The organism is Hyalangium versicolor, from assembly GCF_020103695.1.
In the GTDB taxonomy this organism is placed as follows: Bacteria; Myxococcota; Myxococcia; order Myxococcales; family Myxococcaceae; genus Hyalangium; species Hyalangium versicolor.
In genome coordinates, this window is record NZ_JAHXBF010000039.1 from 1 (window position 1) to 57,671 (window position 57,671).

Consider the following 57,671-nt stretch of genomic DNA (forward strand, 5'->3'; position numbering starts at 1 on the left):
TGTAAGTCCGCTCTCAAGCGCTTGGTACTTCGCCGCGATGACTTCCTCCAGGTCCATGCCTACATTGATGGGCACGATCTCGGGCACCCGCAAACTGAAACTTTATTCCTGCGCGGCTCCTTACCGTCGAAGGACACCACCCCCAGCGGCAGCATGGGCTCATACGCGCCCCGCTCCAGCAGCGCCAGCACCCACCCGCGTAGCGTCTCCCGCAGCCCGGCCACGCTCTGCCTCTGCAACAACCGCCACAGTGTGCTGTCGGACACGGCTCGGGGAAGCTTCAGCTTGCGTCGGGTGCGCACCCCCAGGTCCTGCGACAACTCCTCTATCTGGTTCAGTCCCGCCCTGCCGCATGCAAAGCCCACCACCAGCAGCGCCAGCAAGCCCTGGTGGGCATGTCGCCTCCCGCGCTCATCCCGCGGATCCTCCACCTGCTCGCTCCATGACACCTGCGCGTGGCGCAGGGCCAATCTCTGTTGCTTGGTGACTTGTCTCATGCATCACTGCTCCCGGCTTCCGCCTTTGCTCCAGTGGTTGCGGTGGCCATAGGGGGATGGGGCTCGCCGGCTCCTCCCCCGCCTTTGCCTTCGCACCGGGCTTTGCTCACCCACCTCCTAGCAGCCAACCCCACAGGTAGTCTCTTGTTCACCATACCCCATACGACACCCCTTCGGCAGCAAGCGGTCGGTACTGCCTTCGGATCAGGATTGGTGCCTCAAGCAGGCCCCTGCGTTCGATTGGAATCCGCCTTCACGCAAGTGCCCAGCCCCACTCAGCTTCTGGGCTCTACGACCCCAGACAACGAATCGGGCCTGGCAACCAGTGGCGCGACTGCACAACTCCCTAGATCGTCGTGATCGTGTCGGGGGGCCGTGCACGCGGGTGTGGCAAGTCCAGGTCGGCCATGCGCGCGCCTGCCTCATCCGCTATGGCCTTCAACTCGGTGCTCGTCTCCTTCGCGCCGAACGTGCCCCCAAGCCATCGGTGCAAGTCCGCTTCCAACTCCCCCGCGGTCTGGTAGCGGGCTCGCACTCCATGACGAGCGCGAGAACATCATTCAGCGAAATGCCGGACGGGTGATCGGTGATGACGTACCAGGCCCCCTCCGCCTTGTGCAGCCCGTGGGCGCGGAGAATCCCCGGATGTTGGAGGTACTCGGCCAAGCGCACCTGTTCCTCCAACTTCCCTCGTGCCTTGGAGACCCGTCCACCTCGCGCTCCCCGTTTGGGGGCGGTGTGCTCGGCGCTCTGTCCAGCTCGGTGATCGACATGGCTCAGAACGGGTGAGCGCCATGGTTCGGAGCATGCAGTGACAGCCCCCGGGTCCTGGCAATGAACCGCACTGGTATGACAAGCATACCAGGTGGCTCAGCCTCTGCCCGGAGGGGGCCCTTCCTTCACGCGCTCAGGAGCGGAGCGCTCCGCGGACACCGAGCCACGCTCAGTTGCAGCTCATGTAGTAGCCCGCGCTGTTCAAGGTGAGCCGGTAACCGGCTCCGCACGTCAGGTACGTCCCAGTCCCCGTCTGGATGCTGTGCGAACTCGCGAGGACGCAGGTGTAGAGATAGCCAGACGCCGCATAGAGGCTGGTCGATTGGCCACTCACGCACGTGACATAGATGCCGCGTCCGGTCCGGATGCTCGAGTTGCTGGAGAGGGTGCCCGTGTCGAAGTAGCCCGAAGTGTCCAGGCTCACCTGGGTCCCTGCCTGCGCGGTCAGATACACGCCGCTGCCCGTCCGGATGGACGAGTTGGAGGTGAGTGTCCCCTGCTGCCAGTAGCCCGAATCATATAAGGAGAGGACGGTCCCCGCCTGTGCGGTGTGATACACGCCGTTGCCCGTCCGGATGGACGAGTTGGAAGCGAGCGTCCCCTGCTGCCAGTAGCCCGTTGCGTACAGGGTGACGGCGGTCCCCGCCTGCGCGGTGTGATACACGCCGTTGCCCGTCCGGATGGACGAGTTGGAGGTGAGCGTCCCCTGTTGCCAGTAGCCTGTGGTGTAGAGCGAGATGAAGGTCCCCGCCTGCGCGGTGTGATACACGCCGTTGCCCGTCCGGATGGACGAGTTGCTTGCCAGGATGCATGACTGAAGGTTGCCGTTGGCATCCAGCGAGACGTTGCTCTGGCAGGACACATAGACCCCGCTCCCCGTCCGGACGCTGGTGGCAGTCTGCACCGGCACGAGCTCGCTTTCGGCTTGCGCGCTGGCGGTGGGGCCTGGCCCCGTCTCGTTCAACGAATCACCAGGGGTCTCCACCCCGCATGCGGAAACTCCCAGGACTGACATCAGCACAAGCCACGTTTTCTTCACAAAGGCCTCCCCATCGCAGTCTCTTCGCCTCTACTCCTCATAGGGAGGCAGGGTACTGACGGGCTATGCAGGGAATTTTGGGGGAGCGGATTCCTCCCAGCATCACATCGGAGCGTCGCCCACTCCTTCGTGTAGACAGGACCGGTGCCCATGGCGCTACCGGTCCCACCAGGAGCGGGTCCATGACCGAAGGGGAGACCGAAATGGCGACCGTCGACTTCCGTGAGCTCGACCTCTCTGAACTGCAAGGGGTCAGAGGAGGGTTGAACCCTCAACCGCTGCCGCCGGGAGCGGCGCTCTATCGCTCGGTGCTCTCCTGGGTGGCACTGAATCCGCAGCCTGAGCCGCCGGGCATTCAGTTTGCACGGCAGAGGTATTTCTAGATCGCGCCTGGGAGTGAGAACTTCTGACGGCGTCAGAAGTGGCGAGCGGCAGCACCGTCCGCTCCATTCCCTGGACAGCAGCGAGTGCGCAACCACCATTTCCCACGAGCGCAGGCCCATAAGTGATGAGAATGAGGCGCTTTCGCGCGTTCATCGTGGGTACCCCGTGACGACGATCCTGAATTCGGGATCCCTATCGAGCAGTGTTTGCTTGTGCGCTTTGGTGCTCACCATCTCCGCGCTCCCAGGGTGGGGGACCCTCATCCGCTCACTGCGGTGACGGTCACTTGGACCGTGCTGGTGGAGGCTCCCGGCGGCGTTCCGTGCGGGCTCGAGAACCTCATGAAGGTTAAGCAGCGGGAAGGGAGCATCGGAACCGGGTGCCACGGTCCGTTCGAGGCTCCGCCTGCAACCGGCCCTGGTGCACTTCGAGGATGGAGCGGCTGATGGATAGCCCCATCCCCAGTCCTGTGGCCTTGGTGGTGAAGAACGGCTCGAAGAGGCGCTTCTGCGCCTCGGGGCTCAAGCCCACGCCCGTATCCTCCACGGCCAACTCCACGCGCCCGTCCGTCCGCTGCGTGCGCACCCAGACCTGCCGCTCTCCGGGCGGACACGGACTCACAGCATCCAGCGCGTTCATGATCAGGTTGAGCACCACCTGCTGTAACTGAACCCCATCCCCGTTCACAGGCAGCGGCGTGTCCGCGAGCTGCAGCGTGAGGGTGGCGCCCCGGAGCTGCGCATCATTGCCGACCAACTGGGCGACCTGGCGCACCAGCTCATTGAAATCATGAGAGGTGAAAGGCCCCTGGTCCTTCTTCAGCAGCGCTCGCGTGCGGCGGATGATCTCTCCGGCGCGCTGGTCGTCGGCGACGATGTCCTCGAGCACCTCTCGCAGCAGCGTGAGGTCGGCCGGCGTGCGCTGGAGCAGCCGCAGCGCCGTCTCGGCATTGGTGCGAATGGCCGAGAGGGGCTGGTTCAGCTCATGGGCGATGGAGGCCCCCAACTCGCCCACTGCGGCCACTCGCTCCATGTGGGCCCGCTCGTCCCGGGCCCGGCGTGCCTCCAACTCGGCACGCCTGCGCGGAGTCGCATCCACCACCGTGACCACGGCGCCGCCACCCGGCAACTCCAGCCTTCGGGCTCGCAGCTCGAACCACGTGTCTGCCCGGGGGCCCCGAAACTCCACCATGCCTTCCTCCACCCGGCCCGAGAGCACCTGGTCCAGCAGCGTGGCCACCCCCGTTGACTCGAGTTCCCCTGAGAGCGCCAGCTTCTGGAGTGCCTGCAGGTAGGCGCGGCCGGGGACCACGAGCCTCTGGGTGGACAGCGCACCCAATCCCTCGCGCTGGGCCGAGGGGGCGCTGGCCCGAAGCACCGCACCGTCCCTGTCCAGGATGGCCACCGCGCCTGGGAGTGAATCCAGCACGGAGAGGTTCAGCCGCTGGGCTCCCAGGCGCCGCCGCCGCTCCAGCAACAGCGCGACGATGAGCGCCGCCTGGAGCAGGCCTGCTACCACCACGGCGAGCACCACCCAGCTGTAGCGTTCCCAGAGTTCGGGAGCTCCCGGCGCGGCGGTCGCGAACGGAGTGGTGGCCATCAGCCACGGCAGCAGAACGCTCACGACGCGCATCCCCATTCTCGTAGCCTCCACTCTAGTGAGCCCTGGGTTGAATTGACAGGGATGCAGAGTCGAGGATCGGGCTATACCCTTTCGCGGATCACCCGGAGAGCTGCGCGGATGAGTGAGCCCAAGCAGGACGTGGACCCGGAGACCCTCGGGGAAGCCAGCACGCTCATCAGCCCGCGGCCGAGCCCCGTCTCCGCCGAGGGCGGCCCCCCCGACTGGTCCACTCCTCCCGCCGCTGGGGCGGGTGGCGTCCACGTGGCTCCCGGGCAGGCCCTGGCGGGCCGCTACACCGTGTTGGACTCCTTGGGCCAGGGTGGCATGGGCGTGGTGTGGGCCGCCTATGACGCGCGGCTGGATCGGCGTGTGGCCCTCAAGCGGGTGCACTCGCGCGAGGCTTCCGACGGTGGCGATGGGCTGGCCCAGGTCCGCATGGTGCGAGAGGCGCAGAGCATGGCCCGCCTCAATCATCCCCACGTGGTGGCTGTCTATGATGCGGGGACGCTCGAGGACGGCTCCGTCTTCATCGCCATGGAGTACGTCCAGGGCCAGACGCTGCGAAGCTGGTGCCAGCACACCCCGCCTCGGTCCTGGCGTGAGATCGTCAAAGCCTATCTGGACGCCGGGCGCGGGCTGGCGGCCGCGCACGCCGCGGGCCTCGTCCACCGCGACTTCAAACCCGACAATGTCCTCGTCGGTGAAGACGGCCGGGTGCGAGTCACGGACTTCGGCCTGGCTCGGTCCGGGTCCATGCCAGGCGCCGCCTCGCAGCCTGCCGCTGCGCTTCCTGCCTCGGCGCTGGAGGCGCCGCTCACCCTGCCGGGCGCTGTCATGGGAACGCCCGCGTACATGGCTCCGGAGCTGCTCCAGGGCCAGCCCGCGAACGTGCGCAGTGACGTGTATGCCTTCTGTGCCTCGCTCTACGAGGCGCTCTATGGGCGAGTCCCCTTTCCCATGGACTCGATGGCCTCGATCCTCCGCCTGTTGAAGGAGGGCCTGCCGCCGGTTCCCCCCTCGGACTCGCCGGTGCCCGCCTGGGTCTCCCGCGCGGTGTTGCAGGGCCTGCACCCCGATCCGTTGCGGCGGCCCGACTCTCTGGAGCGGGTGTTGCGGCAGTTGGAGGACGATCCCGAGGTGCGGCACCGCACCTGGTTGCGGATGGGAGGATTGGCGGCGGTAGTGGCGCTGCTCGTGGGGGGGATGTTCTGGGTCTGGGGGCGGCAGGGCTCCAACTGCGAGAGTCTGGAGCGCCGCCTGGACGGCGTATGGGACGCGACGGTGAAGGCCCGCGTCACCCAGGCGCTGGAGGCCACGGGGCTTCCGTATGCGAAGGACACGGCGCAACGCGTGGAGCGGCTGCTGGATGGATACGCGCAAGCGTGGGTGAAGCAGAGAGTCGAGGTGTGCCAGGGGGAGGGCGCGCATTCGGTGGCGGGGCTGCCGTCGCAGAGCCTGGGGCTGCTGCGGGAGGCCTGCCTGGAGCGGCGGCGCAGCCAGCTCCAGGCCTTCACCGAACTGTTGGGTCGTGGGCCGGATCCAGAGCTGGTGGACAAGGCCGTGCCGGTGGCGCAGGCGCTGCCGCCGCTGGATTACTGCGCGGATGCCCAGGCGCTCACGGCGGCGGTTCCGCCTCCCGAGGATCCCCAGGCGCGCGCACGGGTGGAAGCGCTGCAGGCCCAGGTGGAACCCCTGGCGGTGCTGCTCGCGGCCGGCAAGTACAAGGAGGGGCTGGCGCTGAGCGAGCAACTGCTGCCCCAGGTGGAGCCGCTGGGCTACGCGCCCCTGCATGCGCGGACGCTGCTGCTCAAGGCCCAGTTGCAGGAGGGCGCCGCGGACTACAAGGCCAGCGAGGCCACGGCCCAGCGGGCCATCGCCGAAGCGTCCCGGGGCAGGGATGCGGTGCTGGCGGCGCAGGCCTGGAACCTTCGGCTGCTGCTGGTGGGGGTGCGCCAGGCACGTCCCCAGGAGGCCGAGGTGTTGGAGCCCATGGTGGAGACGGTGGTGGAGCTGGCCAACGACGAGGGCACCCGTGCCGACTCGTTGCGGGCGAGGGGCCGGCTGCTCGAGAGCGTGGGCCGGTATGCGGAGGCGAAGGAGCGCTACGAGCGCGCCCTGGCGCTTCGGGAGAAGCGCTTTGGAGCCAACCACCTCCAGGTAGCGCTGGCGCTCACGGACCTGGGCACCGTGCTCCGGCGCCAGGGCCAGTACGCGGAGGCGAAGCAGCAGCTCGAGCGCGCCCTGGCCATTCAGCAGGACACGGTGGGGCCCACGCACGTGACGGTGGCCTCCACGCTCACCTCCCTGGGGGTGGTGTTCAAGGAGCTGGGCCTGCCTGAGGAGGCCAAGGCCCGGTACACGCGGGCCCTGAGCATCCTGGAGGGCGCTCTGGGCCCCGAGCACCTCCAGACGGTGACCGTGCTTCAGCACTTGGGGAACGTGCTCCTGGACCAGGGGCGGTACGAGGAGGCTCGGGCCCTGCATGAGCGCGGCGTGGCCAGCCTGGAGAAGGTGCTGGGCCCCGAGCACCCGGATGTCTCCAAGGTGCTCGCCAGCCTGGGCATTGCGTTGGCGGGGCTGGGCCGGTACGACGAAGCGCGGTCGCGCTTCGAGCGCGCGCTGGCCATCCAAGAGAAGACCTTTGGGCCCGAGCACCCGGATGTGGCGGGCATGCTCATCAACCTGGGCGGAGTGTTCGGGGACCTGGGCCGGTATGAGGAAGCCAGGGCCCGGCAGGAGCACGCGCTGGCCATCCTGGAAAAGGCGCTGGGGCCTCAGCATCCGGTGCTCTCCATCCCGCTCACGCTGCTGGGCCGGGCCCTCACGGGGCTGCGGAGGTATGACGAGGCGCAGCGCCAGCTGGATCGCGCGCTGGCCCTGCAACAGCAGCCTCAGGATCACGCCGGGCTGGCGGAGCCGCTCACCGGGCTGGGATTGCTCCAGTTGGCGAGAGGCAAACCCGCGGCGGCCGTGCCGTTGCTCGAGCGGGCCTTGCGGGTCGCACCGGAGGAAGCGGCCACGGAGACGCGGTTCGTGCTGGCCCAGGCCCTCTGGGAGTCGAAGCAGGATCGCCCTCGCGCCCTGGAGCTGGCCACCCGCGCACGCGAGGAATGGCGCCGCCGCGGTCACGCCCTCCGGCTGGCGGAGGTGTCCCAGTGGTTGGCGTCCCGAGGCTGAGTTGGGAGGCCAGGCCCCTGGTGAGCGAGGCGGCGCTCACGCGTCGGATCGTGGAAGCCGGAACGCGGCGAACAGCGCGTCGGTCGCGAGCGGCGCCGTGGTGCGGCCGGCGACCACGTCCGCCTCGAGCTGTGGCAGCAGCCTGGAGACCTCGGGGTGCGCCCGGAACGTCCGCTCGAAGCGCTCACTGATGAGCGCCCACAGCCACGCTCGCTGTTGCCCGGCGCGGTGCGCGGCGAACTGGCCCGTGTCTTCCAGCATCGCGCGGTGCTCCTCGACCAGCTTCCACAGCTCGTCCAGTCCCTCGCCCGTGAGCCCTGACACGGCGACAGCGCGAGTGGCCCACGTCAGCCTGCGCCGCGGCAGGTAGTGCAGCGCGGCCTTGAGATCCGACAGCGAAGTGCGCGCGCGGCGGGCACCGTCTCCGTCGGACTTGTTCACCGCGATGCCGTCGGCCAGCTCGAGAATGCCCTTCTTGATGCCCTGCAGCTCATCCCCCGCGCCGGGAAGCATGAGCACCAGGAAGAAGTCGACCATCTCGCTCACAGTGGTCTCGCCCTGGCCGACGCCGACGGTCTCCACCATCACTACGTCGAACCCGGCGGCCTCGCACAACAGCATCGTCTCACGCGTGCGCCGCGCGATGCCGCCGGGGGACATGCCGCTCGGCGAAGGCCGGATGAACGCCCTGGGCTCGACCGAGAGCCGGGCCATGCGCGTCTTGTCTCCCAGGATCGAGCCGCCCGACACGCTGCTCGAAGGGTCGATGGCGAGCACCGCCACCGTCTTGCCCCGCCCGAGGAGCTGCATGCCCAGCGTGTCGATGAGCGTGCTCTTGCCCACGCCGGGAACTCCGGTGATGCCGACGCGCAGGGCCTTGCCGGTGGCGGGCATCAGGCGGGTCAGCAGCGCCTGTGCGAGCTGCCCATCGGCCTCGTCGCGGCTCTCGACGAGCGTGATGGCCTGCGCGAGCACGGTCCGGTTCGCCGCGCGGACTCCTTGCTCGTACTCCTCGAGGCTCAACCGTGGACGGCGGGGGCTCATGCGCCGCCTTCCAGCCGGTCGAGCAGGGACTCCGCCGCCTCGGCGATCACGGTGCCAGGACCGAAGATCTCGGACGCCCCCGCGGCCCGCAGCGCGGGGTAGTCATCGGGGGGGATGACTCCGCCCACCACCACCAGGATGTCCGGCCGCCCGAGTTCCGCCAGCGCCTTGCGCAGCGCGGGAACCAGGGTGAGGTGGCCTGCCGCCAGGGAGCTCGCGCCGATGACGTGGACGTCGTTCTCGATGGCCGCGCGCGCCGTCTCTTCGGGCGTCTGGAAGAGCGGGCCGATGTCGACGTCGAAGCCGAGGTCGGCGAACGCGGTGGCGATCACCTTCTGGCCGCGGTCGTGGCCATCTTGTCCCATCTTCGCGACGAGGATGCGCGGTCGCCGGCCCTCGCGCTCGGAGAACGTCTTCGTTCGCGTGCGCACCGACTCGACGGCCTGGGAGGTCTCACCCACCTCGCGAGCATACACTCCAGAGATGGCGCGAATCTCCGCCTGATGGCGTCCCCACACCTTCTCGAGCGCGTACGAGATCTCTCCCACCGATGCCCGCGCGCGCGCCGCGGCGATGGCGAGCTCGAGCAGGTTGCCTCCGCGCCCTTCGGCGCACGCGGTGAGCGCGTCGAGCTTCGCGTACACCTGTGCGTCGTCGCGCTCGCGGCGCAGCTTCTCGAGCCGCTCCACCTGGGTCTTCCGCACCCGCTCGTTGTCGACCTTCAGCACAGGCACGGTCTCGTCGGATGTCGGCTTGTAGCGGTTCACGCCGATGATGGTCTGTCGCCCCGAATCGATGCGCGCTTGCGTGCGCGCGGCGGCCTCCTCGATGCGCAGCTTGGGCACGCCGGCCTCGATGGCCTTTACCATCCCTCCCAGGCTCTCGACCTCTGCGAGGTGCGCCCGCGCACGGGCCGCGAGCTCGTGCGTGAGCCTCTCGACGTAGTAGCTACCGCCCCAGGGATCGACCGGCCGGGTCGTGCCCGACTCGAGCTGCAGCTGGAGCTGGGTGTTGCGGGCGATGCGGGCCGAGAAGTCCGTGGGCAGCGCCAGCGCTTCGTCGAGCGAGTTCGTGTGCAGGCTCTGGGTGTGGCCCTGGGTCGCCGCCATGGCCTCGACGCAGGTTCGAATGACGTTGTTGTAGACATCCTGCGCGGTCAGCGACCAGCCCGACGTCTGACAGTGGGTGCGCAGCGCGAGGCTCTTGGAGCTCTTCGGATTGAAGCGCGCCATCAGCTCGGCCCAGAGCAGCCGGGCGGCGCGCAGCTTGGCCACCTCCATGAAGAAGCCCATGCCGATGGCGAAGAAGAACGAGAGTCGAGGCGCGAACGTGTCGACGGGCATCCCCGCCGCGATGCCGGTGCGCACGTACTCGAGGCCGTCGGCTAGTGTGTAGCCGAGTTCCAGGTCGGCCGTCGCTCCGGCCTCCTGCATGTGGTAGCCGGAGATCGAGATGGAGTTGAACTTCGGCATCTTCGCTGAGGTGAACGCGAAGATGTCGGCGATGATCTTCATCGAGGGCGCGGGCGGGTAGATGTACGTGTTCCGCACCATGAACTCTTTGAGGATGTCGTTCTGGATGGTGCCCTGGAGCTGCTCGGGCTTGACCCCTTGCTCCTCGGCGGCGACCACGTAGAGCGCGAGCACGGGCAGCACCGCGCCGTTCATCGTCATCGACACGCTCATCTTGTCGAGCGGGATGCCGTCGAACAGCAGCCGCATGTCGAGGATCGAGTCGATGGCGACGCCGGCCATCCCGACATCTCCCGCCACGCGCGGATGGTCGCTGTCATAGCCACGGTGGGTGGCCAGATCGAAGGCGATGGACAGCCCCATCTGACCCGCGGCGAGGTTCTTCCGGTAGAAGGCGTTGGAGGCTTCAGCCGTCGAGAAGCCGGCGTATTGGCGCACCGTCCAGGGCTTCTGCACGTACATCGTGGGGTAGGGCCCCCGCACGAAGGGTGGCAGGCCAGGCAGCGTGTCGAGGTGGCCGGTGCCGTCGAGCGCCTCGGGTCCATAGATCCGCCGCAGGGGGATCTTCTCAGGAGTGTCCCAACTCCCCTCGAGCGACGAGTCCGGTGCGCGCGGCCGCGGAGTCACTGCATCGAAATCGAGCGCGCCAAAGTCTGGCAGCTTCATGCCATCACCTCGAGCAGCGGAGCCAGCGTCGCCACGACATCGGCGCCGAGGAAGATGAAGCCATCGACGCCTGCCTCGCGCAATGACGCCTCGAGCGCTCCGGGGCGGCCCGCGAGCAGCACGCGCTTGCAGCCGAGAGCCTTCAGCGCGCGGGCCCGGGCTGGCGCTTCGGCGGCGTAGCGCTCGTCGGTGCCGCACAGGCAGACGACGGCGGCGCGCTCGTCCCCGGTGGTCTCGCGCGTCTTCAGCCCGCCAGCAGCGAAGAAGCCCGCCGCGAAGCCAGTCCGTGGACGTGACTCGGCGAACGAGCCCAGCGTGACGAGCAGCACGTCAGGGAGACTCAGCGCTTCGGCCTTTGCGCGCAGCGCCTCGAGCGGCCACGCGTCGCGGCGCAATGGAAAGCGCTGCGCGGCGGGGTCGCCTTGGGTCGGCGCCGGCCTCGGCAGCACCTCGTCGAGGTTGGCGAAATCACCCACCCCCAGCACCGGTAGCTTGCGCTTGGAGACCTGCTCGGCCCGGGTCTGCGCAGCCGCCGCGAGCCGCGCGGCCAGCGTGCCGCTTGCGAGGGCGGCGGCGAGGCCTCCCTCCCGCTCCAGGGCTTGGAAGCGTCTCCATGCCTCGCGCGCCAGGGCGTCGGTGAGGGTCTCAAAGGCATACGCGCCGCCAGCGGGATCAGCGACATGCCCCAGCGCGCTCTCCTCACGCAAGACGAGCCCCGTGTTGCGGGCCACGCGGTGCCCGAGGGCCGAGGCAGGCCCGAGCGCTTCGTCGAAGGCGAGCGGGGTGACGAGATCGGCTCCGCCGAGCACCGCGGCGAAGGTCTGCGTGGTGACGCGTAGCATGTTCACCCACGGATCCCTCGCGGTCATCGTGCGGGAGGAGCACACCGCATGCACCAGCGCACGCGGAGCGTCCTCGGCCCCTGCCGCGGCCAGCAGCTTCGCCCAGCACGTGCGCAGAGCGCGCAGCTTGCACAGCTCGAGGAACGTGTCGCGGCCCACGGCCACGCGCAGGGAGAGCGCCGCAGCCGCCTGCCCAGGGGTGAGCTCCTCGAGCGCTCGCAGGTAGCATGCGCCGGCCGACAACGCGCAGGCGATCTCGTCCGCGGGGTCCGCCCCAGCGTTGTGATACGGCAGCGTCGAGACCACCAGCGGGGTCCCCCGGGTGCCCACAGCTCGCACCACCGAGGTGAGCGTGGCGAGTTCGTCCTTCAATGCCGAGACCGGAGCGAGCTCGAGCGCGCACGTGGCGAGAGGGTCGATCCCGAGGATGAAGCCATCCTGTGAGGGCGCCCGGCTCGCCACCGTGGAAGCTGGCAGCGCGCCTGGGTCGAGCACGTAGAACGTCCGCAGGTCCGCCGGCACCTCGCCAAGAGGCACCCACAGCGCGTCGGCGCCCGACGCGACATCCTCCCTCAAGGCCGCTTCGTCCGCCCGCTCGCCATGCCGCATGCAGATACGGAACGGCCGAGCGGATGGCTCGCGCCACAGGGGCGTGGCGGGCCTGTCTGTATACAGCGGAGCCACTCTCACGCCCTCGAGCGCCTGGTACACCAGCGCCTTCTCGAAGGGCACACCGGCCAGCTCTTTGTCGACCAGCGCGCGCCAGTCTCCAAGCGTGGTGGGCGGAAAACCTGAAGGGGCAGTGCTCATCTCATTCGACCCCGAGCGCCGTGCGCGTCATCGTTACATGTTCCGGCGGTACTGCCCCCCCACGCGATACATCGCGCGCGAGAGCTGTCCGAGCGTACAGACCTTACATGCCTCTATCAGGGCGCTGAACACGTTCTGTCCGTCGAGCGCGGCGCGCTGCACCTGCTCGAGCGCCTTGGGAGCTGCCTCCTCGTTGCGCTTCCAGAACGCATTGCGAGCGTCGATGGCATAGTCCTTCTCCTCCTTCGTCGCGCGAATGACCTCGGGGGGAGTGAGGGTCGGTGACCCTTTTTGATCGAGGAAGGTGTTCACCCCGATGAGGGGGAGCGCGCCGTTGTGCTTCAGCGTCTCGTAGTACAGCGACTCTTCCTGGATCTTCGACCGCTGGTACATGCGCTCCATCGCGCCGAGCACGCCGCCGCGCTCGGACAGGGCCCGGAACTCGGCCAGCACCGCGTTCTCGACGAGATCGGTCAGCTCTTCGACGACGAAGGATCCCTGTGTGGGATTCTCGTTCTTGGCGAGGCCGAACTCCTTGTTGATGACCAGCTGAATCGCCAGCGCGCGCCGCACGCTCTCTTCGGTCGGCGTGGTGATGGCCTCGTCGTAGGCGTTGGTGTGCAGGGAGTTGCAGTTGTCTTGAAGGGCGAGCAGCGCCTGCAGCGTGGTGCGGATGTCGTTGAAGGCGATCTCCTGCGCGTGCAGTGACCGGCCCGATGTCTGGATGTGATACTTCAACTTCTGCGAGCGCTCATTGCCTCCGTACTTGTCGCGGATCGTGCGCGACCAGATGCGGCGGGCGACCCGCCCGATGACCGTGTACTCAGGGTCCATGCCGTTCGAGAAGAAGAACGACAGGTTCGGCGCGAAGTCGTCGATGTGCATCCCGCGTGACAGGTAGTACTCGACGAAGGTGAAACCATTGGAGAGCGTGAAGGCGAGCTGCGAGATGGGGTTCGCCCCGGCCTCGGCGATGTGGTACCCGGAGATCGATACCGAGTAGAAGTTCCGGACCTTGCTGTCGATGAAGTACTGCTGGATGTCGCCCATCATTCGCAGGGCGAACTCGGTGGAGAAGATGCAGGTGTTCTGCGCCTGGTCCTCTTTCAGGATGTCGGCCTGCACCGTGCCTCGTACCTGGGACAGCGTCGCCGCGCGGATCTTCTCGTAGACGTCGTGCGGCAGCACCTCATCGCCAGACACCCCCAGCAGCATCAGGCCCAGTCCGTCGTTGCCGTCGGGCAGCGCCCCCTGGTAGCGCGGGCGCTCGACTCCGCGCTGTGCGTACAGCGCCGCGATCTTCTCTTCGACCTCCTGCGTCTTGCCCTGGGCGCGGATCCACTTCTCGCAGCCTTGATCGATGGCCGCGTTCAAGAAGAAGCCCAACAGCATCGGCGCGGGGCCGTTGATGGTCATCGAGACCGACGTCGCCGGGTCGGCCAGGTCGAACCCGGAGTAGAGCTTCTTCGCATCATCGACGCTGGCGATGCTGACGCCCGAGTTGCCCACCTTGCCGTAGATATCGGGTCTCGAGTCGGGGTCCTCGCCGTACAGCGTCACCGAGTCGAACGCCGTCGACAGCCGCTTGGCGGGCAGCCCGCGCGACACATAGTGGAAGCGGCGGTTGGTGCGCTCAGGCCCTCCTTCACCCGCGAACATGCGGGCTGGGTCTTCGTTGTCCCGCTTCAGCGGGAACACGCCCGCGGTGAAGGGGAACTGGCCGGGAGGCGCTTCACGCAGCAGCCACGTGAGCACGTCGCCCCAGTCCTCGTACTTCGGCAGGGACACCTTGGGGATCCGCAGGTGGGAGAGCGACTCAGAGAAGAGGTCGAGTTCGATGACCTTGTCACGCACCTGGAATTGATACTTCGCCGCCGCATACCTGCGCCGGGTCGCAGGCCACTCGTCGAGCAGCCGCTTGCACTCGGGGTGCAGGCGGGACTCGAGGTCCCGGTAGAGCTCGTCGAGCTCGCGCACATACGAGGGCTCTCCCTCGATGCGCTGGGTCACCTGCACCACGTCGTCCTTGCCCGAGGGCTCGATGATCTCGAGCCGCTTCTTGCCGACGTTCGCGCGCAGCGTCTCGATGGTGCCGCGCAGCTGGTACATGCGCCGCGCGATGATCGCCTGCTCGCGCACGAAGGCGTCATAGGCCTCGCAGGTCTCGGAGATCTCGGCGAGGTAGCGCGTCCGCTCGGGGGGGATGATCCACCGCTTCTCGCTCATGCCGGGAGTCAGCTCCTTGCGCGTCGCGAGCGGCGCGCTGGTCTTCTTCGCCAGGGTGTCGATGATCGCGCGGTACAGCCGGTTCATGCCCGGGTCGTTGAACTGGGAGGCGATGGTGCCGTGCACCGGCACGTCGTCGTCGGCGATGTCGAAGGTGTTGTGGTTGCGCCTCCACTGCTTGCGCACGTCGCGCAGGGCGTCGAGCGAACCGCGCTTGTCGAACTTGTTGATGGCGATGATGTCGGCGAAGTCGAGCATGTCGATCTTCTCGAGCTGGGTCGCCGCGCCGTACTCAGCTGTCATGATGTACAGCGAGACGTCGGCGTGCTCGGTGATCTCGGTGTCCGACTGGCCGATGCCCGAGGTCTCGACGATGATCAGGTCGAAGCCCGCGGCGCGGCAGATGTCGATCGATTCGCCCACGTGCTTGGAGAGCGCGAGGTTCGACTGCCGCGTCGCGAGCGAGCGCATGTACACGCGCGGGTCATCGATCGCGTTCATGCGAATGCGATCTCCCAGGAGCGCGCCGCCCGTCTTTCGCTTGGACGGGTCCACCGACAACACCGCGATGGTCTGCTTCGGATCGTCGTCGAGGAAGCGCCGCACCAGCTCGTCGATGAGGCTCGATTTGCCGGAGCCTCCGGTGCCGGTGATGCCGAGCACGGGAGGGCGCGGGGTGGACACGGGGCGCGCCGCCAGCGCCGCGCGCAGCTGATCTCCGGCCTCGGGGAAGTTCTCGGCGATCGTGATGAGGCCGGCGATGGTGCTCGGTTCGCGCCCGGGCAGCGCGTCGAGCAGCGGCTGGAACGCGGGCGCGCGCTTCTCGAAGTCGCTGCGCTGGAGCAGGTCGTTGATCATGCCCTGCAGGCCCATGGCGCGGCCGTCATCGGGCGAGTAGAGGCGCGAGACTCCGTAGGCGTGCAACTCTTCGATCTCCGTCGGCAGGATGGTGCCGCCCCCACCGCCGAAGACGAGCGTCCGCGCGTTCGCCCGCTTCAGCAGATCGATCATGTACTTGAAGAACTCGACATGGCCGCCCTGGTACGACGTGATGGCGATGCCCTGGACATCCTCCTGGATCGCGCAGTTCACGATCTCCGCGACCGAGCGGTTGTGCCCCAGGTGGATGACCTCGGCGCCTGACGCCTGCATCAGGCGCCGCATCACGTTGATCGCGGCGTCGTGGCCGTCGAACAGGGAGGCTGCGCTCACCAGCCGGATGTGGTGGGTGGGCTTGTAGGGCCCAACCACTGGGCGCGAGACGAGACGGGACATGGTGTCAGTTGCCTTTCTGGCGCAGCATGGCCGCCGAGCGGCGCTGCAACTCTTCGGGCGAGACCTCTTCGATGACGGTGTGGAGCGTCCACCGATTGCCGACGGGGTCGACGATACCTGCGGTGCGGTGCCCGTAGATCTGATCCACGGGAGCGTGGAGCGAGCGGGCGCCGGACTCCAACGCGCGGCGGTAGGTCTCGTCAACGTCGTCGCAGTACAGGCCCAACGCGCAAGGCATCGGCGAAGCCCCCATCCGCGGCGCGCTGATCATCACCAGCGAGTCCTTGATCAACACCTCCGCGTGCAGCACGTTGCCGTCGGGCAGTGCCACGCGCTTGAGCAGCACGGCACCGAACACGTCGCAGAGAAAGTCGAGCAGCGTGGGGATGTGGTTCACGATCAGCGCCGGGTTGACCGCGTGGTGCCCCCAAGGTCTTGGCGTCGTGCCCATCGTCTTCGCCATATACACACGGCGCTTCCACCCGGCAAAGCATGAAGGTGCCTATAAATTCGCGGCTCTAACGCACGACTTGCGAAGTTTGCGAATGAGCTGAGGCCCCGAAACGCACCTGGGCTGCCGGCTCACGCCACGGAGTAGGGCTCGAGGCGCCTCTCGTTCTCGTCCACGACGACCTTGCCGCCGAGGGGCGGGAACGCGCGCTGTGGGCAGGCCGTGCGCTCGCACACCTTACACCCCGCGCCGATGGGCGTAGGGGCGCTGGGATCTTCCAGGTCGAGACCCTTCGAGTACACGAGCCGACCTGCATGGCGCACGTCGCACCCGAGGGCGATCGCGAAGGTCTTGCTCGGCGCGGCGTAACCGCCGTGCTCCCGTGACACCGTCCGCGCGATCCACAGATATGTCCGGCCGTCAGGCATCTGGGCGAGCTGCCTCAGGATGCGACCCGGTTGCGCGAAGGCCTCATAGACATTCCACAGCGGGCACGTTCCACCGACGCGCGAGAAGTGAAAGTCGGTGGCCGATTGGCGCTTCGAGATGTTGCCGGCGCGATCGACGCGAATGAAGAAGAAGGGGACCCCGCGCGCGTCGGCGCGCTGCAGCGTGCTGAGGCGGTGGCAGGTGACCTCGAACCCGACCCCGAAGCGCTGCCGGAGCCGATCGATGTCGTAGCGCAACTCCTCCGCTGCCTCGAGGAAGAGGCGGTAGGGCATGATGAGCGCGCCCGCGAAGTAGTTGGCAAGCCCGATGCGCGCCAGCGAGCGGGCCTCGTCGCTCGAGAAGCGGGTCTCGTCGACCAGGCGTTGGATGAGCTCCCCAAACTCCAGGAAGGCGAGCTGCGTGGCCATCTGAAACGCCCGCTGGCCGGCCGACAGATGGCTGGCGAGCACCAGTCGCCGTTCGCGCGGCTCGTACTTGCGCTGAGACGAAGGCGCGGCGGGCTCGTCTCCACTGACGATGAGCTTCACGCCGTGCCGCTGTGTGAGCCGCTCGGAGAGACCACTGGTCACCTCGCCGATGCGCAGCTTCGCTTCCGCGAAGAGCCGCTCCGCCACCGTCTCGAGTTCGTCCACATGGTTGTTCCGCGCGTAGAAGAAGTCTCGAACCTCCTCGAAGGGCATCAGCGGAAGCGAGGAAGCGACGTGGCGTGCTCCGCCCCCGAGCCGATCCGCCATCGCGTCCGCCCGGTCGACCGCCTCGCGGAGTCGGCGGTGCATCGTGACCAGCGCACGGCCGATGGTGGGCATGCGGCTCGCGAACTCGCGCAACTCCGCGGCAGCAATGGGCTCCTCGAGGGCCGCGGCGGAGAGGGCGTCCCGGATGTCTGAGATCAGGCGCGCTTCCGCTTCCTCCGAGAAGACCTGCACGTCGACGCCGAAGGTGGCGCTCACCTTGACCAGCACAGGGACGGTGAGGGGCCGCTCGTCGTTCTCGAGCTGGTTGTAGTAGCTCGGCGAGAGCCCGAGCGCTCGCGCGGCGGCGATCTGGCTCATCTGGCGCTGCTCTCTCAAGCGCCGGAGGCGGACACCCATGAAGCTCTTGGTCATGCGCGAACCTTGTCGCAAGATTCGCAGTTTCGCAATCCAAGCCCGCAATAATACGCCATTTCACGCATTGCTGACGAACCACCATCTGCGTACTTTGCGAACCCTTCTTCGAGAAGGGAAGCCACGCATGACTGTGATTGCAGCGAGCCTGGGCCATCCGCGAATGGGAAGCACGCGGGAGCTCAAGAAAGCCCTGGAGTCCTACTGGGGTGGGAAGAGCACCTCCAGCGAGTTGCTGGCCACGGCCTCCAGCCTGCGTCGCCAGCACTGGACGACGATGAAGGACAAGGGCCTCGAGCACATCCCGTGTAACGACTTCTCGCTCTATGACCACGTGCTCGACATGGCTGTGTGCCTGGGCGTGATCCCCGAGCGCTATCAGTCACTGCGAGATCCCTTGGAGCGCTACTTCGCCATGGCGCGCGGACGTCAGGACCGACAGCAGGGCCTGGACCTCGCCGCGCTTGAGATGACGAAGTGGTTCGATACCAACTACCACTACATCGTTCCGGAGCTCGAGGTGGGCCAGCGCTTCCATCTGGATGCCTCGAAGCTGCTGGCGGAGCTCGAGGAGGCGCGCGCCCTCCGGGTCGATCCCCGTCCCGTGCTGCTCGGGCCTGTCTCCTTCCTGCTGCTCTCGAAGCACGCACCCCACGCGCCGCAGGGCGCTTCGACCCTGGCGCTGCTCGACGCGGTACTGCCCGTGTATGAGCAACTATTGGCGGTGCTTGCAGAGCGTGGGGTTGCCTGGGTCCAGCTCGACGAGCCCTGCCTCACGCTGGACCTCACGCCTGCAGCGCGCTCGGCCTACCAGCAAGGGCTCCAGCGGCTGAGCCAACTGCGCAACAGGCCCCGTCTGCTACTCGCCACCTACTTTGGCGAACTCGGAGCGAACCTGTCGCTCGCCACCGGCTCGGGCTGCGACGCGCTCCATGTGGACCTGGTTCGCGCTCCTTCTCAGCTTGACGACACGCTGAAGGCCCTTCCGACCTCCATGCGCCTCTCGGTCGGGCTCGTGGATGGAAGAAACGTCTGGAGGACAGACCTCGACGCCGCCCATCAACAGGTTCGCCGCGCGGTGCGGGAGCTGGGATCGGACCGCGTCTTCATCGCCCCGTCCTGCTCCCTGCTCCACGTCCCCGAGGACCTGGACAGCGAGAGCAAGCTCGAGCCGGAGCTCAAGAGCTGGCTGGCCTTCGCGAGCCAGAAGCTGGATGAGGTCCGGGCCCTGGCGAGCGCTGCCGAGCAAGACTCGCCCACGGCGGCGGCCTTCACGAGTGCGCGAGCGGCCATCGCCAGCCGGCGCGCATCACCGCGCACCCGGAACCCCGCTGTCCGGGCCCGGATGCTCACCGTCGACGAGTCCATGTCGCGCCGAGGAGCCCCATTCCAGGAGCGAGCCCGCAGGCACCAGGAGCGATTGCGGCTTCCCGTGCTGCCCACCACGACCATTGGCTCGTTTCCCCAGACGGGCGACGTGCGTGGCGCGCGTGCGGCCTGGCGTGCGGGGCGCCTGAGCTCCGCGGAGTATGACGCCTTCCTGAAGGAAGAGACGCGACGGTGCATCGAGAAGCAGGAGGCCATGGGCCTGGATGTGCTCGTCCACGGTGAGTTCGAGCGGAATGACATGGTGGAGTACTTCGGCGAGCAGCTCGATGGGTTCGTCTTCACCGAGAACGGCTGGGTGCAGAGCTATGGCTCGCGCTGCGTGAAGCCGCCCCTGCTCTATGGAGATGTCGCCCGGCCGCGCCCGATGACTGTCGGCTGGGCCACCTATGCGCAATCTCTTACGTCCCGGCCCATGAAGGGGATGCTGACGGGTCCCGTCACCATCCTCCAGTGGTCCTTCGTGCGCGACGACCAGCCCCGGGGTGAGACGTGTCGGCAGATTGCCCTGGCACTGCGTGACGAGGTCCAGGATCTCGAGGCTGCGGGCATCTCCATCATCCAGGTCGACGAGCCCGCTATCCGCGAGGGGCTCCCGCTGCGACGCCAGGACTGGAAGGACTACCTGCGGTGGGCGGTCGACGCCTTCAAGCTGGCCACGAGTGGGGTCCAGGACGAGACACAGATCCACACCCATATGTGTTACTCGGAGTTCGGCGACATCCTGGAGGACATCGCGCGCATGGACGCGGACGTGCTGTCCATCGAGACCTCGCGCTCCAAGCTGGAGTTGCTGGTCGACTTCGCGCGCTTCCAGTACCCCAACGAGATCGGCCCCGGGGTCTACGACATTCATTCTCCCCGCGTGCCCTCGCAGGAGGAGATGGTGGGCCTGCTCGAAAGGGCTCGCTCCGTCCTGCCGGCAAGCCAACTCTGGGTGAACCCGGATTGCGGCCTGAAGACGCGTGGCTGGCCCGAGGTGGAGGCCGCGCTCACTCACATGGTGGAGGCCGCGAGAGTGATGCGGGAGCGGCTGGCCGGCCTCCCTCGTCTAGCGTCGCCAGGCAGCCCGTCGTAGGGTGGATGCGATGAGCGACGACGGGATGGATTGGCACGAGCTTCCAGGGATGGATCGTCGGACCGCGCTCTGCATGCTGCTTCGAGGCACCTGCGCCCTTGCGGTGGCCTGCGCTGGCTGCGGCGGGGGGAGCGATCCTCCAGCCGAGCCCTCCGAGCCTGGACCCGAGGAGCCTCCTCAAGGAGATTCCTGCGGCGGTTCCCCCGGGCGCCCCGAGGAGGGCTGGGTGGAGGTGAAGCTCTCCGACTACCCGGTCCTGCGCGAGCCGGGGGGCTCCGCCGCGGTGCGCATCCCCGAGGTGTTGCTGGACGTCGTCGTCGTGCATACGCAGGACGGCTGCTACACGGCCATCTGGAGCATCTGCACGCACGGCGCCTGTACCGTGGCGTACGTGCCCCAGGAGCGCCTCATGGAGTGTCCCTGCCACGGCTCGCGCTTTGGCGAGGACGGGCAGGTGTTGCGTGGCCCCGCCGCCCGTCCACTCTCCGTGTTCCGCACCATTCGAGAGGGAGAATCCGTGTGGATCTTCCGGCCGAGGTGAGAGGACCCACTGCCAGCGCTGGGTTCGAGTTTTTTCTGACTCCGCGTCGTCCCTGCTCAATTGGCCATCGTCTCATCCCAGTAAATGGGCTGGCACGAGTAGGGCCTGTCCTTCCCACGGCGGCTACAGTGATAGCCTTCTCCGCATACATCTGGGGCATGAGGATCACAGGCGAGCAGGCAGTGCCAACCGTCGCAGACCTTGCCAGCGCCACAGGGCGGCAGGCCGTCGCCACACTCCTCGACACACTCCATCCACACCATGCCGGGATGCGGTGAGTCGTAGCGTGCGTCGCATTGGCGGCCATCAGGGCAGGGGGTCTGCTGGCACTGGGGACCATAGACCTTCGCGCATACGGAAGCGCCTTCACTGAAGGCGATGCACTGCTGACCCGAGAGACACCCGCGCATCTTGCACGTGGGCAGGCAAGCGGGTTGGGGGACCGTGTCCGCGCAGAAGAAGCCCTCGGGACACCCCTGGCTGTCGTCCAGGCGGCAGGGCCGGGCACACCACTTCTCCTCACGGCCACTGCACAGCCACTGAGCAGCGCAGGTTTCTTGTTTCACATCTGGAAGGTTGACGCAGGTCTCCCCTTCATTGCGGAATCCCACAGGGACACAGCGGCGGACCTGGGGCTCGTCTCCCCAGGTAGCAAGACGTCGGCAGACCTCGTCTTCCAGGCACTGCGCGTCCGTCAGACACTCGCTGTCGACGCAGGTCGCCCGTACGCGGCGGCCGTCGAACAAGCAACCTAGCGGCGACTCACACTTTTCCTTGCCCGGCCCGCAGAGCTTCCCGTACGTCGTCAACCGCATGTGTTGGTCATGGGTGAGCATGGGACTGACGCGCACCCCCGGTAGCCCGTCCGCTGGCACCGCTGGCGTGAGCAGTCTCCACAACAGCCCCAGCAGAGGCAGTGACAGGAGCACGCCCGCGAAGAAAGCCCCGAGTTTGTGCCAGTTTCCCCTCCGCACCTACGGAGGTCCTCCACACTCAAGACACGCGAGCGAGTTCTCCTTGCCAGGCGCGCAGGCCCGATCGAGTTCATCGCGCGTACAGCGCTTGATGATGATGATCTGTTCCCGCGAATCCTTGTGGACAGTCTTGGAAATGCGGCCGTCCTTGCCGAATTCCGAGGGGCAGCCGGTCGTTGTCATGCCTGAAAGTACGAGCACTCCCAGCCAGAGCCAACGCATCAGTCCCTCCCGCGAAGGACCATCGATGCTACCAGCGCGGCTTGCCCATCGTCCACGCTGCAGCAGGCAGGAAGCTTCCGACGCGCGGGCTTGATACGGGAGGGCATGGTTTTCCCCAAGATCAACTAGCGTGTCTGAAGGGTTTACAGCCTCACTCGGGTGAAGCTCTGCCATTTCGGCCGCCCACGGAGTGCCGGGGGAGCCGCACCATGAACGTGGTCCCTTCCTCCGCGTTCGAGCGCACCTCGATGGTGCCGCCATGGGCCTGAACAATCTGATGGACGATGTAGAGCCCCAGTCGCAGTCCGGAGGGGGAGCGGCGCTCCTCCTCGGCGCCCCGTCGGAACGGCTCGAACAGGTGAGGGATGCTGTCCGCCGGGATGGGCGCTCCTTCGTTGTGGACCTCGATGCACAAGGTGTCGCCCTCGTCTCGCAATGTGAACTCCACGGGAGTCCCCTCGGAGCTGTAGTCGAGCGCGTTCTTGCCGAGATTGCCCGCGAGCTGGGCGAGCCGGTCCGGATCCCACTCGCCCTGGAAATCGCCCTCGGCCTCGAGCCGTAGCTGGCGCTCGGGGTGGCTCGACTCCAACTCGTCCAGACAATGCCGGCAGATGTCGCGCAGGTTGGCCGGCCGGGACGTGATGGGAATGCCGCCTCCCAGTCGCCCGCGTGTGAAGTCCAGCAGGTCCGCGATCATCCGCACCATGCGCTCGGCGCTCCTGACGATGCGCTGGGTGGCGCGCAGCGGTCGCGCGCCCAGGCTCTCGTCATCGCGAAGGACGGTGGCCGAGGTGAGGATGGCGCTCAGCGGGTTGCGCAGGTCATGGCTGACGATGCCAAGGAAGCGCTCACGGAACTCCGCCGCCCGGCGCACGTCCTCTTCGGCCTTCTTGCGATCGGTGATGTCCAGGATCGTCACCACCGCGGCTTGGATGGTCCCATCGGGGGCATGCACCGGAGCCGCTTTCTGGAGCGTGAACCGAAAGGTGCCGTCGCTGCGCTGGATGAGGATCTCCTCGCCAGCCACCTTCTCCCCCTTCACCAGGGCCCGCGCGATGGGCCATTCCTCGGGAGCGTACGGGCGCCCATCGAGGTGAAAGCCCTGATAGTGCTGGTACTCGGAGATGGTGGCGGAGGCAAAGAACGGTCGCCCCCAGATGCGCTCGAACTCCGTGTTGCCCATGACCAGTCTGCCGGAGGGAGCCTCCGCGATGGCGACCCCGACGGGGAGCTGCTGGACCATGGCTTCGAGGTGCGAGCGTGCCTCCTGGGCTTCTCCCCGTGCCGCGCGCTCACGGGCGACCAACTGGGCGTGCGAGATGAGCACCGCGGCGCGATGGACCATGGTCCGGATGACGAGCTTGTCGGAGGAGGAGAACTCGAACGCCGTGCGGGAGCCCACCTGCGCCACTCCGATGAGTGTTTCTCCCTCCATGAGGGGGACTCCATAGAGGGCTCGCGTCCCATTCCTGCGGAGCGCCGCGCTCATGACGACCGGGTCGTGTGCCGCGTCGTGAAGCTCCAGGGGCCTCTGCTCCACCGCGACCCTTCCCGCAAAACCTTCCCCAAACCTCAAGCAGAACCCCGAGGACACATCCTCCTCGGTCCCTACGCTGGCTTTCAGCCGGAAGAGTTCTCCCTCGCGCAGAAAGATGGCCGCGCTGTCTATCGAGGCGGTGGTCTCCAGCAAGACACGCAGCATCTTGGACAGGAGCACGTCCACGTCCGAGGACACCAGGCCCTCCTCCGCGATGCGATCCAGCGCCACGAGCGTCCGCTCGCGGGCCTTTGTGTAGCGGGAGACAGAAAGGCGGATGGCCTCATCGATGGCACGGTTGAAGCGCTCCGCTTCCTCCAGAGGCATCTCCGCGGCGTTCTGCTCACGGTAGAGCCGCAGCACACAGGCGCGAAGCAGGATGTATTCCGTCGTCACGTCCCCCAGCTCAAAGCCCTCGTCCAGCCGGTCGAGCGCATGGAGCTCGGGCGTTGCGTTCATGCTTACCCGCTCGCCCGTGTGAGCCGTCTCGGTCACGGCTGCGACGCACTCGAGCACCTGCGGCATGTGGTCGATGAGCCGGGGCTTGGAGAGGGGACTTGCCGCGGGCAGGGTGCGGACCAGGTGTTCCCATCGAGCCAGAATGTCCGGGAGGCGTTGACGGATGAAGTCGGACAGTCGGAGGCGTATGGGCTCGCCAGCTTGGGTGTCCTCGGGCATCACCGATAATGTGTGGATGCTCCTTGGAGCCGGCGAGGCACGGCGCCTGTACGACCGCTCGGCTCCACGTGTGCTCCAGCGCCAGGCCGCGCACGCTTGCCCGCTGCCGCAGCCCGTGCCTGCTCCATGCCACCACGCCGGTGGCCTGGGAACTGATTAGAGCTTGCTCCAGCAGACGCTGTACGCGCTCCGGCCGCAATGACTGTCGGCGTACGCACGGCAGTCGCCGTAGGGCACGTCGCCGTAGCCGGCGAAGTAGTGCGTGGTCTGCGACGAGGTGCACCGGTAGGTACAATAACGGGCACCCGAGTCCCAGCCTTCACAGAGGGCTTGGTTCGTCGTGCCAATCTCTTGCTCGGAGGTCTCGCTCTCCTCGGAGATGGGGCCGCCGCAGGCGGAGAGGAGGGCACCGAACGCCAGGCTCATCATCAGGGTTTTCAGCTTCAAGGGAATGCCTTTCTAAAGGGAGGTGAGCTTCAAAGGGGGAGGGTGGCGCCTTACAGCCTGGGCCGCCGGAGGGTGCTACTTGCTCCAGCAGACGGAGACCGCGTTGCCCTTGCAGAAGTCGTTCGCGTACGCCGTGCACCCGCCATAGGTCACGGTGCCGGTGGCGTAGATCCACATGCCATTGGAACTGCACTTCCAGGTACAACGGCGCCCGCCAGCTTCCCAACCCTCACAGACGCCCTGCTCGGTGGCACCGATCTCATCCGCCGAGTTGTCCAGGTTCTCCTCGGAGATGGGGCCGCCGCAGGCGGCAAGGAGAGCACCGAACGCCAGGCTCATCATCACGGTCTTTAGCTTCAAGGCGAGAGACTCCAGGGTAAGTGCCGGCGACGCGCCGACATCGAGCTGTTGTCTCTTTGCAGTTTTTCTGGATCTTTGTCGATTGGCGGTTTGGTCTTTTTTTGATGCTTAGGCGGCTATTTCCTGGATGCGCCGCGTCGAACGGCGGATTGCCAGCACCGCCGGTATGGACTGCGTCCACTGCCGGTAGACGGCATGCCGTGCCATGGGGGTGGTGCTCTCAGGCGGCTCGTCCACGCCTTCGCGTCAACCGGTCCAGCTCCAGGTAGACGACGGGGGTGGTGAACAGCGTGAGGAGCTGGGACAGGAGCAGCCCGCCCACGATGGCGATGCCGAGCGGCCGCCGGAGCTCCGAGCCGGTGCCCTGGCCCAGCACGAGCGGGAGTCCTCCGAGGATGGCCGCCATCGTGGTCATGAGGATGGGCCGGAACCGCACCAGGCAGGCCCCATGGATGGCCTCGCGAGCCGAGAGCCCCTGGCTGCGCTCGGCCTCCAGTGCGAAGTCCACCATCAGGATGCCGTTCTTCTTCACGATGCCGATCAGCAGGATGATGCCGATGAGCGCGATGATGCTCAGCTCCATCTGGAAGAGCCGCAGCGCGAGCAGCGCTCCCACCCCCGCCGAGGGCAGGGTGGAGAGGATCGTCAGCGGGTGCACGTAGCTCTCATAGAGGATTCCGAGCACCACGTAGACGGCGAGCAGCGCGGCGAGGATCAGCAGGGGCTCGCTGGCGAGCGATTCCTGGAAGGCCTGAGCGGTGCCCTGGAAGCTGGCGCTCACGCTCGCCGGGAGGCCGATCTCCAGCTGGGCCCGCCGGATGGCCGCCACCGCCTCCCCAAGCGCCACGTCCGGGGCGAGATTGAACGAGAGCGTCACTGCGGGGAACTGGCCCTGGTGATTCACCGAGAGCAGTGTCTGCTCGGGCCGGAAGCGCACGACCGAGGTGAGCGGCACGGGAGCGCCTGTCGGCGGCCGTACATAGAGCCGGTCGAGCGTGTCGGGATGGGCGCCGACCCGGGGGTCGAGCTCCAGCACCACGCGGTAGAGGTTGGTGGGGGTGAAGAGCGTGGAGACCTGACGCTGACCGAACGCGTCGTAGAGCGTCTGGTCGATGAGCGCGGGGGTGATGCCGAGCCGGGCCGCCGTGTCGCGATCGATCGTCCCCGAGAGCCTCAGCCCTTGTGTCTGCTGGTCGCTCGCGAGGTCTCTCAGCTGCGGCAGGGTCCGGAGCTTCTCGAGCATGCGAGGCGCCCAGTCCTGCAGCTCCTGGAGGTTCTCGTCCTGGAGTGCGTACTGGTACTGCGTCCGGGATTGGCGGCCGCCCATGCGCACGTCCTGGACTGACTGGAGGAAGACCTGGATGCCCGGGATGCGCGAGAGCTGGCCGCGAAGCTCGCCAATCACCTGGTCCGCGCTCTGGTGGCGCTGGTTGCGTGGCTTCAGCTCGATGAAGGCGTTGCCTGTGTTCAGGGTGCCCCCGCCGATGAAGGAGGTGGAGTGGCTCACGGCTGGGTGGCGGTGGATGATCTCGTTGGCCGCCTGCTGGCGCTCCAGCATCGCCGGGAAGGAGATGTCCTGGGGGCCGTCCGAGATGCTGGTGAGGAAGCCCGTGTCCTGCTGCGGAAAGAGCCCCTTGGGCACCGCCACATAGAGGTAGAGGTTGAAGGCAATCGTCGCTCCCAGCACCAGCAGGGTCGCCTTGGGGTGGCGGAGCACGGCCCCCAGCGCCCGGTCGTAGGCGTGCAGCAGGCGTTGGAAGAGGCCCCCGGAGCGATCCTTCTCCGCCGCCCTGGGCCGGCGCAGCATCCGCGAGGCCAGCATGGGCGTGAGTGTGAGCGACACCAGCGCGGAGACGATGATGGCCACGCTCAGGGTTACCGCGAACTCCCGGAAGAGGCGCCCGACGATGCCGCCCATGAGCAGCAGGGGAATGAAGACGGCGAGCAGCGACACGGTGATGGAGATGATGGTGAAGCCGATCTGCCTCGTCCCCCGAAGCGCGGCTTCGATGGGAGGGACGCCCTCCTCGACGGAGCGGGCGATGTTCTCGGTGACGACGATGGCGTCGTCGATCACGAAGCCCGTGGAGATGGTGAGCGCCATCAGCGACAAGTTGTCGATGCTGTAGCCGCACAGGAACATCACCCCGAAGGTCCCGATCAGCGACAGAGGTACGGAGACGCTGGGGATGGCCGTGGCCCGCCCGCTGCGCAGGAAGGCGAACACCACCAGGACCACCAACACCACGCTGAGCACCAGCGAGCGCTTCACGTCGGCGACCGAAGCTCGGATGGTGGCGCTGCGGTCCAGCGCCACGTGCACGTCGATGGCCGGAGAGATGGAGCCCGACAGCGAGGGTAGCAGTGCCTTCACGCGCTCGATCACGTCGATGATGTTGGCGCCGGGCTGGCGACGGATGATGACCGAGATGGAGCGCTGGCCGTCCGTCCACGCCGCCACACGCTCGTTCTCCACGCTCTGGAAGGCTCGTCCCACGTCGCGCAGGCGCACCGGCGCGCCGCCGTGCCAGGCGAGGATGATGTCCTCGTAGCTCGAGGCGTCCAGGAGTTGGTCGTTCGCCGCGAGCACCATCGCCTGCTGGGGACCGTTGATCACCCCCTTGGGCCGATCGACGCTCGCCTGCGCCAGCGCGGTGCGCACGTCCTCGAGGCCGAGTCCCACGCCCGCGAGCGCGCTGGGATCGACCTGGACACGCACCGCCGGCTGCTGTCCGCCACCGACGAAGACCTGCCCCACTCCCGGCACCTGGGCGATCTTGTGCGCGAGGATGTTGTTGGCCGCGTCGTACACCTCGCCCAGCGGCAGCGTGGGCGAGTTCATCGAGAGGATGAGAATGGGAGCGTCGGCCGGATTCACCTTGCGGTAGGTGGGGCGGCTCGGCAGGTTGGTGGGGAGATCTCCGCCGGCCGCGTTGATGGCCGCCTGGACGTCGCGCCCCGCGGCGTCCACGTCCCGGTCCAAGCCGAACTGCAAGGTGATGGAGGTGCTGCCCAGGGTGCTGGTCGAGGTGAGCTCGTTGAGGCCGGCGATGCGCCCGAAGCGCCTCTCCAGCGGCGTGGCGACGGCCGCTGCCATGGTCTCCGGACTGGCTCCCGGGAGTGAGGCACTCACGTTGATGGTAGGAAAGTCGACGCGAGGCAGCGGCGCCACCGGGAGCTGAGTGTAGGCCGCGCTACCGGCCAGCAGGATCGCCGCGGCCAGCAGCGAGGTGGCGATCGGCCGCCGGATGAAGGGCTCCGAGATGTTCACGAGGCGCTCCGGGCCTGCTCCGGCTCTCGGCGCCACGGCGCGAGGCGCGCGAGCCGCTCCATGTAGAGGTAGATGACGGGTGTGGTGAAGAGCGTCAGGACCTGCGAGACCAGCAGGCCGCCCACGATGCTGACGCCCAGGGGCTGCCGCAGCTCCGAGCCCGTGCCCTGCCCCAGCGCGAGCGGAATGCCGCCGAGCAGCGCGGCCATCGTCGTCATCATGATGGGCCGGAAGCGCAGCAGCGCCGCCTGGCGGATGGACTCTCGCGGCGAGAGCCCCTGCTCACGCTCGGCCTCGAGGGCGAAGTCGATCATCATGATGGCGTTCTTCTTCACGATGCCGATCAGCAGGATGATCCCGATGAGCGCGATGATGCTGAACTCGATCCGGCAGAGCATCAGCGCGAGCAGCGCTCCCACGCCCGCGGACGGGAGCGTGGAGAGGATCGTGATGGGGTGGATGTAGCTCTCGTAGAGCACGCCCAGGACGATGTAGACGGTGAGCAGCGCGGCGAGGATGAGCACGGGCTCGCTGGCGAGCGACTCCTGGAAGGATTGAGCGGTGCCCTGGAACTCGGCGCGGATCCCCGGCGGCAGGTTCACTTCGGCCTCGGCCTGGCGGATGGCCTTGACTGCCTGCCCCAGCGCCACACCAGACGCGGTATCGAAGGAAAGCGTCACCGACGGGAACTGATCCTGGTGGTTGATGGTGAGCGCGGCGGGCACGATGCTGGAGTGGGCGATGGCCGAGAGCGGTACCGCGTCTCCGGCCTGGGTTCGCACGTACAGTTGCTCCAGGGTGCCGGGGTGCTGCTGGAGCTCGGGTTTCACCTCGAGGATGACCCGGTACTGGTTGAGCTGCGTGAAGATGGTGGAGACCTGCCGCTGGCCGAACGCGTCGTAGAGAGCGTCGTCCACCTGCTGCGGCAGCACGCCCAGGCGCGCCGCCGTGTCACGATCGATGGTGAGCGCGAGTTTCAGTCCTCCGGACTGCTGATCGCTCGCCACGTCCACGAGCTCGGGGAGCGAGCGGAGCTTCTCGACCATGCGTGGAGCCCACTCAGCGAGCTCCACCGGGTCGGCGTCCTCCAGCGTGTACTGGAACTGAGTCTGGCTCGTGCGGCTGGTGACCTGCAGATCCTGCAAGGGCTGGAGGAAGGCCTGGATGCCGCTGACCTGCGCGAGCTTCGGCTTGAGCCGGGTGATGATCTCGGAGGCGCTGGCCGATCGCTGCGCGTGAGGTTTGAGGGCGATCTGGAGCCGGCCGCTGTTGATGGTGGGGTTGGTGCCGTCCGGGCCGATGAAGGAGGCCACCGTCGCCACGTCGGGATCCTGGAGGACCACCTGGGTGAGCTGCTGTTGCAGGCTCATCATGCGCGTGAAGGAGACGTCGGCCGGGCCCGTGGTGATCCCCTGGATCATCCCGGTGTCCTGCAAGGGGAAGAAGCCCTTGGGGATGAGGCTCGTCAGGAGCACCGTGAGCGCCAGCGTTCCCACGGTCACCGTGAGCGTCAGCAGTTGATGGGCGAGCACCCAGTCGAGCCCCTTGCGATAGACCGCGATCATCCCCTCGAAGAAGCGCTCCGAGGCGCGATGGAAGCGGGAGCGCGGGTTCGTGCCCTGGCGCTTGAGCAGGTGCGCGCACATCATCGCGGTGAGGGTGAGCGAGAGCAGCGCCGAGACCGTGATGGCGATGGCTAGCGTGACGGCGAACTCGCGGAACAGGCGCCCGATGAGCCCGCCCATGAAGAGGAGGGGAATGAGCACCGCGATGAGGGACACCGTCAGCGAGACGATGGTGAAGCCGATCTGCCTGGAGCCCTTGAGCGCGGCGGCGAAGGGCGTCTCTCCCTCTTCAATGAAGCGGGAGATGTTCTCGATCATGACGATGGCGTCATCGACCACGAAGCCCGTGGCGATCGTCAGCGCCATGAGCGAGAGGTTGTTCAGGCTGTAACCCGCCAGGTACATCACCCCGAACGTGCCCACCAGGGAGAGGGGCACGGCGATGCCCGGGATGAGGGTGGCGCGCACCGAGCGCAGGAAGACGAAGTTCACCGCCACCACGAGCAGGACGGTGAGCGCCAGCGTGAACTGCACGTCCTTCACCGAGGCGCGCACCGTCTCCGTGCGGTCGTTGAGGATGGAGACGTTCAAGCCCTGTGACAGCGTGGGAGCGAGCTGCGGGAGCAGCGCCTTGACCCGATCGGCGACCTGGATGACGTTGGCGCCCGGCTGGCGCAGCACATTGAGGATGATGGCCCGCTGCTCACCCGCCCAGCCGGCGAGCTGGTCGTTCTCCACGCCGTCGATGGCGTCTCCCACGTCGCGCAGCCGGATCGGAGCACCGTTTCGAAAGGCGAGCACCAGTGGCCGGAAGGCCTCGGCGCCATGGAGCTGGTCATCGGTCGCCAGGGCATAGTCGAGCCGCGGGCCGTCGAGATTGCCTTTCGGCTGATTGACGTTGGCCGCTACCAGCGCGGTCCGCACATCGTCGATCGTCAGCCCCGCGCCCGCGAGCGAGGAGGGATCCACCTGGACCCGGACCGCCGGCTTCTGCGCGCCGCTGATCGCGACGAGCCCCACGCCGGTCACCTGCGAGATCTTCTGCGCGAGGATCGAATCGGCCTGATCGTTCACCTGGTCGAGCGGCAGCGAGTCCGAGGAGACCGCCAGCGTGAGCACCGGTGTGTCGGCCGGGTTGCTCTTGCTGTAGGTCGGCGGGGCCGGCAGGGTGGCGGGCAGCAGGTTCGAGGTGGCGTTGATGGCCGCCTGCACGTCCTGTTCGGCGGCGTCGATGCCGCGCTCCAGGGTGAACTGGAGCGTGATCTGCGAGCTGCTGAAGCTCGACACCGAGGTCATCTGCGCGAGAGAGGGGATTTGCCCGAACTGGCGCTCGAGCGGCGTGGTCACGGCCGAGGCCATCGTCTCCGCGCTCGCGCCAGGCAGCAGGGTGGAGACCACGATGGTGGGGTAGTCCACCTGGGGGAGCGCCGACACCGGGAGCTGCTCGTAGCCCGCGACGCCCGCGAGCATCAGCCCCACCGTCAGCAGCGTGGTGGCGACGGGGCGCCGGATGAAGGGCTCGGAGATGCTCATGGAGTCGGAGTCCTCGGGCTGCCGCCGACGCCGGGACCGGTGCCCTCCGGGACGCCGCCATCAGGCGTGCCTGCCGAGGGCCTCGCCGCGACCTTGCTGCCTGGGCGCAGCTGGCCCTGTCCCTCCGTGACGACCCCCTCGCCCGGCTGGAGGCCCTTCGAGATGAGCACCAGGTCTCCCTGCTGCCTCTCCACCGTGACGGGGCGTGGCTGCACGGTCTTGTCCGAGCCCACGACGTAGACGAAGGTGCCATTCGGGCCGCGCTGCAGCGCATGCGCCGGTACCACCAGGGCCCCGACCCGCGTCGTGAGCAGGAGCCGCGCCTTGACGAAGGCGTTGGGCCACAGCGCGCTCTCTGGGTTGGGTACCACCGCCTTGAGACGCAAGGTGGAGGTGGTGGTGTTGATGGCGTTGTCGATCACCTCGAGCCGCCCGCGTCCCAACTCGGCGGAGCCGTCGCGGCTGAAGACCTGGATCTCGAGCGGGCCTCGGCGCTGCTGCTCGACCACCTGTGTGAGCACGTCCTGCGGCAGGGAGATCAGGACAGCCGCCGGGTCGAGCTGGGTCACCACCACGATGCCCGTTGTGTCGGTGGCACGGACGAGGTTGCCTGGATCGACGTTGCGGATGCCCGTGATGCCGTCCAGGGGCGAGACGATGCGCGCGTATACGAGGCTGAGTTTCGCCGTCTCGATCTGAGCCTGATCGGCGCGCACCACTCCCTCTCCTTGAGCGACCAGCCCGCGCTGGTCGTCCGCTTGCTGCTGGGGAATCAGCTTGCGCTGGGCGAGGAGTTCGTAGCGCTCCAGGTTCCGCTTGTTGGTGGCGAGCTGGGCTTGATCACGGGCCAGGGCCGCTTCGGCCTGGTGGAGCTGGGCGAGGAAGGGGCGCGGGTCGATCTGAGCCAGCGGCTCGCCTCGGCGCACGGCCTGGCCCTCACGAAAGAAGACGCGCTCGATGATCCCATCGACCTGGGGGCGCACCGTGACGGTCTGGAACGCGGACACGGTGCCGAGTCCTTCGAGGAAGATCGGCACGTCGCGCCGCTGCGCGTTCGCCACTGTCACGGGCACGACGCGCTCGCCTGGAGGAGGTCCTCCCGCGGGCCGGGAGCAGGCCCCGAGCACCAGGGTGAGCAGCAAGGGAGCAATGCTCGTGGAGGTACGCATGCGTCGGGTTCACCATCGCCCGAGGGCGTGCAGGAGTTGGGAGCGAGCCGTCGCCAGCTGGCCATCGGCCTGGACCAGTTGAGCCTCGGCGGTGGAGAGGGCGACCTGCGCATCCGAGAGTTCGATGCCACTGCCGACGCCGGACCCATAGCGGCCCTCGGCCAGGCGCAGCCGCTCCCGGGCGTTGAGCACCGCGTCCCGCTGCGCGACGAGGGAAGCCTTGGCGGCGCGAACCGCGAGGCGGGCCTGTTCGAGATCCAGGCGCACCTGCAGGCGCTCGATGTCGAGCTGGGCGGAGAGCTGGTCCGCCACGGCTTCGGCCGCGCGCACCTGTGCCCGCGTCAGCCCACCCTCGAAGATGGGCCAGCTCAGCGTGAGCCCCGCCGCCGCGTTCCAGGACAGGGCGTCGAGCCGGCTCCCGCCGGGGGAGAAGCTCAGGCTCCCCGCGAGGGTGGGGCCATAGGCGCCCTCGAGCGCGCGGACGGTGAGACGCCGCGCCTCCACCTGCCGCTGCAGTGAGGCCAGCTCCGGCCGGGCCTCGAGCGCCACTTTTTCCAGCGCTTCGAGGGGAGCGTCCTCGCCCTCCACGGGCTCCAGCCCCAGATCCGCCACGTCGTAGTCGAGGCCGAGATCCCATCCCACCGCCTGGTTGAGCTGCGCCTTGGCGTTGAGATAGGCATTCTCGGCGCCAATGAGCTGTGAGCGGCCGGTGGCGAGGTTGGAGCGGGCCAGGGCGAGATCAATCTCGGGCGCCATGCCCGCGGTGACAAAGCCCTCGGTCTGCGCGAGGTGCTTCTCGAGGTTGCGCACCGTCTCGCGAGCCACCCCGACCAGTGCCTTGTTCGCGCGCGCGGTGAAGTAGACGCTGCGGACGAGGAGGGTGACCTGGAGCATCACGGCTCGCTCGCTCTCGCGCTGTGCCTCGGCCTGGGACTGCGCCGCGTGGAGGCGGCCCGTGGTCTGGTTGAAGTCCCAGAGGAGCTGGTTCACCCCGGCATTGCCGCTGAAGAACCCGAAGGTCTTCCAACTCGTGGGTTCCGACGCCGAGCCGCCTCCCGCGCTCTGAGGAAGCGCGCCGGGTCGCGAGATGAAGTTGGCGGTCGCGCGCTGGTAGCCGAAGCTCAGGAGCGCCTGGGGAAAGAGGGGAGCGCGGGCTTCGGCGACCATGGCGCGCGCTTCTTCGGTGGTGGCCCTCGCCTGCCGCAGCTGGGGCTGGAGCTTCTGCGCGGCGCCGAGCGCCTCCTCCAGCGTGACGACTCGCGGTGGCTGCTGGGCCGCCGCGGCGCCTCCCGTAAGGAGGACGAGGAGCACTCCCGTCGCACGGACCCCTGCCCTCCGGCTCTTTCCGATGTCGATCGGCATGGCGTCCCTTCACCTGGGGCGCTCGTAGTAGGAACCGGCTTCGAGACGGACAAGTGCCTGCGGCCAAGAGACACCGGAGCCCGGTGGGTGCAGGACGGCTCCCTCCGACTTCAGGGAGGGGAGGAGGCTCTGCCCGAACACTTGAAAGACCGTGGCGACCTTTTCGGTTGATTCATTCGCCACGCGAGAGAGAACCCTGCCCCATGAGCCGTGGCCCGGATCAGAAAGCGAAGCCTCCGCCCATCTATCCCTGGGGGAGAGCGACGGCCTTCCTGCAGCGCCGGGAGCACAGCCGATGGGTGGATGTGGCCCTCCTCCTTTCGCTGGGGGGACTGATCTTCGGCATGGTCCGTCTGGCCCGGGAGTGGACAGGCACGCTCCGTCCCACGGTCGAGATCGATCTGTCTCCGTGGGCGCTCCCCCAGTACACGCTGCTCTCGCTCTCCCGGGGGCTCGCGGCGTACGTGCTCTCGTTCGCCTTCACCCTCGTCTACGGGTACTGGGCAGCCAAGGACAAGGTCGCGGGCCGCATCCTCATTCCGCTCCTCGATGTGCTCCAGAGCATCCCCGTCCTCGGGTTCATGCCAGGCCTCGTGCTCGCGCTCGTGGCGGCGTTTCCGCACAGCAACGTCGGGCTCGAACTCGCCGCGGTGCTCATGATCTTCACGGGGCAGGCCTGGAACATGACCTTCAGCTTCTACCACTCGCTCAGGTCCGTCCCCGCGGACCTCGGCGAAGCGGCCACGATGTACGGATTCGACTGGAAGGCCCGGCTTCGCAAGCTCGAGCTGCCCTTCGCCGCGATCGGCCTGGTCTGGAACAGCATGATGAGCATGGCCGGCGGCTGGTTCTTCCTCATGATCAACGAGTCCTTCATCCTCGGAGACAAGGACTTCCGGCTTCCTGGCCTGGGCTCGTACATGAGCGTCGCGGTGGCCAAGGGCAACACGGCCGCCATGGTCCGCGCCATCCTCGCGATGACCGCGATGATTGTCGCGCTCGACCAGCTGCTCTGGAGACCCATCGTGGTGTGGGCTCAGAAGTTCCGGGTCGAGGAGGGCGGCCAGACCGAGGCGATGCGCTCGTGGTTCCTCGATCTCCTCCGGCGCTCCGAGCTCCTCGCCTGGGTTCGGGCGCACCTGCGACCCACCAAGCGGACGCATCATCGCGCCGGTCACCCGCTGGCGGGGCCGGCACGCGCTCGCCGCTCGAAGCGGGCTGCCCTCATCTCTCTTGGGTGCTTTCTGGCGTTGCTCGCCCTGATGACGCTCGGCGCGTGGAAGCTCATCGGGTTCCTCTCTCCCGTGACCTCGCGCGAGTGGTTCATGACGGTGACCTCGGGCTTCGTCACGCTGGGCCGGGTCCTGATCGCGGTCTCGCTGGGGACGCTCTGGACGCTGCCTGCCGGTCTGGCCATTGGGCTCAGTCCCAGGCTGTCACGTCTCCTCCAGCCGGCCGTCCAGGTGGTGGCCTCCTTCCCCGCACCCATGCTCTTCCCCGCGGTCATCACCGTGATGCGGGGGGTCGGGATCTCGCTCGGCTGGGGGAGCGTGGTGCTCATGCTGCTGGGCACTCAATGGTACGTGCTCTTCAACGTGGTGGCGGGCGCCACGGCCATCCCCGCTGACCTGCGCGAGGCCGCACATGCCTTCCGAATGGGGCGCCTCCAGCGGTTCACCTCGCTGTACCTCCCGGCTGTCTTCCCTTACCTCGTCACGGGCTGGGTGACGGCCGCGGGGGGCGCGTGGAACGCGAGCATCGTCGCCGAGTACGTCACCTTCCGAGGGGAGACGATCAGCACCCTGGGGCTCGGTGCGCGCGTGAGCGCCGCCGCATCCGGCGGTCATTTCCCATCGCTCGCCGCGAGCATCCTGGTGATGTCATTGATGGTCGTCGCCTTCAATCGCCTGGTCTGGCGGCGGATGAACGCACTGGCCGAACGCCGGTTCTCTCTGACGAGGTGAGGAGGTTCGCGTGGAGACCCTCGACAAACCACCGCTTTGCGAGGTGCGAAACGTCTCACAGGAGTTTCCGCAGCCGAGGGGAACGCCTCTGCGCGTGCTCGGGGACGTGACGCTGGCCGTCAAGCCGGACGAGGTGATCGCGCTGCTGGGGCCGTCTGGCTGTGGGAAGTCGACGCTGCTGCGCATCCTGGCCGGGCTGACGCAGCCCACGCGCGGCGCCATTCTCTACCATGGGCAGCCCTTGCGTGGCCTCAATCCGGGCGTGGGGTTCGTCTTCCAGAGCTTCGCGCTCTTCCCGTGGATGACCGTGGCCGAGAATGTCGAGTCCGCGTTGCGGCCCACGGGGCTTGCTCGAGAGGAGATTCGCGCCCGCACCCAGAAGGTCATCACGCTCGTCGGTCTCTCCGGGGCGGAGGAGGCCTACCCGCGCGAGCTCTCGGGAGGGATGAAACAACGTGTCGGCATGGCAAGAGCCCTCTCGCTCAACCCCGAGATGCTCTTCATGGACGAGCCCTTCAGCCAGGTCGATGCCCTGACGGCCGAGAGCCTCCGGGCGGAGGTGCTCGATATCTGGGCGGCCAAGGACAGGAACCCGAGCTCCATCGTCATGGTCAGCCACGACATCAAGGAAGTAGCCGCGATGGCGGACCGCATCGTCGTCCTCGGCACCCGGCCCGGGCGGATTCGGACCATCGTGGAGAACACGCTCCCGCGCCCGAGGAACTACCGCGCCCCCGCCTTCCTGCAGCTCGTGGATCGATTGCACGACATCATCACGGGCAGCGAGATGCCGGATGCCCCCGCGCCAGCCCCGGGCGCCGGGGCCCTCATCGAGCCGCTGCCTGCCGCTCGCGCGAGTGAGATCGTCGGCCTGCTCGAGTACCTGGACTCTCACGGTGGACGCGAGGAGGTCTTCCGGATCGTCAGCGACACCCACCGCGAGTTCGGTGTGGTCATCGCCGTCGTGAACGCGGCCGAGCTGCTGAACTTCGTCGACACGCCCCGCCGCACCGTGGTGCTGTTGCCTCTGGGCGAGCGCTTCATTCGCGCCAGCCCCACCGAGCAGAAGGCCCTCTGGCGCGAGCAACTCTTGCGGCTCGCGCTCTTCAAGCAAGTCGCGGAGGCGCTGAGCCGGAACGAAGACCACCGCCTGGATGCCGACTTCATCCTCGAAACGATCGCGATGCGGATGCCCTATGAGAACTACGAAGGGGTCTTCGAGACCTTCGTGAGCTGGGCCCGGTACGGAGATCTCTTCACATACGATGAGGACACGAAAACGCTCGCGCTGAAGTAGCGGGCCCCTCGCACAGGAGCCGGGCGATGGCCGCGTCAATGGCGTCGCCCGTGTCCTCCTGGAACCAGGTGAACCCCGGGGAGGGATTGACCTCGAAGCAGTACCACTGGCCCTCGGGGGTGCGGCGCAGGTCGATGCCGGCCACGGGCAGGTCCAGCGCCTGCGCCAGATGGACGCACCGCTCGGCGATGTCCTGCGGCAGCTCGCCGCGCTCGAGGTACGTGCGGCCGTCTTGCCGGGTGGCATAGCGGTAGTCGTCCGCGGTGGAGCGGATGCGGGCGGTGAACACGGTGTCCCCCACGACGTGCACGCGGTGGTCGGTTCCCGGAACGTGTTGCTGGAACTGGGTGGGGCACCACCTCACGTGTTCCAGCCGTGCGTCATGCTCTGGCCCCAGGCGCGAGACGATGCTGCGCACCCCGCTGATGGACTTGTAGATGACCGCCCCATGCTGGGCCTTGAAGGCTCGCACTTCCTCTGGGTCGGTGGTGATGAGCGTGGCGGGCGTGCGGAAGCCATGCGCGCGGATCTGCAGGGCCTGGAACGGCTTGGAGCCGTTGGGCGCCATGGCTGATGGGCGGTTGATGACCCGCGCCTCCGTCAGCTCGGACCATGTGAACAGGAGGTCCTCGAGTCCGGTGGCGTGTTCCCAGGCTGCGCTTCCCGGGCCTGCTCGCCGCACCTCGGGCAACCGGCGCGAATCATGAGGCCTCAGATAGGCCGCCGTGACGTCGGCCAGCTCCAGCGTCTGGCCCTCCATGCTCACATGGCCCTCGGCCTGGCGGCCCATGCGGAGCTCGGCGTGAGTCTCGAGCGCCCGGCGCTGATCGAGGAAGAACACGGGGGCGCCCAGCGCCTCGAGCGCCGAACGCACCGCCGCCAGCGGCCCGTCTCCGGGAGGCCCCCACAGGAGAATCATGGCTTCGACTCCTTTCGTTCGCCTTCCAGGAGCAGGGTGAGCAGGGCATCGGCTACGGGTGGATCGCACGGGTCGGGGAACACGTGCGCTCCAGCAACGGCCGGTGCATGCCAGGGCCCCGTGAGCTGCACGGCCAGCACCTCCACCTCCGCGGCCCGCGCGAGCCTGAGTGCGGACTCCCTACCCTCGGGAGATGCCTCACCGAGGCAGGTTTGGCCCACCACGGTCACCTGCATGCCGGGCTGTGTCGGCTCCTCGCCCGGGGCGTAGGTGCCGGGCACGGAGGTGGAGCGTCTCAGGGGGACCACGGGTAGCCCTTCGCGATTCGCGGCATGGAGCCACTGCTCGGGTCGCCACGCGGGTCCCGCCAGGCTGTTGGCCCTGGGGCGGTTGATCACGGAACACGGCAGGCGGGTCAGCCACGCGAGCAGGAACGCTGTCAGCTCCGCGGCCACGTACGCGCGCTCCTCGCCGCGGATGAGAGCGAGCTCGCCCTCCGTCACGGCGGGAAGGCGGACGTAGACGCCGCGCAGATCCGCCGCGCGTAGGGGCACGCCTCCTATGAGTGCGCGCAGCTCCTCCGCGGGGCCATCGTCGTAACGCCAGCCGGGCGCGCATAGATCATCCGGTGTCACCAACGCGGCTCCGTGCTCCGTCCAGCGCTGGACGAGCTTCCGGGCGGGCAGATCGTACCGGCTTGCGAGTACGAGCAGCATGGAGTCGCGCCTACTTGCCCTTGTCGCCGGGCGGCTCACCCTCGGAGGCGCTGAGTGCGCGCTCGCCCACGGCGGGGCGCTCGTCCTTCGAGATGAAGGGCCCACCGACACCGAGGTGCTTCTCCAGTCGCTCGACGCGCCGGAGCAGATCGGTCGGGTCGACACGGCTTGCTGCGCTCGCGGTGGCGTTGGGGTCGTCACCCGTTCCTGGGCCGGGGATCTCGAGTTCCTTGATCTCCTTCTCCTTGAACTCCTTGTGTTCCTTCTCCTTGAACTCCTTGTGCTCCTTGTCCTTGAACTCCTTGAGCTCCTTGTCTTTGTCTTTGACGTCTTTGAGCTCCTTGTCCTTCTCCTTGTCCTTCTCTTTGTCTTTTTCTTTCTCCTTATCCTTGTCCTTGTCTTTTTCTTTCTCCTTGTCCTTGTCCTTTTCTTTCTCCTTGTCCTTCAGGTCCTTGTCCTTGAAGTCCTTCAGGTCCTTGTCTTTGTCCTTCAGGTCCTTGTCCTTCTCCTTGAACTCTTTGAATTCCTTCTCCTTGAGGTCCTTGATGTGAATGGTTCCCATGGGCGTTCTCCTCTGAGTAGAGCGAGTCGCGCTATGGGGCCTGTGACGGTGACGCAAGCGGTACCGGCCGCTCGCAGGCAGGGCTCAGCCGCACCGGATGGGCTGCTCAGGAGTGATGCTCATGCGGATGATCGGGCTCGTGGTGCTTGGGTGGGTGCTCGGAAGCACGAGGCGCGGGTGGGTGCTCCTCTCCGGCGTGTCTCTCGGGCTCCGCGCGAGGCGGGAGGGCCGCGGGTGGCGGCCGTGCGGGAGGAGGCGTCCTCGCGGCTTCCCGTTGAGGAGGCCTCGGAGCCGGGTGGCCCGGCGGTGGGGGTTGCAACGTCGTCCGTGGCAGCGGTTGCCCCGTGTCGCGCTCCACCATGCGTTGCTCGGGGCCTCGGTTCCAATGCTGCTGGCCGCGCGTGACCTGGTCTCGGATCTCCGCCGTCCGACGAAGCAGCAGATTCGCGCGCTCGGGAGGCAGCCGGTAGCGCGCCACGTCTGGTGCGAGGAAGCGCCTTCCCTCGACAAACGTCCAGTAGGGCCGCACCCGGAGCCCTGGGGGAGGGAGCGGTGCCCAGCCCGCATAGCCATCTCCCCACCTCCACTGCACCCAGGCGGGCGCCCACTCCGTGCCTGGGAGCCAGCACCAGCCGAAGGAGGGCTCGAAGAACCAGCGGCCATAGTGGAAGGGTGCCCAGCCCCAGTTCCAGGCGGAGACGAACGTCCATCCCCAGTCGCTGTACTGCCAGCTGCCGCCGGTGGCGTAGGGCACGAAGTCGGCTCCCACCACCCAGGGATACGGGCGCCAGACGGGCCCCACCCCCCCCGGTACAGTCACCCACTCTCCGTAGGGGGAGAGCACGTTGTAGAACTCAGCCTCCGCGCCCGCGGGGGCGACAGCCTCCGCGCTCACGCCCACCTCTTCTTCGCCCACCGCCACGCACCCGTGGAAGGCGAGCAGACAGAGTGAGCAACCAAAGGCCAGGCTGCACAGCTTCAAGAAACGCCAGGGCCGGGCTCTCATGGATCACACCTCGCTTCGAAGTCTTCCGTGCAAGGTATGCACGCAAGCCAGGGCGAGCGTGGAGCATGCCCGGCGCCTGACGCGAGCAGCGTGAGCACGCCTTACTTCCCGCAGGGCTTGCGCCTCGGCCCAGCCGGGTCGGACTCTCGAGACCCGGTCGGCCAGTTCCAGCCCGCGATTCAATACCAGACGGAGATTCGTTCCCGGGTGCTTCGGGCTGGTATTACGGACAGGGCCCGCAGTCCGCCAGGCAACTGATCGCGCTCTTGCCCGTGCCGCACGACTCCGAGATCTGGCAGATGCCATCGCCGCATTTGTAGATGTCTTGGGGCCGGATGCGCGTCGACAATGCAGGGTAGGTCTTCTTGTTGTAGGTGCACGAGGCGTAGAAGCCCTTGGTGCTGTCTGGGATACAGCCCGTGCCTCCGCCACAGGTGCCTGTGATGGTGATGGGCGAGCAGCTCGAGTTCGGACTCTCAAGCGAGCAGGCCCGCAGGGTGCTCTGCGCAGACGAGAGCTTCAGGTGCGGATCCTTGCAGACGAAGATGCCCTCGTTGCGGAACAGGTTGCCGTAGAACGTGGCCTCCTGCTGGCTGTAGGTCGTGGCTTCCCCCGTGTCCATGTGCAGCACATTGCTTGGCGCATCCCGCCCGACGACCGAGATCTGCATGCTGACGCCAAACTTGTTCACATGGGCCGCGAGACACGCCGTGATGAGCTGTTCCTCCCTCTCGGAGGCGACCTGGCCACTGGCCCAGTTCGGCGTGAGGCCCAGCTCGCCCGTCCACGTGTAATGCACGCCAGTGGAAGGATGGGTCCAGGTGCGGCTCTCACTCGCGGGCACGGCGCAGCGGACCAGGTACCGCATCACCATGTCCGACAGGGCAGCCGGGTTCGAGTCGAACCAGGAAGCGAAGGAAGCCGTCGACAGTCCGTTGGTCCCCAGTCCGTTGGTCCCCAGTCCGTTGGTCCCCAGTCCGTTGGTCCCCAGTCCGTTGGGCGTCAGGCTATTGTTGGTGACCAGCGCGGAGTCCGAGCTGCTCATCCACGCCTCCTCGAAGGGAGACGCGGGCTCCGGAGCGCATCCCGCAACGAGGCAAAGGTTTGCCAGCATCCCGAGAAGATGGAGACATCCAGACTCGATTCGACCTTCTTGCTTGAACACATTCATATACTCCCCCCGTCACGCATACGTTACGGAAGGTTGAGGAGTTTCATACCCATGGAAAATCCTCAGGGACGCAGCAGCGTCCGGTTCTCGTAACAACTCCTCCCGCTCCTTGCGCGAGACTGTTATCCACCTACCGTCGTCGCCTTCATTCGCTCGTGGAGCCCGAGGTCACGGTGGAGTCACTGGTGGTGGTGGCCGGAGGGGGCTCTCCAAGGATGAGCATGAAGCAGCGCGCCAGCTCGTCGCGGGAGAGGACGCTCTCCACGGCCAGGACGTGGATGGAGCTGGGCGCCTGCGAAACCAGGAAGGCTCTGCCCTGGGGCAGACGCACCTCCTCGCCCTCGGTCTCGGGGGTGAGATCGCTCACCTGAGCCATCAGCAAGACCCGGACGGTCCTCGTTGCATCGTCTCGACTCACTACATAGACGATGGGCATGGCGGTGGTGAGGGGCCCTCGCACCGCGAAGCAGGCTTGATCACTCACCCTCGCCAGCGGGATGAGCGGCAAGGTGTTGACCTCGGTTCCGGTGAGGACCTCCAGGGTCCACTTCAGCTTCTCGTGCTTCGGTTTGATCATGACGCTCCTCGTCTTTCCTGGGGATGCTGGATCTTCCCGCGGCCCCCTGGCAAGGAGCTGCGGGGTCTCCTCGCCTGCATCGCGGTCCGAGCGCGGGTAGGGGCGAAGGAGCATGGGCACGACCTTGTTGCACGGGCCGGGCCGCAGCGGGCGCAGTGCGCACCGTGACGCAGAGCGCGCGGCACGCGGGCGCGCACGCGTGCCGTCCCACCCCGCGCGCGCGGAAACGCCCATGCCAGCGGCCCTTTGCCCGAGCGAGCCCCTCTGAGCGGCTCGGTTCGAGAGGGTTGGTACGACGGTTGCTCTAGCCCTTCCTCGTCCCGGGCCTGGTTCTCGGGGCGCCCCATCCCGGGGCGCATTCATGGCGAGCGACTCGCGCCATTGCGCGCGAGCGACGCCTCCTGACAGGGGAGTCTCCATATGAAGCAGTTCTTGAAGCAGCTCCGTTCTCTCTGTGGTGCCTTGGTGTCCGGAGCGACGCTCCTGGTTGCGGGGCAGTCCCAGGCGGCGTTGCTGATCAACGTCGACACCGCGGGCTGCAACACCAACGTGGCCATCAACAACGCCATCGCCCAGAGCTTCCGCGTGGACGCGCAGACCCAGCTCGACAAGATCGAGATGTGGATCAAGCCCGAGCTCTACTACACGACTTCATACGCGATGGAGCTGTACTCCGGCGATGGGACGGGCGGGACGAAGATCTCCACCTCGCCGACGACGCTGAGCCTGGGCTCGCAGACGGGCGGCACGGCCTCGGGCTTCTATGCCTTCGCGTTCCCGAACGTCACGCTGCAAGCCAACCAGGCCTATACCTTCCGGCTGGTGAGGCTCTCCACGTACTCCGGCGCCTTCTCCGAGTGCGGCAACGTCTACCCCAACGGCAACCAGTACTGGCTGGGGTCCTCCGCGGACCCGTACTATGATGTGTCCTTCAAGCTGTACAGCGCGTCGCCGAGCGTGTCGCCGCTGGTCTACGGGCAGACGTACAGCATCCAGAACAGCTACCAGAACTGGCAGGGAGGCTACCTCGATACCCGCGCCGCCGGCTGCGAGGGCAACTTCCTCTGCGTGTCGACGGCCACTGTCCCCAACCGCGACAACGGCTCTGGCACGTGGAAGATCCTGTCCGCCAGTGGGAAGGCGGCGGGGACGCCCGTGTCCGCCGGCGACGACGTGTACCTGCTCAACATGCACCAGGGTAACGGCGGGTATCTCGACACCGCCTATCCCGGCTGCGAGGGCAACTTCTTCTGCGTGTCCACGGCGTACAGCAGCAGCCGGGATGGGGGCTCCGGTACCTGGAAGGTCCTGCCGAACGGGTCGACGAACGGTCCGATCATGGAGGGCCAGCCCCTCCACCTGCTCAATGGCTACGCCAGCTACAATGTAGGCTTCCTGGACATCATGGGCACCGGCTGCGAGGGCAACTGGTACTGCGCGTCCACCAGCCTGCGCTGGGACCGCGACGGTGTCGGCACGGCGACCTGGCGGTTCTTCGCCCAGTAGGCACGTCGTTGCCGCCGCCGAAGGCGCGGCCCTCCACCGCTGCCCCGCTATACTGCTCGCCTCCTCATGGAGAAGGTTCTCGAGAGACAGGAAGGCGGCAGGGTGGAGGGTCCGACGGATCCCCTCCTGGGGACGCTCGTCGGGCAGTACCGGATCACCCGAGAGATTGCTCGGGGTGGCATGGGGGTGGTCTACGAGGCCATCCACGATGCCATCGGGCAACGCGCCGCGGTGAAGGTCCTCCAGGACACGGGAGGGAGGGCCTCGGCGCTCCCGAGGTTCCTCAACGAGGCACGGGCTGTCAGCCGGGTGCAGCACCCAGGCATGGTTCGCATCTTCGACTTCGGCCAGTTGGCCTCGGCGGTGCCCTACATCCTCATGGAGTTCATCGAGGGTGAGCTGCTCCGGGTCCGCCTCTCGAGGCCCGAAGGCCGACTGGCGCCCGAGAGCGCCCTGCGCATTGCCCGGCAGATCGCCGCTGCCCTCGCCGCGGCACATGCGTGTGGCATCGTGCACCGTGACCTCAAGCCCGAGAACGTGATGCTCGTCCGGGATGAAGAGGCAGCGGGGGGCGAGCGGGTGAAGTTGCTCGACTTCGGCATCGCCAAACTCGTGGGAGACGAGCACTTCCGGACCACGGAGGGGACCGTGCTGGGCACGGCGCTCTACATGTCTCCCGAGCAGTCCGCGGGGAGCGAGGACATCGACGACCGCGCCGACGTCTATGCGCTCGGCGTCCTGCTCTACGAGATGTTCGCGGGCGCGCCGCCCTTCTCCGGCGGGTCCACGGCCGTCATGCGGCAGCACCTCTTCCAGGAGCCGCCTCCACTCCCCGAGGAGAGCGCTCTCTCGGGAGCGGGGCGCGAGCTCCTGCGCCGGATGCTGGCGAAGGAGCCCTCCCGGAGGCCGCGCATGGAGGAGGTGGCGGAGCTGCTCCAGCGCCTGGAGCGCGGCTCCTCCCTCGAGGGGGAACTCCCTGTCTCGCTGGTGCCCTCGAAGAGCACCAGCAGGCCCCACGAGAGACAGGGCGTCCCGACCGTCGCGGAACGACGAAAGGTCACGGACACGCTTCGACCTCCGATGCGCCGCCGGTGGCCGCTCGTGGCGGGCGGGGTAGCGGTGACGATGGTCACGGCGGTCTGGCTCGGCGCCCGGGCCTTGGAGCGGCCTCGAGCGGTGGTCCCGACGCTGGAGGGCATGGTGCGGCTGCCAGGAGGCTCATTCCGCATGGGCAGCACGCCCGAGGAGATCGGGACCGAGTGCGCGCGCCTGCCCGGAGGCTGCACGGCCGACGCACGCAGGCGCCTGGAGCGCGAGCTGCCGGCGCGGGAGGTCACCGTCTCGTCGTTCCAGCTCGACGCCTACGAGGTCACCCACGCCCAGTTTGCCGCGTTCCTCAGTCGCGTCTCGCCCTCGCTCGACGTGCGGGAGGACCGCGACGACCACCGCCCGCGCTTCGTGTACGACCGTGCCTCCGGGCTGCTGCTCGTGGATCTCTACCCGAGGGCCAGTGGCCTCGAGCGGACGACGGAGGGCCTCTTCTCCGTGCGCCCCGGGATGGAGAACAAGCCCGTGGTCCAGGTGACGTGGGATGGGGCCTCGCGGTACTGCCAGTTCCTCGGCAAGCGCCTGCCCACGGAGGCCGAGTGGGAGTTCGCCGCGCGCGGGGTGCAGCGCCGGACGTACCCCTGGGGAGAGGACGCTCCTCGGTGCGAGGGCGTCGTCTTCGGGCGCGAGGCGGGGGCCGGCTGCGAGCAGCTGAAGGGGCGCCGGGAGGACGTGGGCGCGGGCGCGCGGGATGTGACGAGCGAGGGCATCCACGATCTCGGCGGGAGCGTGGGCGAGTGGGTCCAGGACGCGTTCACGCTGCCCTACTACGGCGCCTGTGGCGACTGCGTGAACCCGCGGGCCGCGGAGCCCCACGTCCCTGTCGCCGAGGATCTGCGCCTGTTTCGCGGTGGGGCCTCCACGACGAACGCGCTGCTGTCCCGCGGGGCCACGCGCAGCCGCTGGAAGCGAGGGGATGTCCAGGAGGGGATCGGTGTGCGCTGCGCATCCGAGTGAGGGTGAAATGAAGACGACCGAGAAGAAGCCCCCCATCCGGGTCGCCCGCTCCTCCGTTGAGGCCTGCCTGGTGCTGGTCTTCTCGGCGGGAGAGATCCTGCTGCCGCCGCGGCGCTACACCCCGGGCCGTGAGGCGCTGGTGATTGGCCGTGAGGCGGAGAAGGGCATCTCCCTGCCGGGGGACCCGCGGGCGTCACGCAAGCACGCCAGCGTCCACAAGAGCCCGGCGGGCGGGCTGCGCATCGTCGACGAGGGCAGCAGCAACGGCACCTCCGTCAACGGGCAACGGACCACCGAGTCCACGCTCGTGGATGGCGATGTGATCATGATCGGGGACTCGCTGATGGTGGTGAGCGTCGAGCCGCGGGAGATGGGAGACGCCCCTGTCCCCGAGCTGCTCGGCGTCTCCGCGTCCGCGCGCCGCCTGAGAGCCCTGCTGGCCCAGGTGGCGCCGAGCGACGCGACCGTGTTGTTGCTCGGTGAGAGTGGCAGCGGCAAGGAGGTGGCCGCGCGCGCCGTGCATGCGCTGTCCGGGCGCAAGGGGCCCTTCGTGCCCGTCAACTGCAGCGCCATCCCGGAGAGTCTGGCGGAGAGCCAGCTCTTCGGGCACGTGGCGGGAGCCTTTACTGGAGCGGTGGCCCGTCAGGGGCTCTTCCGTGCCGCGGACGGAGGAACCCTCTTCCTGGACGAAGCGGGCGAGATGCCCGCGTCCCTGCAGCCCAAGCTCCTGCGGGCGCTCCAGGATCGCGCGGTGCTGCCGGTGGGCGCCACCACGCCGCAGCCGTGCGATGTCCGCATCGTCGCCGCCACCAATCGGGAGCTGCGCGCCGCGGTGGAGAAGCAGTCGTTTCGCGGGGATCTCTACGCGCGTCTGGCCGAGTTTCCCATCCACCTGCCGCCCTTGAAGGAGCGTCGCGACGACGTGCTGATGCTGTTCGCCCACGCCCTCGGCTCGCCGCTGCCCCGGCTCGAGGTGGAGCTCGCGGAGCGGCTGCTGCGGTACTCCTGGCCCTACAACGTCCGCGAGCTGCTCGCGCTGGCCAAGCAGCTCCGCATCCGGGGCGGGGCAGGGCCTTACGCCCTGGAGCTGGCAGAGTCCCAGCTTGGCCACGAGTCCGCCCTCCCGAGCCCGCCGGCCGCGCCAGTCTCCGCCGCGCCTGCTGTCTCTCGTGAGGCCGCAGGCGACGAGGAGCGCGAGCCTCCTCCGGATCGGGCCCGGCTGGAAGAGTTGCTGAGGCGCCATCGCGGAGTGCTGGCCGATGTCGCCCGCGAGATGTCGCGCTCACGCAAGCAGATCTACCGCTGGATTCAGCACCACGGTCTCGATGTGGAGGCTTTCCGTCGTTGAGTTCCCCAGGCTCGGGATCGGCTCTCGGCGCTGTTTACGGGAACGTTGCCTCGGCGGTGATCCAACGGACCGGACGCCCTTCTATCGATGTGGGTGGATAATAGTCTCGCGTGAGGAGCGGGGGCAGTTGTTACGAGAACCAGACACTGCTGCCTTCGTGAGAGTTTTCCGTGGGTATGAAACTCCTCAATCTGTCGTAAAGTATGCGTGAGGGGGGAGTGTATGAGTATGTTCAAGCAAGAAGGTCGAATCGAATCTGGATGTCTTCATCTTCTCGGGATGCTGGCAAACCTTTGCCTCGTTGCGGGATGCGCTCCGGAGCCCGCGTCTCCCTTCGAGGAGGCGTGGGTGAGCAGCTCGGACTCCGCGCTGGTCGCCAGCAATAGCCTGACGCCCAACGGGCTGGGGACCAACGGACTGGGAACCAACGGGCTGGGAACCAACGGGCTGGGAACCAACGGGCTGTCGACGGCCTCCTTCGCTTCCTGGTTCAACTCGAACCCGGCTGCCGTGTCGGACATGGTGATGCGGTACCTGGTCCGCTGCGCTGTGCCTGCGGGTCAGAGCCGCACCTGGACCCATCCTTCCACTGGCGTGCGGTACACGTGGACGGGCGAACTGGGCCTCACGCCGAACTGGGCCAGTGGCCAGGTTGCCACCGAGAGGGAGGAACAGCTCATCACGGCGTGTCTCGCGGCCCATGTGAACAAGTTTGGCGTCAGCATGCAGATCTCGGTGGTCGGGCGGGATGCGTTGAACAACCTGGTGCCCATGGCTCCAGGGGAAGCCACGACCTACAGCCAGAGAGAGGCCACGTTCTACGGCAACCTGTTCCGCAACGAGGGCATCTTCGTCTGCAAGGATCCGCTCCTGAGGATCAACTCGTCGAAGAGCACCCTGCGGGCCTGCTCGATTGAGAGTCTGAGCTCGAGCTGCTCTCCCATGGCCATTACGGGCACCTGTGGTGGAGGCACGGGCTGCACCCCGGACAGCAGCAAGGAATTCGACGGCTCGTGCAAGTACAACGGGAAGGCTTACGCTGCGTTGTCGACGCGCATCCGGCCCGAGGACATCTACACGTGTGGCGACGGCATCTGCCAGATCTCGGAGTCGTGCGGCACGGGCTCGAGCGCAAGCAGTTGCCTGGCGGACTGCGGGCCCTGTCCGTAATCTCAGCGCGGTTTGGAGAAGAAGAACGCTGGGCTATGTATGATGGAAGGGTGCGCAGCCTCGCCTTCCTCTTCGTCCTCGCTTGCTCCTCCGACCGGCCGGCGCCCCTCCAAGAGGCGGCGCCAGCCTCGCTTCCTGCACCTGCACCCATCATCGCACCTGCCCCGGCGCGATACCCCGAAGCCGCGATCGAAGAGGCACAGCGGAGTAACCGCAACGCGTGCCTTCGGCTCGTGTACAAGCGCGGTTGCTCGGAGCTGCGGACCGGCACGATTACGGCGCACGTCACGCTCGATCCGGCCGGGAAGCCCGCGCGCGTCGAAATCACTGGCAATACAGTGAAGCGTGATCCGAAGCTCGTCGCCGACTGCGTCGAGAAGGACCTCGCCACGTGGACGTTTGCGCCGCCGGGTGAAGCGCCGCCGGGATTCGACATGACGCTGATCTTTTCCGACATGTGCTAACGCGAACGAGCTCGTCTTACGCGCCACGGTGCGTCGAAAAGGCGCGCGTTCACGAAGTCGTCGGGATCAACACCCGTCTCAGCGCAGTGCTTGGCCGCACGGTCGAGAAAGCCTGCGACGGCCCTCACGGTCTGCAGGAAGGTGGGCACGCTTAAGCCTGCCTCCACACCTCTCCCCTGCCACCCGCTTCCTCGTCCACGCACTCAGAGACCAGGATCGCGGACTGGGTGGGAGTGCGCTCGCCGCTCATCGTCCATGGTGAGGGTCCCAGCGGCTATGCGCCCGAGGTGGCCGCTCTCATGGATCTGCTTCGAATCGAGCGCGAACCCCCGCCTGGGTGATAGGCGACCCAGCCTGCCTCTCCTTCATGCACGTGAGGGTGTCTGGTTTCAGGCCTACCGTACCGCTACAGTTTTACCGCCGGCCCTCCAGGAGGATCGATGAACCCCCATCCTGAACAGCACTCGTCTGCAGAGGATGGACCACGCGGTGAGCTGGACGGGTTCTCGGCGCTGGAAGTGGTGGAGGCCCTCGAGGATGCCTTCCTCGCCGTGGATGTGGACCTGAAGATCCGGGCCGTGAACGCCGCGGCCGAGCGGCTCCTGGGGCTGTCTCGCTCGGAGCTGCTGGGAGTGGCGCTGGAGGAGATCCTGAACGGCAAGGAGTTCTCGCCGGCGCTCATCGACGGCTGCCTGCGCGCATTCACCGATCAGAAGCCCCTGCGCCTCATCGGGCACCGCGCCTCGGTGGATCAATGGCTGGAGATCCGACTGCGTCCCCAGCGCAAGCAGGTGTGGCTCTTCCTGCGCGACGTCACCCAGGAGCACAAGACCGAGGAGCGCCTGCGCGAGTTCGAGCACCAGCAGGCCGTGCTCCGCTACGTCATCGCCAACGTGCCCCACGCCATCTTCTGGAAGGACCGCCAGGGCCACTTTCTCGGCGCCAACCAGAACTTCCTCAATGACTGCGGCGTGGGCACGCTGGACAACCTGCTCGGCAAGACGGACTACGACATCTGGAGCAAGCGCGAGGAGGCGGACTCCTTCGTCCAGGTCGATCGCCGGGTGATGGACAGCGGCACGTCCATGCTCGATGTCGAGGAGCCCGTGCTGCGCGCGGATGGCTCGCAGCGCACGCTGCTCACCAGCAAGGTTCCCCTCCGAGACGAGCGAGGCACCGTCATCGGCCTGCTGGGCATCTACGCGGACATCACCGAGCGCAAGCGCATCGAGGTGGAGCTGCACAAGGCCAAGGAGTCCGCCGAGGCCGCCGTCCGCGCCAAGAGCGAGTTCCTCACCGTCATGAGCCACGAGCTGCGCACCCCGCTGACCTTGATCCTGGGTCCGCTGGGCGTGCTGCTCTCCTCGAGCTCCGGAGATCTCTCCGACCGCATGCGGGTGGACCTCGAGCGCATCCACCGCAACGCCGAGCGGCTCTTCCGGCTCGTGGATGACATCCTGGACCACCAGAAGGTGGAGGCCGGCCGCATGACGGTCGACTGGGAGCCCACCGAAGTCATCGCCCTCACCTCCCACATCGTGGAGGACGCGCGCTCGGCGGGAGCTACCCGAGGCATCGAGGTGCGCTTCGAGGCCGACCCGAGCGTCGGCTCGGTGCCGCTGGACCGGCGCAAGTTCGAGAAGATCGTCCTCAACCTCCTCGGCAACGCGCTCAAGTTCACTCCCGAGGGAGGCTCCATCACCGTGGCCTTGCACGCCGGGGACTCGGGGCTCGAGCTCTCGGTGAAGGACACCGGGCCCGGCATTCCCAAGGCCCGACAGGGGCAGCTGTTCCAGCGCTTCCAGCAGCTCGACGGCTCGACCACACGCAAGCACGAGGGCACCGGCATGGGGCTGGCCATCGTGAAGGAGTTCACCGAGCTGATGGGCGGCCAGGTCGCCGTGGAGAGCGAGCTTGGTCAGGGCTCGCGCTTCATCGTCCGCCTGCCGGGGACCGCCGAGCAGCTCACGTCACCGAGGCCCGCGACCCCAGCCCCGATGCGGTCGAGCCCCGGCTACCGCGCGCACCTGATGCCTGCCCCCATTCCCATCCACATGATGCCTCGGGAGCGGACGGGCTCGGCGCCGCGGTTGCTCATCGCCGAGGACAACGCCGACATGCGGGGCTACCTGGCCGATCTGCTGTCGGCGGAGTACGACATCGAGCTGGCGGAGACCGGCAGGCAAGCATGGGAAGCCGTGCAGCAGCGGCGACCCCACGTCATTGTTTCGGATGTGATGATGCCGGAGATGGATGGCACGGAGCTGGTGGCGCGCCTCAAGGCGAGCGCTCGGTACCGGGACATCCCCGTCCTGCTGCTGACCGCGAAGTCCAGCCGCGAAGAGGCCATCGACGGCCTGGAGGCTGGAGCGGACGACTACCTGGGCAAGCCGTTCGGCCCCGACGAGCTCAAGGCCCGCGTGCGTGCCGCCGTGAGGCTGCATGACGTCTACCTGCAGCTGGAGAACCGCACCAGCGAGCTGGAGACCGCGCTGCGACAGCTGCGAGAGGCGCAGGAGCAGCTCGTGCAGAGCGCGAAGATGGCCGCCATGGGCACGCTGGTGGGTGGGCTCTGCCACGAGCTCAACAACCCGATGGCCGCCATCCGCATGAGCATCGAGATGCTGTCGCGCTATCCGCTCGGCTCGGAGGCCCGGCGGTCGGCATTCGAGGTCATCGATCGCCAGTCGAGGCGCTGCGCGGGCCTGCTGAAGGTGCTGCTCGAGTTCTCGGGCCGTCCGACGACCGTCCCCGTGCCGTGCGAGGTCCGGACGGTGGTGGGACGGGTCGCCGAGCTGGCTCGCTCCGAGGTGTCCCAGCGCGGGCTGCACCTGGAGCAGCGGCTCTCTGGCGTCGAGCCTCCATGGCTTCACGTGCACGCGGAGGAGATGGAGACGGCTCTGCTCTGCGTGGTGAAGAACGCCCTGGAGGCCAGTCCGCCGGACGCCACCATCGTCATCGAGTCCCAGGCCCTGGCGCGAAACGGGGCACAGGGCGTGGAGTTGACCGTGCGTGACACCGGCTCCGGCATCCCCGAGGAGATGGTGTCCCGGGTCGTCGAGCCGTTCTTCACCACGAAGCCACCGGGAGAGGGCATCGGTCTGGGCCTCTCGTTGGCCCACCGCTTCATCGAAGCCCATGGGGGGACCTTGAATATCGAAAGCCAGATCGGAAAAGGGACAACGGTGCGCATGTGGCTGCCTGCTGCAGCCGTCCGCCAGCCGTCCGCCTCACGCGTCACGGAGGTTCGCGCGCGATGAACGTCCTGGATTTCTGGGAGGATGAGGCTCCGCTCGCACTGGAGCTCCCTCGCTCCTGAGCCGCGCCGCGCCGCGATTCAATGAGAGATTCGCCGATGACCCTCCCGGGTCATGCATGACCACGTGAGCTCCTCCCTGCTCAGGAGCCGTCCGAGCCCTGTCATTCGTTCGCCAGCTATCATGGCTCGCATGTTTCAGGGTGCGGTGGTCTTGACCGCACCCGCGCGCGTATTCGTCCGTGGGGAGAGGCGCACTCATGTTGGACATCCCAGGCTACAAGGTTCTTGGGACGATCAGAGCCACCGGCTCCAATGTGCTGTTTCATGCGGTGCGCGAGGCGGATGGGCTGCCCGTCATCATCAAGACGCCGATGATGTCCTCGCCAGGGCCGCGCGAGCGAGAGAGGTACCGGCGGGAGTTCAGCATCCTCCAGCGGCTCAGAGACGTGCGCGGCGTGGCCCGGCCGTTTGCTTGCGAGCGCATCCACGAGCGCCCCGTGTTGTTGCTGGAGCGGGTGCAGGGTGAGGCCCTGTCCGAGTCCGTGCGCCAGCCGATGGAGGCGACGCGATTCCTGACGCTCGCCGTCTCGCTGGCCTCCACGCTGACCGAGGTGCACAGCCGCAACGTGATCCACAAGGACATCAAGCCGTCGAACATCATCCTGGAGCCGGGCGGAGAGGGGAGGTTGATCGACTTCGGAGTGGCGACGCTGCAGAAGGTGGAGCACCTGGACGCGGCTTCCGGGCACATGGTCGAGGGGACGCTGGCGTACATGTCGCCGGAGCAGACAGGGCGGATGAACCGCGCGGTGGACTACCGCACGGACTTCTACTCGCTAGGCGTCACCTTCTACGAGCTGCTCACGGGCCAGCGTCCGTTCCATGGGAAGGACGCGCTGGAGTGGTTCCACGCGCACATGGCGCAGAGCGCGAAGCCTCCGCACGAGGTGAACGCGGAGGTGCCCGCGGCGCTGTCCGCCATCGTGATGAAGCTGCTGGCGAAGGTCGCCGAGGAGCGCTACCAGAGCGCCGAGGGGCTGAAGGCGGACCTGGAGCGGTGCCGTGCGGGAGCCGTGCGCAGCGCTCCGGGCGAGTTCACGCCCGGCGAGCAGGATGTGCCCCACCAGTTCCAGCTGCCCCAGCGGCTCTACGGGCGCGACGCGCAGGTCTCGTCCCTGCTCCAGGGCTTCGAGCGCGTGGTGGCGAGCGGGAAGCCGGAGCTGTTCCTGGTGAGCGGGTACTCGGGCATTGGCAAGTCGTCGGTGGTGAACGAGCTGCACAAGCCGGTGGTGCAGCGGCGGGGCTTCTTCCTGACGGGGAAGTTCGACCAGTTCCAGCGGGATATTCCCTACGCCACCCTGTCGCAGGCCATCCGCCGGCTGGTGCAGCAGCTGCTGGTGGGCACGGATGCGGAGCTGGAGAAGTGGCGCGAGCGGTTGAACCAGGCCTGGGAGGGGCAGGGCCAAGCGCTGGTGGACCTGGTGCCTCAGCTGGAACTGCTCGTCGGCAAGCAGCCGCCGCTGCCAGAGGTGTCGCCCGGCGAGGTCCACCTCCGCTTCCAGCGAGTGCTTCGCCAGTTCCTGGGAGTCTTCGCCATCACCGAGCACCCACTGGTGGTGTTCCTGGATGATCTGCAGTGGGCGGATTTGGCCAGCCTGCGGCTCATCGAGCAGATGCTGCTGCAGTCCGAGAGCCTGCCCGTGCTGTGGATCGGCGCGTTCCGGGACAACGAGGTGAGCTCGGCGCACCCCCTGGTGCCGTTGCTGGAGGAGGTGCGCAAGGCCGGGGCTCCCATCTCCGACCTGCGGCTGGAGCCTCTGAGCCTGAAGCAGGTCGAGGCACTGGTGGCCGACACGCTGCCGGGCGCGACGGAAGAGCTCGTCGCTCCCCTCTCGGAGCTGGTGCACGAGAAGACAGGCGGCAATCCCTTCTTCCTGATCCAGTTCCTGGTGACGCTGAGCCAGGACGGGCTGCTGACGCGCGCGCCCGGCGGAGGCTGGCGGTGGGATCGGGAAGCGGTGAGGGCTCGGAGCTACTCGGACAACGTGGTGGACTTCATGGTGGGCAAGCTGCGCCAGCTGCCCTCCGGGACGCAGCGCCTGCTGAGGCTGGCGGCGTGCGTGGGCAACGTCTTCTCACTCCAGATGCTGGGCACCGTCGGTGGCACGGACGAGGTGGGGGAGGTGGAGCAGGGGCTCGAGCCCGCGCTCCAAGAAGGCCTGCTGGCGCGCGTGGGCCCGGAGCAGTACCGCTTCTTCCATGACCGGATCCACCAGGCGGCCCACACCCTCAGCTCCGAGAAGGAGCGCCAGGCCACCCACCTGCGCATCGGCCGGCAGCTGCTGCGGAGCCTGTCCCCCGAGCAGCTGCGCCAGAACCTCTTCGACGTGGTCAGCCAGCTCGGTGCGGGCGTGGACTTGATCGAGGACCCGGCGGAGCGCCATCAGGTGGCGCGGTTGAACGCCGAGGCCGGTGCGAAGGCCGAGGCCGCGGTCGCGGCGGGTCCCGGCGTTGCCTACTTCAGCGCGGCCTTCGCGCTCATTCCTGGAGACCCCTGGGAGACGGACTACGAGCTGACCTTCCGCGTGCGGCTCGCCCGGGCTCGGTGCGAAGCCATGTGCGGCAATCTCGGCACGGCGCGCCAGCTGGCGGAGGAAGCTTGCGCTCGGGCACGCACTCGCGCGGACTTCAAGACTGCCTCCTGCTTGAAGAGCGACGTCTGCCTCGGGATGGGAGATATCACCGAGTCCATCCGCTGCATCCTGGACACCCTGGCGATGCTGGGGATTCCCATGCCATCGCACCCCAGCTGGGAGGAGGCGAGAGCGGCTCATGACGAGGTGTGGCGGGAGCTGGGAGAGCGCTCCATCGAGAGCCTCATCGACCTGCCGCCCATGGCCGATCCGGACATGAAGCTGTTGATGGGAGCGCTCGGCACGCTCTTCGCCAAGGCCTATGTCACCGACCTCCCCCTGCTCATCATCACCGTGAGCCGGATGGTTTCGCTCACCCTGCGCCACGGCCTCGCACCCGCGTCGGTGATCGGCCTGGGATGGTTCGGGCTGGTGACGGGCAGGGTGTCCAAGCGGTACCGGGAAGGCCATGCCTGGAACATGCTCGCTCGCGCGCTCGTCGAGCGGCACAACATCTCGATCCATCGATCGAGCGTGCTCCTCAGCACCCAGTGCGTGACGCTCTGGACCCGTCCTCCCTCCGAGGTGCAGGAGGCCACCCTCAGCGGGTTCCACCATGGGCTCCAGTCGGGCGACTTCTATATGGCCGCCTTCTGCAGCGCCATCTACGTCGGGAACTGCTTGTTCATGGGGCGCAACCTGGAGGACGTCCTGCAGGAGACGGTGACGCGCGGCGAGTTCATCCGCAAGACCGCGATCCGGGATGCGAACGAGATGCTCCTCGGTTTCCAGCGCGCCATCCGGCAGCTTCGCGGGGACACGCACTCATTCGGCACGCTGAGCGGGGACGGTTTCGACGAGCAGGCTTTCGAGGGCGGGTTGACGTCCGCCCGCATGAGCACCATTCGCGGTTGGTACTGGGGCCTCAAGCTCCAGGGGCGCTTCCTGTGTGGTGCCTGGAAGGAAGCCCTCGAAGCGGCGGAGAAGGTCTCCGAGCTCCTCTGGTCCTTGCTGGGCAGCTTCGTGAGGAGGGAGTTCCACCTCTACCGCGCGCTGTCGCTGGCCGCGTACTTCGAGGAGGCCACACCCGAGCAGCAGCGTTCCTCTCTCGAGCTCCTGCGCGGCGATCACCAGCAGCTGGCGGAATGGGCGGAGAACTGCCCCGAGACGTTCCGCGCGCCCGAGCGGATGGTGGCCGCGGAGTGGGCTCGACTCGAGGGGCGACCGGATGAGGCGACGCGCGCCTACGAGGAGGCCATCCGGGTGGCTCGGGAGAGCGGTGCCACCCAGTTCGTGGCCTTGGCCAGCGAGCTGGCGGCGAACTTCTGGCGCACGCGCCAGGCGCCCATCGTCGCGCACACCTTCGCGAGGGAGGCGCGGGCGGCGTATCTGCAGTGGGGAGCGTTGGGCAAGGTGCAGCAGCTGGACGGCCTGTGGCCGAACCTCGCGGTTGCGCAGGACGTCGTGGATGCGGAGACCAGCAGCAGCACGAACTCGACACAGATCGACGCGCTGACGGTGGTGAAGGCGCAGCAGGCGATCTCCGGCGAGATCGTGCTGGAGCGGCTGGTGACGACGCTGCTGCAGGCTGCGATCGAGAACGCCGGTGCGCAGAGAGGAGCGCTGGTGCTGCCGAGCGGGGACACGCTGTCGGTGGTGGCCAGCAGTGAGGTGTCGCGGGGGAACCTGGGCGTGGAGGTGGGCAGAGGCGCCTCCCAGGAGCTGCCGTGGACGGTGCTGTCGTACGTGAAGCGCTCCCGAGAGCCAGTGCTGATTGGAGATACGTCGCGGCCGCACACGTTCGCCGGAGACGAGTACCTGTCGCGGGGCAAGGCGCGGTCGGTGCTGTGCCTGCCGCTGATGAGGCAGGAGCAGTTCAGCGGAGCACTGTACCTGGAGAACGACCTGGCCACCGATGCCTTCAGCCCGACCCGGCTGGCGCTGCTGGGGCACCTCGCGTCGCAGGCGGCCATCTCGATCGAGAACGCGAGGCTGTACGCGGACGTGCAGCGGGCGCGGCAGGAGCTGAGGAAGGCCAACGACGAGCTGGAGCAGCGGGTGGAGGAGCGGACGCGGGAGTTGAGGCAGGCGCAAGCGCGGCTGGTGGACACGGCGCGAGCGGTGGGAATGGCGGAGGTGGCCTCGAACGTGCTGCACAACGTGGGCAACGTGCTGACCAGCGCGGTCATCAATCTGGAGATGATGCAGCGGGCGGTGGGAGGCTCGAGGGTGGGCAAGCTGAAGCAGGCGACGAACCTGCTGCTGGAGCACCGCGCCGAGTTGACGAGCTTCCTGGCACAAGGGGCGAGAGGAGGGAACCTGCCGGAGTATCTCTCGGCCATCGCGGACGAGCTGGCGAGCGAGCAGATGAAGCTCGTGGAAGACATGGACGCGATGGGGCGGCACATCGAGCACATCCGAGCCATCGTGCAGGTGCAGCAGACGTACGCGAAGAGCTCGCTGATGACGGAGGAGTGCGACCTGGCGCAGTTGATCGAGGACGGGCTGAGGATCCAGATGCCCGCCTTGCAGCGCCACGGCGTGTCGGTGGTGCGCCAGCTGTCACCGGTGCCCAAGGTGAAGGTGGACAAGCACAAGGTGCTGCAGATCCTCATCAACCTGATCAGCAACGCGAAGTACGCGCTGGACGCGATGACCGAGGAGCAGCGTCACCTGACGGTGAGGCTCATGGTGGAGGATGGGCTGGTGCGCATCCAGGTGATGGATGCGGGGATGGGAATTCCCGCCGAGGTCCGGGGCAAGCTGTTCGCGCACGGCTTCACCACGCGCAAGGACGGGCACGGCTTCGGGCTGCACTCGAGCGCGCTGGCGGCGCAGATGCTGGGAGGCCGCCTCACGCTGGAGAGCGAGGGGCCTGGCAAGGGCGCCGTGGCCACCCTGGAGCTTCCGGTCTCGTAGCCATGGGACGCACGGGGGCCTTCCCGCGATGGGGGGGGAACGCGCGCGGCCATGACGCGGAATTCATCCTGGGAAATGCGACTAGAAAATGGAGCCCCTGTCGTCAGTGAGGAAGTCAGGGCCTGGAGCGAAGAGCC

General features: G+C 67.5%; 37 protein-coding genes and 1 pseudogene. 14 read left to right on the forward strand and 24 right to left on the reverse strand.

The features are described 5' to 3' along the window. Positions 1 to 59: 59 nt before the first annotated feature. The 3 genes from KY501_RS47330 to KY501_RS47345 all read right to left on the reverse strand — a co-directional run bounded on the left by KY501_RS47330 (position 60) and on the right by KY501_RS47345 (position 2,256). Entirely contained in the window at positions 60 to 497 is a 438-nt protein-coding gene (locus KY501_RS47330; protein WP_224371765.1) for a transposase family protein, read from the reverse strand. Between the two features lie 346 nt (positions 498 to 843). After that, positions 844 to 990, reverse strand: coding sequence for a hypothetical protein (locus KY501_RS47335; protein ID WP_224371766.1), 147 nt, complete (start codon positions 988 to 990; stop codon positions 844 to 846). A 450-nt stretch (positions 991 to 1,440) separates the two neighbouring features. Further along, positions 1,441 to 2,256 (reverse strand): hypothetical protein, encoded by an 816-nt coding sequence (locus KY501_RS47345; RefSeq protein ID WP_224371768.1) that lies wholly within the window; start codon positions 2,254 to 2,256, stop codon positions 1,441 to 1,443. Between the two features lie 236 nt (positions 2,257 to 2,492). Here KY501_RS47345 and KY501_RS47350 point away from each other — a divergent pair, with 236 nt between their 5' ends. Continuing rightward, the gene (locus tag KY501_RS47350; protein WP_224371771.1) at positions 2,493 to 2,693 is read left to right on the forward strand and encodes a hypothetical protein; all 201 of its coding nucleotides are present in this window, start codon (positions 2,493 to 2,495) and stop codon (positions 2,691 to 2,693) included. A gap of 349 nt (positions 2,694 to 3,042) precedes the next feature. Here the strand turns inward: KY501_RS47350 and KY501_RS47355 are convergent, their stop codons facing one another. After that, positions 3,043 to 4,317, reverse strand: a complete 1,275-nt coding sequence (locus KY501_RS47355; RefSeq protein ID WP_224371773.1) for an ATP-binding protein — start codon at positions 4,315 to 4,317, stop codon at positions 3,043 to 3,045. A 117-nt stretch (positions 4,318 to 4,434) separates the two neighbouring features. Here KY501_RS47355 and KY501_RS47360 point away from each other — a divergent pair, with 117 nt between their 5' ends. Further along, positions 4,435 to 7,494 carry a serine/threonine-protein kinase gene (locus tag KY501_RS47360; RefSeq protein ID WP_224371775.1) on the forward strand — a complete coding sequence of 1,020 codons (3,060 nt, stop codon included), beginning with the start codon at positions 4,435 to 4,437 and terminating at the stop codon, positions 7,492 to 7,494. A 36-nt stretch (positions 7,495 to 7,530) separates the two neighbouring features. On the opposite strand, the gene meaB is transcribed toward KY501_RS47360, so the two are convergent. The 6 genes from meaB to KY501_RS47390 all read right to left on the reverse strand — a co-directional run bounded on the left by meaB (position 7,531) and on the right by KY501_RS47390 (position 17,836). After that, on the reverse strand, positions 7,531 to 8,538 hold the full coding sequence (gene meaB, locus KY501_RS47365; RefSeq protein ID WP_224371777.1) for a methylmalonyl Co-A mutase-associated GTPase MeaB: 1,008 nt from the start codon (positions 8,536 to 8,538) through the stop codon (positions 7,531 to 7,533). Continuing rightward, positions 8,535 to 10,676, reverse strand: coding sequence for a methylmalonyl-CoA mutase (scpA, locus tag KY501_RS47370; protein ID WP_224371779.1), 2,142 nt, complete (start codon positions 10,674 to 10,676; stop codon positions 8,535 to 8,537). The genes meaB and scpA overlap by 4 nt, the downstream gene beginning before the upstream one ends. Continuing rightward, the gene (locus KY501_RS47375) at positions 10,673 to 12,328 is read right to left on the reverse strand and encodes a methylmalonyl-CoA mutase family protein (RefSeq protein WP_224371781.1); all 1,656 of its coding nucleotides are present in this window, start codon (positions 12,326 to 12,328) and stop codon (positions 10,673 to 10,675) included. Before KY501_RS47375 ends, scpA begins: the two co-directional genes overlap by 4 nt. A gap of 33 nt (positions 12,329 to 12,361) precedes the next feature. Further along, positions 12,362 to 15,829, reverse strand: coding sequence for a methylmalonyl-CoA mutase family protein (locus KY501_RS47380; protein WP_224371784.1), 3,468 nt, complete (start codon positions 15,827 to 15,829; stop codon positions 12,362 to 12,364). Positions 15,830 to 15,833: 4 nt separating this feature from the next. Further along, positions 15,834 to 16,292 (reverse strand): VOC family protein, encoded by a 459-nt coding sequence (locus tag KY501_RS47385; protein WP_224371786.1) that lies wholly within the window; start codon positions 16,290 to 16,292, stop codon positions 15,834 to 15,836. A gap of 119 nt (positions 16,293 to 16,411) precedes the next feature. After that, complete coding sequence (locus tag KY501_RS47390; protein WP_224371788.1) at positions 16,412 to 17,836, reverse strand: short-chain fatty acyl-CoA regulator family protein; 1,425 nt, start codon at positions 17,834 to 17,836, stop codon at positions 16,412 to 16,414. 127 nt (positions 17,837 to 17,963) lie between these two features. On the opposite strand from KY501_RS47390, the gene metE reads away from it, so the two are divergent. Continuing rightward, on the forward strand, positions 17,964 to 20,300 hold the full coding sequence (gene metE, locus KY501_RS47395) for a 5-methyltetrahydropteroyltriglutamate--homocysteine S-methyltransferase (RefSeq protein WP_224371789.1): 2,337 nt from the start codon (positions 17,964 to 17,966) through the stop codon (positions 20,298 to 20,300). 49 nt (positions 20,301 to 20,349) lie between these two features. After that, positions 20,350 to 20,841 (forward strand): QcrA and Rieske domain-containing protein, encoded by a 492-nt coding sequence (locus KY501_RS47400; protein ID WP_224371790.1) that lies wholly within the window; start codon positions 20,350 to 20,352, stop codon positions 20,839 to 20,841. Between the two features lie 1,347 nt (positions 20,842 to 22,188). Here the strand turns inward: KY501_RS47400 and KY501_RS47405 are convergent. From KY501_RS47405 to KY501_RS47435, 7 genes are all read right to left on the reverse strand, one after another. Beyond that, on the reverse strand, positions 22,189 to 24,033 hold the full coding sequence (locus tag KY501_RS47405) for a sensor histidine kinase (RefSeq protein WP_224371791.1): 1,845 nt from the start codon (positions 24,031 to 24,033) through the stop codon (positions 22,189 to 22,191). 375 nt (positions 24,034 to 24,408) lie between these two features. Beyond that, positions 24,409 to 24,699 carry a hypothetical protein gene (locus KY501_RS47410; RefSeq protein ID WP_224371792.1) on the reverse strand — a complete coding sequence of 97 codons (291 nt, stop codon included), beginning with the start codon at positions 24,697 to 24,699 and terminating at the stop codon, positions 24,409 to 24,411. A 75-nt stretch (positions 24,700 to 24,774) separates the two neighbouring features. Next, positions 24,775 to 25,059: a hypothetical protein gene (locus KY501_RS47415; protein ID WP_224371793.1), complete on the reverse strand. Its 285-nt coding sequence runs from the start codon at positions 25,057 to 25,059 to the stop codon at positions 24,775 to 24,777. Between the two features lie 220 nt (positions 25,060 to 25,279). Beyond that, positions 25,280 to 28,330: a multidrug efflux RND transporter permease subunit gene (locus tag KY501_RS47420; RefSeq protein WP_224371794.1), complete on the reverse strand. Its 3,051-nt coding sequence runs from the start codon at positions 28,328 to 28,330 to the stop codon at positions 25,280 to 25,282. Beyond that, positions 28,327 to 31,428, reverse strand: coding sequence for a multidrug efflux RND transporter permease subunit (locus tag KY501_RS47425; protein WP_224371795.1), 3,102 nt, complete (start codon positions 31,426 to 31,428; stop codon positions 28,327 to 28,329). Before KY501_RS47425 ends, KY501_RS47420 begins: the two co-directional genes overlap by 4 nt. After that, positions 31,425 to 32,597: an efflux RND transporter periplasmic adaptor subunit gene (locus KY501_RS47430; protein WP_224371797.1), complete on the reverse strand. Its 1,173-nt coding sequence runs from the start codon at positions 32,595 to 32,597 to the stop codon at positions 31,425 to 31,427. Before KY501_RS47430 ends, KY501_RS47425 begins: the two co-directional genes overlap by 4 nt. A 9-nt stretch (positions 32,598 to 32,606) precedes the next feature. Then, entirely contained in the window at positions 32,607 to 33,959 is a 1,353-nt protein-coding gene (locus KY501_RS47435; RefSeq protein WP_224371799.1) for a TolC family protein, read from the reverse strand. Between the two features lie 203 nt (positions 33,960 to 34,162). Between KY501_RS47435 and KY501_RS47440 the strand changes: the two genes are divergently transcribed. Together KY501_RS47440 and KY501_RS47445 are read left to right on the forward strand one after the other, a co-directional pair. Next, the gene (locus KY501_RS47440; protein WP_224371801.1) at positions 34,163 to 35,923 is read left to right on the forward strand and encodes an ABC transporter permease; all 1,761 of its coding nucleotides are present in this window, start codon (positions 34,163 to 34,165) and stop codon (positions 35,921 to 35,923) included. A 10-nt stretch (positions 35,924 to 35,933) separates the two neighbouring features. After that, a complete protein-coding gene (locus KY501_RS47445; protein ID WP_224371803.1) occupies positions 35,934 to 37,220 on the forward strand; it encodes an ABC transporter ATP-binding protein in 1,287 nt (428 codons plus the stop codon). Here KY501_RS47445 and KY501_RS47450 read toward each other — a convergent pair. The 6 genes from KY501_RS47450 to KY501_RS47475 form a co-directional block, all read right to left on the reverse strand. Next, positions 37,180 to 38,139: an ATP-grasp domain-containing protein gene (locus tag KY501_RS47450; protein ID WP_224371805.1), complete on the reverse strand. Its 960-nt coding sequence runs from the start codon at positions 38,137 to 38,139 to the stop codon at positions 37,180 to 37,182. The genes KY501_RS47445 and KY501_RS47450 overlap by 41 nt on opposite strands. Then, positions 38,136 to 38,855: a hypothetical protein gene (locus tag KY501_RS47455; protein ID WP_224371807.1), complete on the reverse strand. Its 720-nt coding sequence runs from the start codon at positions 38,853 to 38,855 to the stop codon at positions 38,136 to 38,138. Before KY501_RS47455 ends, KY501_RS47450 begins: the two co-directional genes overlap by 4 nt. A 10-nt stretch (positions 38,856 to 38,865) precedes the next feature. Beyond that, positions 38,866 to 39,417, reverse strand: a complete 552-nt coding sequence (locus tag KY501_RS47460) for a hypothetical protein (RefSeq protein ID WP_224371809.1) — start codon at positions 39,415 to 39,417, stop codon at positions 38,866 to 38,868. Positions 39,418 to 39,523: 106 nt separating this feature from the next. Then, on the reverse strand, positions 39,524 to 40,423 hold the full coding sequence (locus KY501_RS47465; RefSeq protein ID WP_224371811.1) for a DUF6600 domain-containing protein: 900 nt from the start codon (positions 40,421 to 40,423) through the stop codon (positions 39,524 to 39,526). 223 nt (positions 40,424 to 40,646) lie between these two features. Next, positions 40,647 to 41,468 (reverse strand): hypothetical protein, encoded by an 822-nt coding sequence (locus KY501_RS47470; protein ID WP_224371813.1) that lies wholly within the window; start codon positions 41,466 to 41,468, stop codon positions 40,647 to 40,649. 271 nt (positions 41,469 to 41,739) lie between these two features. Continuing rightward, positions 41,740 to 42,171: a hypothetical protein gene (locus KY501_RS47475; RefSeq protein ID WP_224371815.1), complete on the reverse strand. Its 432-nt coding sequence runs from the start codon at positions 42,169 to 42,171 to the stop codon at positions 41,740 to 41,742. Between the two features lie 420 nt (positions 42,172 to 42,591). On the opposite strand from KY501_RS47475, the gene KY501_RS47480 reads away from it, so the two are divergent. The 5 genes from KY501_RS47480 to KY501_RS47500 all read left to right on the forward strand — a co-directional run bounded on the left by KY501_RS47480 (position 42,592) and on the right by KY501_RS47500 (position 48,723). Then, the gene (locus KY501_RS47480) at positions 42,592 to 43,677 is read left to right on the forward strand and encodes a hypothetical protein (protein WP_224371817.1); all 1,086 of its coding nucleotides are present in this window, start codon (positions 42,592 to 42,594) and stop codon (positions 43,675 to 43,677) included. Between the two features lie 102 nt (positions 43,678 to 43,779). After that, complete coding sequence (locus KY501_RS47485; protein ID WP_224371819.1) at positions 43,780 to 45,741, forward strand: bifunctional serine/threonine-protein kinase/formylglycine-generating enzyme family protein; 1,962 nt, start codon at positions 43,780 to 43,782, stop codon at positions 45,739 to 45,741. A gap of 7 nt (positions 45,742 to 45,748) precedes the next feature. After that, a complete protein-coding gene (locus KY501_RS47490) occupies positions 45,749 to 47,089 on the forward strand; it encodes an FHA and sigma-54 interaction domain-containing protein (RefSeq protein ID WP_224371822.1) in 1,341 nt (446 codons plus the stop codon). Positions 47,090 to 47,437: 348 nt separating this feature from the next. Beyond that, positions 47,438 to 48,259: a hypothetical protein gene (locus KY501_RS47495; RefSeq protein WP_224371823.1), complete on the forward strand. Its 822-nt coding sequence runs from the start codon at positions 47,438 to 47,440 to the stop codon at positions 48,257 to 48,259. Between the two features lie 50 nt (positions 48,260 to 48,309). Then, complete coding sequence (locus KY501_RS47500) at positions 48,310 to 48,723, forward strand: hypothetical protein (RefSeq protein WP_224371825.1); 414 nt, start codon at positions 48,310 to 48,312, stop codon at positions 48,721 to 48,723. Here KY501_RS47500 and KY501_RS54485 read toward each other — a convergent pair. Continuing rightward, positions 48,720 to 48,926: a DUF1993 family protein gene (locus KY501_RS54485; protein ID WP_373691728.1), complete on the reverse strand. Its 207-nt coding sequence runs from the start codon at positions 48,924 to 48,926 to the stop codon at positions 48,720 to 48,722. The two genes, KY501_RS47500 and KY501_RS54485, sit on opposite strands and share 4 nt — an antisense overlap. On the opposite strand from KY501_RS54485, the pseudogene KY501_RS47510 reads away from it, so the two are divergent. The 3 genes and pseudogenes from KY501_RS47510 to KY501_RS47520 form a co-directional block, all read left to right on the forward strand. Then, a pseudogene (locus KY501_RS47510) lies at positions 48,896 to 49,064 on the forward strand (tRNA1(Val) (adenine(37)-N6)-methyltransferase); the annotation flags it as partial. The gene KY501_RS54485 and the pseudogene KY501_RS47510 sit on opposite strands and share 31 nt — an antisense overlap. Positions 49,065 to 49,163: 99 nt before the next feature. Next, complete coding sequence (locus KY501_RS47515; protein ID WP_224371828.1) at positions 49,164 to 51,983, forward strand: ATP-binding protein; 2,820 nt, start codon at positions 49,164 to 49,166, stop codon at positions 51,981 to 51,983. Positions 51,984 to 52,239: 256 nt separating this feature from the next. Continuing rightward, complete coding sequence (locus tag KY501_RS47520) at positions 52,240 to 57,534, forward strand: trifunctional serine/threonine-protein kinase/ATP-binding protein/sensor histidine kinase (RefSeq protein ID WP_224371830.1); 5,295 nt, start codon at positions 52,240 to 52,242, stop codon at positions 57,532 to 57,534. Positions 57,535 to 57,671: the final 137 nt, after the last annotated feature.

Excerpts from the sequence above, each read along its gene's own strand:
- KY501_RS47330 (WP_224371765.1), bottom strand. The coding sequence starts at position 497 with ATGAGACAAGTCACCAAGCAACAGAGATTGGCCCTGCGCCACGCGCAG.
- KY501_RS47350 (WP_224371771.1), top strand. The coding sequence starts at position 2,493 with ATGACCGAAGGGGAGACCGAAATGGCGACCGTCGACTTCCGTGAGCTC.
- KY501_RS47360 (WP_224371775.1), top strand. The coding sequence starts at position 4,435 with ATGAGTGAGCCCAAGCAGGACGTGGACCCGGAGACCCTCGGGGAAGCC.
- meaB (WP_224371777.1), bottom strand. The coding sequence starts at position 8,538 with ATGAGCCCCCGCCGTCCACGGTTGAGCCTCGAGGAGTACGAGCAAGGA.
- scpA (WP_224371779.1), bottom strand. The coding sequence starts at position 10,676 with ATGAAGCTGCCAGACTTTGGCGCGCTCGATTTCGATGCAGTGACTCCG.
- KY501_RS47375 (WP_224371781.1), bottom strand. The coding sequence starts at position 12,328 with ATGAGCACTGCCCCTTCAGGTTTTCCGCCCACCACGCTTGGAGACTGG.
- KY501_RS47380 (WP_224371784.1), bottom strand. The coding sequence starts at position 15,829 with ATGTCCCGTCTCGTCTCGCGCCCAGTGGTTGGGCCCTACAAGCCCACC.
- KY501_RS47385 (WP_224371786.1), bottom strand. The coding sequence starts at position 16,292 with ATGGCGAAGACGATGGGCACGACGCCAAGACCTTGGGGGCACCACGCG.
- KY501_RS47390 (WP_224371788.1), bottom strand. The coding sequence starts at position 17,836 with ATGACCAAGAGCTTCATGGGTGTCCGCCTCCGGCGCTTGAGAGAGCAG.
- metE (WP_224371789.1), top strand. The coding sequence starts at position 17,964 with ATGACTGTGATTGCAGCGAGCCTGGGCCATCCGCGAATGGGAAGCACG.
- KY501_RS47400 (WP_224371790.1), top strand. The coding sequence starts at position 20,350 with ATGGATCGTCGGACCGCGCTCTGCATGCTGCTTCGAGGCACCTGCGCC.
- KY501_RS47405 (WP_224371791.1), bottom strand. The coding sequence starts at position 24,033 with ATGAACGCAACGCCCGAGCTCCATGCGCTCGACCGGCTGGACGAGGGC.
- KY501_RS47425 (WP_224371795.1), bottom strand. The coding sequence starts at position 31,428 with ATGAGCATCTCCGAGCCCTTCATCCGGCGCCCCGTCGCCACCACGCTG.
- KY501_RS47430 (WP_224371797.1), bottom strand. The coding sequence starts at position 32,597 with ATGCGTACCTCCACGAGCATTGCTCCCTTGCTGCTCACCCTGGTGCTC.
- KY501_RS47435 (WP_224371799.1), bottom strand. The coding sequence starts at position 33,959 with ATGCCGATCGACATCGGAAAGAGCCGGAGGGCAGGGGTCCGTGCGACG.
- KY501_RS47440 (WP_224371801.1), top strand. The coding sequence starts at position 34,163 with ATGAGCCGTGGCCCGGATCAGAAAGCGAAGCCTCCGCCCATCTATCCC.
- KY501_RS47450 (WP_224371805.1), bottom strand. The coding sequence starts at position 38,139 with ATGATTCTCCTGTGGGGGCCTCCCGGAGACGGGCCGCTGGCGGCGGTG.
- KY501_RS47455 (WP_224371807.1), bottom strand. The coding sequence starts at position 38,855 with ATGCTGCTCGTACTCGCAAGCCGGTACGATCTGCCCGCCCGGAAGCTC.
- KY501_RS47460 (WP_224371809.1), bottom strand. The coding sequence starts at position 39,417 with ATGGGAACCATTCACATCAAGGACCTCAAGGAGAAGGAATTCAAAGAG.
- KY501_RS47465 (WP_224371811.1), bottom strand. The coding sequence starts at position 40,423 with ATGAGAGCCCGGCCCTGGCGTTTCTTGAAGCTGTGCAGCCTGGCCTTT.
- KY501_RS47470 (WP_224371813.1), bottom strand. The coding sequence starts at position 41,468 with ATGAGCAGCTCGGACTCCGCGCTGGTCACCAACAATAGCCTGACGCCC.
- KY501_RS47475 (WP_224371815.1), bottom strand. The coding sequence starts at position 42,171 with ATGATCAAACCGAAGCACGAGAAGCTGAAGTGGACCCTGGAGGTCCTC.
- KY501_RS47480 (WP_224371817.1), top strand. The coding sequence starts at position 42,592 with ATGAAGCAGTTCTTGAAGCAGCTCCGTTCTCTCTGTGGTGCCTTGGTG.
- KY501_RS47490 (WP_224371822.1), top strand. The coding sequence starts at position 45,749 with ATGAAGACGACCGAGAAGAAGCCCCCCATCCGGGTCGCCCGCTCCTCC.
- KY501_RS47515 (WP_224371828.1), top strand. The coding sequence starts at position 49,164 with ATGAACCCCCATCCTGAACAGCACTCGTCTGCAGAGGATGGACCACGC.
- KY501_RS47520 (WP_224371830.1), top strand. The coding sequence starts at position 52,240 with ATGTTGGACATCCCAGGCTACAAGGTTCTTGGGACGATCAGAGCCACC.